We start from the raw sequence: 46,145 nt of genomic DNA on the forward strand, positions 1-46,145 counted from the left end.
GGCAACCGGGCTTTCAGCCGCGAACGCAATCGAGCCTCGCCGCCAGCGCCGACGGAACGGCCGAGGGAGCGGCCAATGGAGCAGGTTGGGTGCTGTTCAACGCATCTCCTGACATACGCCAGCAGATCGCTGCGACGCTTGAGTTGCAGCCGCGGCCCGAGGGGCCATTGCGCGCGACGCCGATCCGGGCTGTCGTGCTGACGAATGCCGATGTCGATCACATCGCCGGGCTCCTCAGCCTGCGTGAGCGGGAGCCGTTCGCGATCTATGCGACGGACCGGGTTCTGGAGGTGCTCGACGCCAATTCGATTTTCAACGTGCTCGACCGCTCGGTCGTTCAGCGGCGCAGGCTCCCCTTGGGCGAGCGCACCGATATTCTGGATGCCGGGGGAAAACCGACCGGGCTTGCTGTGGAAACGTTCGCGGTTCCGGGCAAGGTGGCGCTTTTCCTGGAAGACGAGGCGAGGGCGGCGGATGGTTTCGGCACCGAGGAGGGCGACACCATAGGCGTGCGGATCGGGGCGGCGAGCACCGCCGAGACGGCATTTTATATTCCGGGCTGCGCGCGTATCGATCAGCGGCTGAAGGAGCGGATCGCGGGCGCCGCCTGCCTGCTCTTCGACGGCACGGTCTATCACGATGACGAGATGATACGGGCCGGCGTCGGCGCCAAGACCGGCGCCCGCATGGGGCATCTCGCAATCGCGGGCGAAGCGGGATCGATGACGATGCTCGGCGATCTGCCCATCGGACGGCGCATCTATGTGCATATCAACAATACCAATCCCATTTTGGACGACGCCTCCGCCGAACATGCCGCGGTCAGGGCGGCGGGATGGGACGTCGCTTTTGACGGAATGGAGATCCGGCTTTGAAAGAATTCGCCAGCGCCGCAAGGGATGGATTGTCGCCGTCGCAACTGGAGATGGTGCTGCGGGAAATCGGCGCGGCGCGCTATCACAATCTTCATCCGTTCCATCATCAGATGGTGAGCGGTGCGCTGACCAGGACGCAGATGCAGGCCTGGGCGTTGAACCGCTACTGCTACCAATCGGTCATTCCGCGCAAGGATTCGATGATCCTGGCGCGGGCGGAAGATCCGGCGTTTCGCGCGGAATGGCGCAAGCGCATCGAGGATCATGACGGCAGCGACGGCTGGAATGGCGGCATCGCGCGGTGGCTGAAGCTGGCAACGGGCCTCGGCCTCGATGCCGAAATGGTCAAAAGTGAGCGACTGGCGCTTCCCGCCACCCGGTTCGCCGTTGGCGCTTATCTGTCCTTCTGCACCAACCGGAGCCCGCTCGAGGCGGTGGCATCGTCGCTGACTGAACTTTTCTCGCCCGTCATCATCGGCGAACGCGTGCCGGCGATGCTGGCGAAATATGATTATGTCTCGGAAGACATCCTCGCCTATTTCAAGCCGCGCCCGGGTCAAGCCTCGCGCGACGCGGATTTTGCGCTTGCCTATGTCATGGAACATGCGACCACGCCCGAAAAGCAGCAGGCGGTGATCGACGCGCTGGTCTTCAAATGCGATGTCCTCTGGGCCATGCTCGATGCGCTCGACTATGCCTATGGCGGGAAGGGCCATATACCGCCCGGCGCCTTCAATCCGGAGGAGGGGTGATGGAAGCCGCCCGCATCCGTGCTATAGTGTCGATGCGGTCCAGACCGAAGCTGCGGCGACATGCGCGGCTGCAATATGATCCGGTGCGCGATGCATGGGCGCTGCTATCGCCGGAGCGGATATTCTGGCCCAACGAAGTCAGCCTCGATATTCTGCGGCTTTGCGACGGGTCGCACAATGTTGCGGAAATGATCGCATCGCTCGCCGATCAATATGGCGCAGACGAAGCTGACATAGCCGATGACGTCACGGCATTCCTGCAGGAATGGTCGGACAAATTTCTGGTGACGCTATGACCGAAGCCATTCTACCACCCATCGCCATGCTGGCGGAGCTGACGCATCGCTGTCCGCTGCAATGCGCCTATTGCTCCAATCCGGTCGAGCTTTTGAAAGCCAACCGGGAAATGGGAACGCAAGGCTGGCTTGCGCTTTTCGAAGAGGCAGCGGATCTCGGCGTCCTGCAGGTGCATCTCTCAGGCGGCGAGCCGACGCTGCGCAACGATCTGGCCGAAATCATCGCTTGCCTGGCTGGACGCGGTGTCTACACCAATCTGATCACGGCGGGCGTCGGCATAGCGGAAGGGCGGATCGAGGCGTTCGCAGCGGCGGGGCTGGACCATGTCCAGCTCAGTTTCCAGGGCGCGCATCCCCAGACGACCGAGAAGATCGGCAATCATCGCGGCGCGCATGAAAAGAAGGTCGAAACGGCAAGGCGTGTGCGTGAAGCGGGCCTGCCTCTGACGATCAATGCGCCGATCCATCGCCACAACATGCATGAGGTGCCGGATTTCATCGAAATGGCGCTGTCGCTCGGCGCTGAAAGGCTGGAGATCGCCAATGTGCAATATGCCGGCTGGGCGCTCGTCAATCGCGATACGCTGATGCCGGACAGGGAATCCGTCGCCGCCCAGGTGCAGATCGTCGAAGAGGCGCAGGAGCGGCTGCGCGGCATCATGACGATCGATTTCGTGACGCCCGATTATTTCGCGATCTACCCGAAGCCCTGCATGGGCGGCTGGGCGCGTGATGCATTCATGGTGGCGCCGGACGGAACGGTTTTGCCCTGCCACGCCGCACACACCATCAAATCCCTGCATTTCGAGCAGTTCGGCGATTGGAGCCTTGGCGATATCTGGCGCGATTCTCCGGCTTTCAATGCGTTCCGGGGAACGGACTGGATGGCGGAGCCATGCCGGAGTTGCGAGCGGCAGGAGATCGACTGGGGCGGCTGCCGCTGCCAGGCGATGGCCATTGCCGGCGATGCCGCGGCGACCGATCCGGCCTGCATCAAATCGCCCCTGCATGCGCGCATGGGCGCGCTGATCGATGAAGCGGCGAGGATGAGCAACGTGCCCGGTGATGCCGGGTTTCAGTATCGGCGGATCGGGAAAGTCGTGGAGCCTACCTGAATTCTGTGCCGTTGTTGTGGCGGAGAGGACGAGGCATGGCAACTGTGACAAGCACAGGCCCGGGCACAGGAATGACGGAGAGGTTGGATCACTTTTGCCTACATATCGTTCTGCAGGCGGAAATGTACCGTTCTGCAGACGAAACCGTCGAGGATTGACACCAACAGCCAAACTCCCGTCATTCCTGTGCTTGTCACAGGAATCCAGGCCTCAACGATGCCGTAGCCGCTACGGCGAAATAGCGTTGCTATACCGACGTAACGAGAGCCATCGCTTCGGTGTGAAAATGAACGCCTCTACTCCTTGATCATCGACTGGCTGATGGTGTTTGCGAGCTTGTAGAGCCGCTGTTCGATGATCGTCGGCACCTCGCAGATATAGGTCAGCGATTGCGCCCGCTCTTCGAAAATCCGCGTCTCCCAGGTCAGGCGATCGTTGCGTTTGGCGAGTTCCGCCTGGTCGGCATCGGGCTTTGCCCTGAGCGCATCGGCTTCCTGCGCTGCCTTACGAAGATCGGCCGCCATGTCGCGCTGCTTGGCCGCATAGCGTGAAATCCCCGAGATGACCTGTTGGCGCTCCCAATTGAGCTTGTCGAAGACGCCCTGGAAAACCTGCATCAGCTTGCCATTGACCTCCTCCCTGGGAAGACCGGCGACATAGCTCGCCAGCATCTTCTGCGCGTCCTCGATCGAATTGCGCCGCGCCGCCATTTCCGTGGCCAACTGGGATATCGCGGGATCATCGGCCCATTTCGCAGCATTTTCCGGCAGCTCCGGCCCCGTCCATACCTGTGCGATGGAAAGCTGCGGAACCTTGCGCTGGATGCAGGGCCAATCGGGGTCGGTATTGGCGGCGGCGAAAACCGGCGCCGGCGATGCGGCAGCGAGCAGCAGGGCGGTGAACCCGCGAAGTAAAAGGCTTGAACGTCTCAACTATTTCCTCCCGTATCCTGTTTGCGGATGATGAGACCTCTTGATGGGTCATAGGCAAGGATGGCGCCGCCGAGGAAAACCAGCGTGAACGCCGCGACGACAGCGAGCGAGGTCCATTCGATCTGGCCGTAAAAGGCAAAGCGGACAAGTTCGACCGCATAGGTGAATGGATTGAGCAGGCAGATCTTGTAGAGCAGCGGACTTGCCTCCTGAACGCGCCAGAGGGGGTAGAGGGCGGAAGAGGCGAAATACATCGGGAAAATCACGAAATTCATGATTCCGGCGAAATTTTCGAGCTGCTTGATCAGCGATGAAAGGAACATGCCTAAAGCGCCCAGCATGAGCCCGGCGAGAAACAGCGCCGGCAGGATCATGAAATAGCCGATGAGCGGCGCCTTGACGTCCCAGAACCAGGCGATGGCGAGAAACACATAGACCTGGATCAGTGAAACCGCGACGCCGGCCAGGAGTTTCGATACCAGCAGGAACCAGCGCGGAAACGGGCTGACGAGGAGCGTGCGCATGTTGCCCGTCTCCCGGTCATAGACCATGGAGAGCGACGACTGCATGCCGCTGAAGAGAAGGATCATGCCGCACAGGCCGGGCGTGATATAGACCTCGTAGAGCACATAGGTCTGGTAGGGCGGAATGATGGAAACGCCCAGCACCTGCCTGAATCCTGCGGCGAATATGAAGAGCCAGAGCAGGGGGCGCACCAGCGATGAGATGAAGCGTTCGCGCTGATTGAGATAGCGCAGGCCCTCGCGGACCAGAATGCCCTTCAGGCAGATCAGGTAATGGGGGAGACCGAAGCCGGTGCGCTCCGCCATTGTTGCATCTGGAACGGGTTGAGCCATATCGGTCATGGCTGTTCCTCCTGCACCGGAGGCGGGGACGGTGGTTGCGAGCCGGTCAGGCGGGCGAAGGCGTCATTGATCGTCCTGGCGCCCGTCGCGGCGACCACATCTTCCACGCGGCCATCGGCCATGAGCCTGCCCTTGTGGAGAATGATCACCTGATCGGCGTCGCTGACCTCATCGATCAGATGCGTCGCCCACAGCACACTGATGCCGTCCTTGCGTACGAGCTCGCGGATATCGGCCAGGATGGTGGCGCGTGATTTGACGTCGAGGCCGACGGTTGCCTCATCGAGTAGCAGAAGCGAGGGGCGGTGAAGCAAGGCGCGGATGATCTCGACGCGCCGCATCTGCCCGCCCGACAGGCTGCGCGCCTTGTCGTTCAGGCGGTCGCCCATATCGATCGATTCCATCAGGGTCTCGATCCGCCGGCGGGTTTCGCGCCGGCCGATACCATGAAGAGAAGCATGATAGGAGAGGTTTTGCCGCACGGTCAGGTCGAGATCGAGCGTGCGCGCCTGAAAGACGATGCCGAGACGGCGCAAGGCATCGCCCGGTTTGCGGCTGATATCGTGGCCGAAAACGCGAATTTGCCCGCTGCGTGTCGCAAACAGGTGGCTGATGAGCGAAAACAGCGTCGTCTTTCCCGCTCCGTTCAGCCCAAGCAGCACGGCAAAGCGGCCCGGCGCGATGGTGAAGGATACCGCGTCGAGCGCCTTTCGCGCGCCATAGGCATGACCGACCGACATCAGTTCCAGCGCCGGGATCGGCGGCGTCTCGTGCCGCGTCTCTATATTCCGTCCGGCATTGATGTTCATCGGGGTTGCCTCCCGGCGATAGCGTAAGCCGCTATCCGCCCGTTTCGCAGTGTCTCGCGGCGGCGAGCACTTGTCAGACCTAGAGCGTGCCGCATTCAATCGTAACCATTGCTCTCGCTCTAACTCTTTGTTTTACGCATTGTCGCGGGCGTCAAATGAAGTCATTTGACTGCGAAATGCTTTAACTTGAAAAAGCCTCCCCCTAGCCGTCATTCTCGGGCTTGTCCCGAGAATCTGCTGCGCTATCAGGACGGCAATTGCTTTTCTTTTTCCTTATGGCAGATTCTCGGGACAAGCCCGAGAATGACGGCAGGGTAAGGGGCGTTGTTCTGCAAGCGTTTCAAACTCTATTTGATGACGATCTTGCCCTTCATCCCCTTGTCGGCCAGGTCCGGAACCGACCATGTGTATTCGCCGTGCCTGACGGCGGTGAACTGAACGTTGATCGTGCCTTCGGCATCGAATTCCAGCCATGCCGGCGCGCCGTTCATGTGGACTTCAAGATCGTTGATGACGATCTGGTTCATCCAGACATTGCGGAAAAGATCGGTGACGAACTTGTACTCCAGACCGGCGGCGGAGGTGATCTTCCAGCGATAGCCCTGGCCCGCGACCAGTTCAAAATCCTTCTGGTTGACGGCGAAATTATCGTCCTTCGATCCGAGGATCAGTTCGGGAACATTCTTGCTGGCGAGGGTGATCTTGGGCTGCTCCTGCGTCTGAGCGGCTTCCGGCGCGTCATCATCATCGTCATCGTCGGCCTGTGCGAAGGCGGCGGGCGAAGCGATCACGACGCCGAGCAGGGTGGCAAAAGCGAGAATGCTGTATTTTGACATGGAGTCCTCCCAGTTGTTGCTTGAGTAGAATCAGTTCGGTGCCACAGCGACACCCCAGGGCAGCGCCCCGACCGTTACGGATTTGACCGGTTCATCGGCCTCCGTATCGATAAAGGTAACATCATTCGACAAGCCATTGGTGCTGATGATGAATTTTCCATCAGGCGTGAAGGCGAGCTGCCAGACCCTTTGGCCAACGAGAACATATTTCTCGACCTCGTAGGTCTCGGCATTCACCACGGCAACGCGATTTGCGGGCCCGAGCGCGACATAGGCTTTCTTGCCGTCGGCCGAGATGCGCACGCCGACGGGCTGGATCGCCTCCGACCGTAATCCCTGGATTTCGAAGGTGATCTTGTGTTTCACTTCGCGCGTCTGATTATCGATGACCGAGACGGTTCCACCGATCTCGGCCGAAACCCAGACTTCCGACCCATCCGGCTTGAATTCGGCGAAGCGTGGACGTGCATCCACCAGCACATTGTCGGTGATCTCATGCGTCGAGGTGTCGATGAAATGCGCCATGTTGGTCGTCTCTGAGGTGTTGACCATGGTCTTGCCATCGGGGCTGATGCCCATGCCCTCCGGCTCGACGCCCACGGGGATCTCCGCGATCATGCTCTTCTTTTCGACGTCGATGGCGGTGACGAGATTATCGTCCTCATTGGCGACGTAGAGCGTCTTGCCGTCAGGCGACAGGACGAACAGCTCGGGATCGGGACCCGACGGCAAAGAGCCGATGATTTCGTGGGTCGCCGTGTCGATGATTTCGACCGTGTCGTCATCGCTGGCGCAGACATAAAGGAATTTTCCGTCGTGGGAGACGGTGATGCCGCGCGGCCGTTGACCGACATCGATGGTCTTGACTACCTCCATCGTCGCGGAATCAACGATCGTGACCGTGTTGTCCTTCTCGTTGGAGACATAGACCATATTTGCCCATGCAGATTGTGCAGAAAATTGCAGTGCCGCCGTCACTGCGAGCATACTCATGTGACTTCGCATTATCGTCCTCCCATTCAATTCAACTTACATTTGCTCTCCGGCCTGTCTATGCCCAGCGTATCGAGCTCGCTGTATTGATGCAGAAAGCCCTCCTGCGGTGAGGTGGAGACGACGCCGCGACCGTCTGCAAGCAGGATCGGCTGGCGCAATTGCCAGTTCCAGTTGCGGAAGGTGACTTTCTGGCCCTTGAAAGCCGCGATCGAGAAATCGTCTTCCTTGATGAAAGCCTCGATTTTCGCAGGATCGTTTTCATCGATGTGGGTTGCCGCCTCGCCGAGGATCCGCACGGCCGTCCAGGCCTGCATGTCCTTGGAAAGCATCCGGCGCTTGGTTGCCTTGAGGAAGCGGCTCTGGATCTGCGATCCGCCCCACTGCTCGCTTGCCGGATGCCAGCTCGACGCAATGAGGCCGGCGGTGCCTGCGACCGGGCGCGGCGTCCAGGTGCGATAGGGAACATAGCTGCCGAAGACTTCGCTTTCGTCTGCGACGATGACCACGTCATGTTCCGGCAGGTTTTGGGTGAAGACCGGCATCTGCTTTTGCACCTGGATGACGCCGGTATCGGTGCGCCGCGCGGAGCCGCGATCCTCGTACAGACGCTCCTCGACGATGGTCGCGCCGAAGCGCGTGGCGGCACGGCGGATCGCATCGGCATAGAGTTGGTCGGGCTCATGCGAGCCATAGAGCAACACCCATTTGCGCCATTGCTTCCAGACCAGATATTGGGCCAGCCCATCGGCAAGCATGGTGCGGGTCGGCGCTGTATGGAAGATATTGGAGCGGCAATTCTCCTCGCGAAGGCTGTCGTCCGTGGCGCCGACATTGAAGAGCAGGGCGCCATTATCGCGCGCGAGATCGGCGATCGACATCAACTGACTGGCGGATATGTCGGTCAGGATAAAGCGGTCGCCGCGCGCAAGCATTTCCTTGAATGCCGGCACGACATCGGCGTCGAATTTCGTCTCGGTGACATCGAGCGTGAAGGTCTGGCCGAGGAATTTTCCCGTCGTATTGTTGTCGTTGATGGCGACATTCGCGCCGGCGACGCCTTCGTCGCGCGGCGGCACATCGAGCACCGACAGGGCCAGTTGCGGCTCATAGGCCCGCAGATAGCCGATCTGGATATCGAGGGTGGGCTTTTCGGGTTTTTCTGTCGAAGATTGCTGCGCCTGAACTCCCGACGCGTTGACGCAGAGCAAAAAAAAGCCGAATAAAAACGTGGGAGTGTTTGGCACCATACTCTTCATGACCATACCATTCGGACTTGCCGCCACGGGGTGGTGACAGTCGCATTCAGATCGTAGTAGGTGCCCATAATGTTTTTAAACGACCTTGCCGTAATCTCAAGTGATAAACTGATTTTTCCAGGTGGAGGGATATCTTCCATGGCCGCCCGGGGGGCTGCTCATGACTAAAATGCTGGCAAGCGTTCAGGACCTGAAAGAAGCGGAAATCGCTTTGAAGAGCGGGGCCGATATCATCGACCTGAAAGACCCTGACAATGGGGCGCTGGGAGCGGTGACGCCTGAAACGATCAGAGAAGTGGTTGATTTCGTTGCGGGTGCGCGCCCGGTGAGTGCGGCCTGCGGCGATCTTCCGATGGAACCGGAGATCGTTTTGCGGCAAGCCGGGGAGATCGCAGCCACCGGCGTTGAATATGTGAAGGTCGGATTTTTCCCGTCGGGCCGCCTGACCGATTGCATCGAGGCGCTGAAAGATCTCGCACAACACAAGAAATTGATCGCCGTCCTGTTTGCCGATCATGCCTATCCGGACGATCTGCCGTCGGCCTTTGCCGCAGCCGGTTTCCATGGCATCATGATCGATACGGCAGACAAATCGGGCGGGCGGCTGCTCGATCATTTAAGCCCCGACCGGATCGGCAATTTCATCAGATCAGCGCATGACCAGCATCTGGTGGTAGGTGTCGCAGGGTCGCTGGAGGCGCCGGATATTCCGAGGCTGCTGGTCTTCATGCCAGATTTTCTCGGCTTCCGCGGGGCTTTATGTGAAAGCCAGAAGCGAAATGCCGGAATCGACCAGGCGGCGACGGCCAGGATCAGGGCGCTCATCCCCGAGGAGCAGCCGCCGGAAACCGGGGTCTCGCGCGTCGATTACCAATTGCTGGCGGCGAGGGGCTATTTTCCCAGCCCCGAAGATTCCAAGCTGGGCACCGACAAGATCTTCGTCCGCGATTTCGTCCTGCCGGTCCAGATCGGCACCTATAGTTTCGAGCATGGCAAGGCGCAGAAGGTGCGTTTCGACGTGACCGCCGACGTGCTGCGCGTGACGCTCAATCCGGAGGATATGCGCCACGTCGTTTCCTATGATCTGATCATGGACGGGATCAGGAGCATCGTCGCGCGCGGGCATATCGAACTGGCCGAAACATTGGCGGAGCAGGTGGCGGCCTTCGTTCTGGAACACCCCCGCGTCACGCGGGTCGTGGTGCGTGCGGAAAAGCTCGAGCTCGGGCCGGGCGGCGTCGGGGTCGAGATCGAGCGCAAGCGTGAGGCGCAAAGCGCATCCAAGCCGCGCAGTTCTTCTGTGAATGCTGGAGCGACACACGCCCATGGAGGCAGAAAAGGCGGTCATTCATGAGCCCTGTGAATGCGGTGGTCGTGAAACTGGGAGGCAGCACGGCGGGACATGATGAATTGCAGCAATGGATCGAGGTTCTTGCAACGGCGCGGTTTCCGCTGGTCGTCGTGCCGGGTGGCGGACCTTTCGCTGATGAGGTGCGCGCCCTGCAAAAGCCTCTGGCCTATTCGGATGATGTCGCCCATGACATGGCTATCCTGGCGATGGACCAATTCGGCCTGGTGATCGCCGAGCGTCATGAACGGCTGCGTCCGTGCCGTTCGCTGCAGGCCATCAGGCAGACGTTGGATGCAGGTGACATTCCCGTCTGGCTGCCCTCGCAGATGACATGGGATGCGCAGGACATTCCCCGCTCCTGGGAGGTCACTTCGGATTCGCTTGCCGCATGGTTCTGCGGGCAATGGGGTGCGAAGCGGCTGCTTTTAATCAAGCAGACCAATATCTTTCTGCAACATATCAGCCTCTCGGGTCTAGTCAGATCAGGCATTGTCGATCCGCTGCTGCCCGACATGCTGGGGCATGATATCGCGCTGCATCTCGCAGGGCCGCAGACGCTCGGCAGCGTCGCCGGGGATTTGCCTCTGGCGGATATTCCGGGGGTGATCATGCGCAACAAAATAGCCGATGAGGGGGAAATGGCCGATGAGGAGATATTCGGGCGATGACGAAATTGCAGACGCCGCGCTGGGCGTGGGTTCTGACCGGCTCGGGTCATTTTTTTGTCGAAAGCTTCGAACTGATCCGCACGCTCGGGCATTGTGACATATTCGTCTCGAAAGCGGCCAATGAAGTGTTGCGCATGTACAAGTTGAAGCTCGATTTTCCCGATAGCATGCGCGTGCTGCACGACAAGACCGCCAGCGCCGTGCCGGTCGGCGGCTTCTATCATGGCATCTATCACACCGTGGTCATTGCGCCTGCCACATCCAACACGGTGGCGAAATGCGTGGTCGGCATCTCCGACAGCCTTGCCACCAATGTTTATGCCCAGGCGGGGAAATGCCTGGTCCCATCCATCGTTTTTGCCTGCGACACCGCGCCGGAACTCGAAACCATGGCGCCCGGCGGAATGGTGAAGGTTTATCCCAGGCCCATCGATCTGGAGAATACGGCACGGCTGAAAGAATTCGAGCGGACCGAAGTGGTGGAATCGCTTTCGGAATTGAAAGCTGTGATCGCGCGGCGGCAAAAGGAAATAGCGGGCGATGGCTGAGCGGCTGCTGTTCCTGACGGGGCATCTTGCCCGCGCGCGGCTCGAGCGGGTTCTCGCCGATCTGGGGCAGACGTCCTTTTCCCATGAAATCGTCGATATCGGTGTGAAAGTCGCGGCTTTGATGACGGAGGAGATTATCGTCCGCCGGTTGAAACAGCCCGTCATCGCCGACCGGGTCGTGCTTCCCGGCCGCTACCGGGGCGATCTCGAACGGTTGAGCGCCGTTTTCGGCGTTCCGTTCGTGCGCGGGCCGGACGAGTTGGCGGATCTGCCCGCCTATCTCGGCCGGGAAGGAAAGCCCGTCGATCTGTCGCAGCATGAGATGCGGATATTCGCGGAGATCGTCGATGCCTCGATCATGAGCATCGACGCGATCGTGGAGCACGCCCAGGTGCTTGCCGCGGCGGGCGCCGATGTGATCGATCTCGGCTGCCTGCCGGAAACGCCGTTTCCGCATCTGGCGGAGGCAGTGCGCGCGTTGAAGGCGCGTGGTCTGGCGGTGAGCGTCGATTCCGCCAATGTCGAGGAGCTTGAAGCCGGTGCCAAAGCCGGCGCGGATTATCTTCTGAGCCTGCATGAGGAGACGATCGGCCTTGCCTTCGAGTACGGCGCCATACCGATCCTGATCCCGGCGGTTCCGGGCGATCTCGATTCGCTCGGCCGCGCTATCGACGCGGCGAGCGCCGCGGGGATTTCCTTCATCGCCGATCCGGTGCTCGATCCCATCCATTTCGGCTTTGCCCATTCGCTCGGCCGCTTCATCGAAGCGCGCCGCCGCTGGCCGGATGTCGAGATGATGATGGGCACCGGCAATCTGACCGAACTGACGGATGCCGACACATCGGGGATCACCGCCGTGCTCGCTGGCCTCTGCTCCGAACTGATGATCCGCAATGTGCTGGTGGTGCATGTCAGCCCGCATACGGTGCGTACCGTCGAAGAGCATGACAGGGCGCGGCGCATCATGTTTGCGGCGAAGCGGGATCATGCGCTGCCGCGCGGCTATGATGCGGGGCTGCTGCAGATCCACGACCGCAAGCCCTACCCGAACAGCAATGAGGATATAGATGCTCTTGCAAGGGCGGTGCGGGATGCCAATTTCCGCATCATGACGACTGATGACGGCATCCATATCTTCAACCGGGATGGGCACCGGGTGGCGCAGGATGCGTTCGAACTCTTTCCCGGGCTCAATGTCGAGAATGACGGCGCGCATGCCTTCTATCTCGGTGCCGAACTGACCAAGGCCGAACTCGCCTGGAAACTGGGGAAACGCTATATTCAGGACGAGCCGCTCCCCTGGGGTGTGGCGGCTCCGCCGGCGGAGGAGGACCGGATGCGGCTTGCCAAGGCGGGGCATACGCTACGCGCGAAAAAGGATGTGCCGTGACCACTATCAGGGAAACCATCGTGACGACCGTCGATGCCGATGGCCTCGTGCATATCGCGCCGCTCGGGATCATCGAGGAGGGGGATGGCTGGGTCATCGCGCCGTTTCGCCCCTCGAAGACATTGGAGAATCTGATGGCGGTTCCCTATGCCGTCGCCAATTATACCGACGATATGCTCGTCTTCGCCGGGTGCCTGACCGGGCGGAAGGATTGGCCGGTGGTGCCGGTCGAGGCTTGTCCCGTCCCGCGCCTCAAAGCGGCGCTGAGCCATTCCGTCCTCAAGGTGGTTTCGGTGGCCGATGACGGCGTGCGGCCGCGCTTTTTCTGCCGGATCGTGTCCGAGGCCATGCATGCGCCTTTCACCGGGCTGAACCGTGCCAAGGCGGCTGTGCTGGAACTCGCCATACTCGTAAGCCGCCTGCACATGCTGCCGCCGGAGAAAATCGATGCGGAACTGGCCTATCTCGGCATCGCCATGGAAAAGACGGCCGGGCCGGATGAGCGTCTTGCGTGGTCCTGGTTGATGCAGCGCGTTGAGGATCACCGCTGCGACTAGAATCTGTCAGGACTAGCTTGAAACAGCTTCCCACCTAGCCGTCATTCTCGGGCTTGTCCCGAGAATCTGCTGCGCTATCAGAACGGTAATTGCTTTTCTTTTTCCTTATGGCAGATTCTCGGGACAAGCCCGAGAATGACGGCAGGGGAAGCATGATCCCGTAAAGGTGCAGGCTTTTCGGAGAAGATCATGCAAAATTGTCCAGCCCGAGCAGCGCAACGGCTGCCGCTGGAGCGGCCTTGCTGGCGTCGTCTCTCGCCTCATCGCTTGCCGGAATGAGCGAGCCGAAATCCACATAGGGCCGTTCGAGGCGCTCGGCGAGGCGCTTGATCTGCGGCCGGCCGATACCGGCGCCGATCACCGGCGCCGTTGCATCTGACGAAAGTTGCGTCGCCACCCGGAACGCGCCGTCGTGGATCATGCGCAACTGGTGTTCTGCGAACCAGCGGGCGATGTCGATCCATTCCTCTTCTCTCAGATCGCCGCTGTCGCGGCCGACCATGCGCGCCAGGCGCTCGATCGAACCGGCCATAGTCTTGGCTCCATGATCCGCCGCCTGATACTGATCGTCAGCCTCGTCGAGCGTCCCGAGAATGCGGCCGAGATCGGCGGTATTGGCAAAATATTCATTCATCAGCGGCGTCATACGGCCGCGCACCGGAATGAGCGCGGCGATGCCTATCAGGGCGCTGCGCGCAAAACCGGTGTAGACGAGCTCACCGGTCAGCAGGCGTTCGGCATCGGAATAGCCTTGGTGTATGACGGTGCCATCCCTGAGGGCAAGAATATCGGTCGTGGTCGAACCCATATCGACAAACAGGCCGTTGCCGACAAGCTTCGCACTTAATGACGCCGTTGCGTGCCAATTGGCCGAGGCGATATCGCCGCCGAGTTGTCGGGCGACAGTCAGGTCGACGAGCCCGGAGCGCCCGGCATAGATCAGCGTTCCGTCGGTGCCGAACGCCTTCTCGATGAGGTCGAGGAGGGTGGCGACCCCGATATCGCGGGAGGAGAAGGCATCGGAGAGTTCACCCGTCATGGTGAAGACGTTGCCGCCGCCCTCAGTGCGCAGATCGGCCAGGTTTTTCAGCGCTTCCTTCAGCCGGTCGGTGCCGAGCCACATAGGCGTCATCATGGTTTTGGCCATGATGATCTCGCCATTTCGACATCGCGCCATCTTGAGATGCGCGCCGCCGATATCCCAGCCCGTCACAAGAGACTTTCCTTCACTGTCTTTTCGGGCTTTCATGGTCGGATCATCCTCTGATAGCGGCTTTACCAGTGCTTATCATTCCCGTTCTCGACATCAAAGACGGTCTTGTCGTGCGCGCCCGCAAAGGCCAACGTGACAGCTACAGGCCGATCGAAACACCGCTCAGCCCATCGGCCGAGATCGGTGATGTCGCAGCCGGATTGCGGGAGATTTTTCCGTTTCCCGCCTATTATGTAGCCGATCTCGACGGGATCGAGGGGTGGACTACCGGGGCCGGCGTTTTCGATAATCTGGCTCCCTTGCGCACACACGCCTCCGTCTGGCTCGATGCCGGATTTTGCGAGGCGGGCGATCTTCAAGCCGCGCTGGCTCTGAATGGCGTCGTGCCGGTGCTCGGTTCCGAATCGCAATCCGATATGTCGCTGCTTCAAACGTTCCATGGGCATCCGCAACTGGCCCTGTCGCTGGATTTTCGCGGCGATGATTTTCTTGGAGCCCCGGTCATTCTCGATGAGGAGGCCCTGTGGCCTTCGCGGGTGATCGTCATGACGCTTGCGAGGATCGGAGCCGGTGACGGGCCGGATTTCCGGCGGCTGGAGGCAGTCAAGAAACGCGCCGGAGATCGCGTGGTGATCGCCGCCGGCGGCATTCGCAACGCCCGTGATCTGGAGCGGCTGGAGGAAATGGGGGTTGCCGGCGCACTGGTGGCGACCGCATTGCATGATGGGGCGCTGACGCCGGAAACGGTTGCGGGGTTTATGGCGAGGGCGGATATATCGGTTGTTTAGAGTGGGGTTTAACAGGTCGCTTCAAGCCGTTGTTTCTGGATTCTATTTTGGATGCGTTTAGGGCCTTTGGCGATAATCACTTTTTGCCGCTCGCTTCATCTCACCCCCCTCTGGCCGGCAGGCCAGAGGGGGGTGAGATGAAGCGGATGAACATATCAGCGGCTATTCCCAACGGGCTACCGCGCCCAAAACAAAAAGGAGGGATTGCTCCCTCCTTTTCCTATCATCATCCAAAGCCCAGAAACTTGGCCAACCGGCGCATCAGGCCATCCGAATTCACAGAGGGCGTGCTCTGTGCGGGGTTGTCTCTTGTCTAGGCGCTGAACGGATGCTTGACCGTGTCGCGCTGGGCGGTTGCTTCAGCGGCGGTCGGCTTGCCTGTCACCGCGCGCTGGATGGCTTCCTTCGTCGCGCGATAGTTGAAATCCTGGATCTTGGCGTCGTCCTCCGCTTCCCAGTGGATGAAGACACCGACGCAGATGAAGAGATCGTCGGCTTCATCGGCAGGGATCGTGCCGTCGGCAACGCTGTCCTGCACGGCCTTTGCAACGGCATGCTGCGCGGGACCGAACATCTGGACCGCCTGCTTGGCGCCCTTGATGGTGACCTTGTTGAACATCACCGTGTTGGGCTTACACGCCAGATTGGGCGCGATCACCGCGAGGAGGGAGGTAAATCCGTCCTTGTTGTTGGTCAGAGCATTGCAGAAAGCTGTTTCGACGGCGCTGCCGCGCGGTCCGATGAGAAGATCGATATGGGCAACTTCATTGCCATCACCGATCAGAGACTCGCCAACCATTACCTTATTGATTTTCGCCACGGCCTGATTCCTCCCTAAACCGTTTCCAAAAATGGATTGTCCAAAGATGCCGTACGTCGAGAGACACGGTTCTCGATGGACAGCTATCCTTGTTCACAGCACCCTTTTAAGCGGGGTCGGTTGGCCAGATAGCAGCGGAAGCAAATCCCCCGCTGGCAAAATTCAACCATTAACCCCGCGATTATGCAAGACTAAGTTGATGTTCCCGGCAAAAAGCGTCGCAACCGTCAGGTCGGCGGACGTTCCCGGATTGATGCCGCCGTCCTTCAGCCGCGTATCGAAGGCAAGCAGCAGCTTTTCCCGCTCCTCGCCATCACGCATTTCCATGATTCGGGCACGGATGGTTTCGGCCTCGGTGCGAATCTTCTCGGCTGTTGCAGCGCCATGCTTGCGCGCGATATGGCTGTCGGGAAAGCGTGACAGGAAATCCAGATAGACGAAGACGATGGGCCACATGCCGCCCTCCTGGCGGGCGATGGCCGTCGCATGGGCCGAAAGGCCGATGTCGAAGATATCGGCAAAACCGGTGACATATTGCCGGGCGATCATGTCGCGATGGGCGACCTCCTGCATCGCTTCCAAGAGCCCGACCGCTGGCTCTTTCGAAACATCGTGTTTTTCCGCCGAGCCAAGCCCGCCGGGCTGCGCCAGCGTGATGGCCGCGAACACGTCACGCGCGTCGTCGCGGTCGAACGCATCAAGCACAAGTTGCGTGTTGCGCCGGAGATCAGGAACCGAATGTTCCGCCGCTTTGGCGAGCGGCGCGCAGAGCAGCAGGATGCCGAGATTGGTGTTGGTGCCGATATGCTCGCGCGTTACTGCCACCGCATCGCGAATGCGCCGTCCGACGCGCAAAACCGGATCGGTCAACGGGTCGGCGGAAATTTCGGCGCTGTCGAGGAACTGCGTCGCGGTCATGCGGTGGCCGTCGGCGAAGCGATGCACATTGCCGGGCTTCAGCGCCTGGATTTCGCCGAGGCAGGCCGCGACATAGGCCTGCCTGATCTGATCGCGCGTCGGTGTCACGCTGCCGGTCTTTCGCCCAGGCGCGGAAATACGCGGGCGGCAAGCGCCCTGGCGATGCAATCGGCGACGCGCACGGGGACGACGGATTGCAATCCGGTCCAGGCGGGCATGCTGTTGACCTCGAGGACGAGGAGGCCGCCATCGGCTGCGGGGACGATATCGATGCCGGCGAAATCGGTGCCGATGGCCTGGGATGCGGCAAGCGCCAGCGCTTCAAGCTTCGCCTGCAGCAGGCCGGTGACCGGCTCGGCCTTCGCGCCCTTGGCGATATTGGTGATCCATCCATCGGCGCAGCGCGCCATCATGCCGAGAACCTGTCCGTCGCATGTGAACACGCGGTAGTCGCGGAAGGGCGGACCGGTCCGCGCCACGAAACGCTGGAGATAATAGACATCGTCGACTTCTTCCGGCACCGGCAGGTCCTGCGGCCCCTCGATTAGGCGGATGCCGCGGCCCTGCGACCCGAAGAGCGGCTTGAGCACCAGCGGACCATTGGGGCTCTCGCGTTCGACGATGGCCCGCGCATGTTCCAGGCTCTCCACGGTGAAGGTCTCGGGCGTGGGCAGGCCGGCCCGCGCCAGGAAAAAGGTGGTGGTCGACTTGTCCACACAACGCTCGATCGCCTTGGCGGAATTCCAGACAGGAATGCCGAGATGGGCAAAGGCGTGGAGAATGCCGAGACGGCGCGTGATCGCCTCGAATGTGCCCGACGAGACGGCGCGCACGACGACAGCGGCGGGCAGGGCGCCATCAAGACCCGGAATGGCGAGACCCGATGGATATCGGCTGTCGAAGCCGATATCGGCCAGATGCATGGTGCGTGTCTTGACGCCGAGCCTGTGGAATGAAGACGAGAGCTGCTTCACCTGGCCGTCTGGCCTGTCCGACAAGATCAGTATCGTCTGTGTTATGGGTTCCGCCGTTTCAGCCAAGGGATTGTTCCAGCATTGTATTGTCGATTCCACCACTGCGAAATGTCTCACCGCTTTCGATCGCCGTAATGCTCACCTCGGCCGGGCTGAACAGATGCGGATCGATGGCGTAGAAATCACCTTTGAACTTTTTGAAGATATCGGCAAAGGGCTGGCCGTAATCGCGCGATGTCCGGCTTGGAAGCTGCTCGGCAAGTGCCTTGGCATCGCTGGCCGAGCCACGCACGAAAAGCTGCACCAGCCCGCCATAGATGATGGCGTCATTGGTCCGGCCCATCGCCTGCAGGAAATCCGGGTGAGGGGCGGGCAGCGGCGCATAGCCGACGCCATCGACGATCGCATCGAGCGGAAATTTCAGATCATGCGCCTTGTGCAGCGCGACTTCGAGCACCCGTCCGACGATCTGCACCGCACCCGTCAGGCTCTGGGTGGGCGCATAGATGAAGGTGAGAGCCTGCGCTCTGAGGCCGGTCGCCCGCGAAACTTTCTCGACGATTTCAGGTGGCGGCGGCGCGGCTGTTTCCAGCACGATCACCGACGATCTTGCGTTCGGCTCCTCGTAGGCGATTTCCTCGAACAGCGGCTCGACGCGGGCGAGTGTGCGGACCGGTCCCGAGCCCATGGCGAAATATTTGTCGTGAGAAAGGTTCCAGCCGGCATATTGGCTGGCAAGGCAGGCAAGGACCGGTCGGGACGAGCGCACGGTAATGCCGAGCGGCCATCGCCCCGCGCTTCGATCCAGTTGCGTGGAGACCGTGCCGAGGCCGCCCATGCAGATCTCGACGATCCGCAGGCCCGCTTCGATGCCGCCCGGCTGTTTTGCGCCGGCGTCGATCAGATGCTCGCCGAGACTGCCACGGCTATGCGTGATGCCGAGGCGATCGGCATTCTCGATCATCTCATCGACAATGCGCTGGGCATTGCGGTTCAGGAATGCCTGTCCATTTCTCATATGGCCATTTCTCATGGCGAACCTTCTTTCCAATGCACTGACAGGCCTTTGATGCGGTTCTTGACGGCCCGTTCGGCGGTCGCGGCCGAGCGGGCATTGGCAAAGACGGTGCAGACGGGATCGCCGGCATCGAGCACGGAACCCGGTATCTGGTGATCGGCCGTCATCTCCGGCCATTCGATGGGCGGGAAAACCTGGATCGGATGCGACGTATAGGCGATCGCGGACGCGGATGATCCGGCATAGGCGGGCCGCTTCACCACAGCGCCTCTGATTGCATTCAGATGCTGGCGCAGAAGCGGCGTCTCCTCGCTGTCGAAAATATCGAGTGTTGCGCCGGGGCGCGGGTTGATCTCGATCAGCCAGAGGCCGGCCGGGCCGTCGATGAAATCGGCGGCGCACAGCCCGACGAGGCCGGTTCGCGCCGTCAGCGCCGTCAGCCATTCTCCGATCCGATGCTGTTTCCGCTTGCTGTAGCGCAAGAGCCGGACCGCGCCGCCATAGCGGTAGGGGGAGTTTTGCGATGGCGCCGACCATTGGCGGCTGAAGCCGATGAGACGAGCCTCTTTTCCATCGGCGATGAAGAGCGCGGAGATATTCCTTCCCTCGACGAAACGCTGGAAATAGTGGTCCGGCTTTTCGGCTCCACCGCCGGGATGCGCGACATGCGAACCGCCTGCGCCGCCGGCAAGCTTCATCAGCCAGCCTTCGAGATCGTCAGGGCGAACGCCGCTTATCTCAGGATGCGGAATCGACAGCGAAGCGCAGAGATCGGCAAGGCTTAGCGGATCCTTGACGGCGCGGATGGTCCGGGCATTATTGCCGGCGACGAAAAAGCGGCGGGCGATCGCATCGATCATGTCAGGCGTTCGCTCAAAGCCCGAACCATAGATCACCGCCTGCGGATCGTCGTTTCCGACAAGCTCGGCCAATCTGTCGACGATGCCATCCGCTTCGATGCCGGTCTGCAAACTGCCGGGCAGCCTGATCGCGCGCTCGGCAAGCCGCAGCGTGTCGGAATCGTTGAACAAATCCGCCACGAGCGGCCGCAAGCCAGCGCGGCGGGCGGCGGCGGCAAGCGAGCGGCCCGATATCGCGGCAATCAGGACAGTGGGGCTGATGTGCGCGGCGTTATTTTGCAAGGTCGCGGGCAAGGTCAAAGGCGTCCCGAAAATCGAAGATGACAGGCTTGTCCGCTTTGATCATCCGGACGAACAAACCGGATTGCGTCTTGTATTTGACATTGCCGATGGAGAGCGGTCCGATGCCGACGGCCCGGGTTCCCTCCAGCGGCTCGCCATTGGCATTCACCTTCAATCCCTCGATCCCGGCGGGCGGCACGGCATTGACGTCGGCTGCGACGAGAAGATCGGGCGCGCACTGCCATTGCGCCTGCGATATGACCTGCACGCCGGCTTTCGCCGCGGTAAGCAGCACATTGGCGTCTTTCACGATCGCGGTTTTCTTGGCTTCATCGGAACCGTCTGCCGGCGTGACCGTCACGCCGAAACGCTGCTTGATCGAGGTCGCGACCTCCTCGACGCGGCGAAGCCCGTCATGACCTGCTATCGTCACCCTGGCGCCTTCGCGGGCAGCGATCACGGCGGTGCAATAGCCGACCACACCCGTCGCGCCGAAAATCGCCACCGACAAATCCTTCAGCGTCCGGTCGTGGTGCTTGGCGAGCGCCTTTTCCACCTTGGCGACCATCGCCGCGGCGGTTGTGAAAGAGCCGGCCGGATCAGCGAAAACCGATATTTCGAAAGGCGGCACCATGGCCTTTCTGGCGGCGTCGAGCATGTCGAGTGCCGTCGGCGCATCTTTGCCTGCGAGGAATATGCCGGTCGCGACGCCGGCATCCGGCGGTCGTGAAAAAATCGCGTCCTGGACGAGATTGCCGACGTCGGAAAGGCCGACATCGGTATAGGGGATGGCCGCGTCATAACCGGCGTCAAGCGCCATATTCACGTCGAACGGGCTCATCTGCCTCAAGGGCGTCAGCATATGGAGAATGGTCTTGCGGGTCACGTTTTCCGCTTCCTTTCGATGGTGATGGCGCCCATCGCTTCTGGAGTCATTTCACAACGAGACAAGATCGAGCGCGCTGCGTATGATTTCCGCTCCCTCGTTCCTGCCGGAGACGATGCGGATGGAGACCTGCTCCGGCTCGCCGGCGGCCTTGACGATGCGTTCCGCTTCGGATTGCGATGGTGCGAAGGCAAATCCGGTCGGTCCCCACGAACTCTGGCCGATGCCGACCGCGCCGGCGGATTTGAGGTCCGCCAAAACAGCCTCGACCGCCTTGCTGGTGAACGCGCCTCCCTGGGCGGGGGAGAAATAGGCGCCGATTTCGGTCTGCACGGCCCCGACTGCCCTGCCGAAGGCGGGGAAATCCTGTTCGATGAGGGCAGGCATGACACCCATCAGCACCTGTCGGCAGATCGCGGCGGAACTGGCATCGGGGAAGGAGGGCAGGGTGCGGAATGCCTCGATCTCCGCCTCGCCGTGGATGCCCTGCGTCGTCTCGTCGAGGACGAGAATGATGCGCCAATCCCTGGGGAATGGGATATGGGTGATGACAGTCGGCGACTGGTTCTGGCGAAACCGTCCGGCATCGACGATCAGGCCGCCTTTTTCGAAGGCGGCGATGCCTATCCCCGAACGCGCGCCGCGGCCAAGCAGGATCGCATCGTTGCGGCTGTCGAGCGGCAGCCTGTGCAATGTGCGCAGTGCTGCCGCGACGGCAAGCGCGATCTGGGTGCCCGAACCGAGGCCGGCATGGCGGGGGATGGTCCTGTGGACGACGATCCGGTGCTGCGTCCGGATGCCGAGATGCGCGCACAACCGGGCGAGATGTTGGGCGACGCGGGCGCGCTCGTCGCCTTCGACGGATGTTTCGCGCGAGCGGGAGATCGTCAGTTCGGTCGCGATGCCTTCCAGCGGAAGGCCGATGCTGCCGAATCGTCCACCATCTTGTCTCGGCCCATTTTCTTTGGGCATATCGAGAAAGCCGAGATGCAGACGGGCAGGTACTTTTATGGAGACGGAGTCCGACATTTGTTCTCGTTACGTTGAACGCATTTTGCAAAAATCGGGCCCTGACTTATGATATAGTCTTTCGATCAGGACGCAAGTCAGATGCAAAGAATGCAGGAGGATTTCCTCGATGGCTGATCAGAGCAGCGACGTGAAAGCCAAAGCCAAGGTCTATTCGGAGGACGAGATCGTCGCGAGGCTGCAGAAGGAACTGCCGCACTGGCGCTATGAGAACGGCTGGATCCGCCGCAAATACAAGACGCATGGCTGGAAAGGGACGTTGATGGTCATCAACACGGTGGGACATCTGGCGGAGGCCGCCTGGCACCATCCCGATATCAAGGCATCCTATGCCTGGGTCGAAGTCATCTTGATGTCGCATGACGCAAAGGGCATCACGAATAAGGATTTCGAACTGGCACGAAAGATCGAGGATGTGGTGCAGTGGCAGCCTGGGAAGGAAGGCGGCGCGCTTGACGGAACGCCTGCCTCGGACCAACGCTTCGCCTATGTGAAATATGACGATTAGAGCTGTCATGGCTTAACTGAACCGCTGGCAGGACAAGGCATTTTGTCCTGCCGTCATTCTCGGGCTTGTCCCGAGAATCTGCCATAAGAAGAAAATAAAGTGATTCCTGTTCTGACAGACCATGCGTCGTAGATTCTCGGGACAAGCCCGAGAATGACGGCTAGGGGGGAGCCGTTTCAAGATAGTTCTGACAGACTCTAGAGCAGAATTCCCGATTCAACTTAATTGTATCCTGCTCTAAACCCGCGATATTGGGGTTCACATTTGGCTAAAATTGGCTAAGCTTTGTAGCGGCACCAGAAAGTTGCGGGATTTATGTCGGTTGCATGGGTCGGCAGCCAGGCAGTACCATTATCAGACGCAATTCAGCATGCTGCAAAGCTTCTGGCGTCCAGCCGCTGCCCGGTTATATCATTCGATGCGGATGTGCATGGCACCCGCAGCGTCATCGCTTTGGCCGAAAAGCTTGGCGCGGCCTATGACCATGTCAGGGGCAGGGAACTCCTCAACGAGATTGCCCTCTTCACCCAATATGGCGGTATGTTCACGACACCGGGCGAAGTGCGCCGGCGCGCGGACCTGATCGTCGTCATTGGCGATATTCCGGCCTCGCATCATGACATGATCCTGTCATGGGCGTCCGCGCCGGCCGATCTCACGGGCAAGCAATCACGAAGCTGGTTTCATCTGAAGGCAAACCGGCCTTCCGGCGATACCGGAATGAACAAGCACGCGTTGAAGGTCGGGGCCGTCAGCCTTTCAGCCGAAGGAGCTTCGCTCGGCGCGGCTGTGGCGTTGTTGCGGGCCGGTCTCGCGGGCAAGCGAACAGCCATCCCTCTCGCCAATCTTGACAGTCTCAAAACGGCCTTGGCCGACGCCGAGTTTCCGGTCTTCGTCTTCTCGGGCAATCCCGAGGAACCGACGAGCCTTGCCATGCTGCAGGGCCTGGTTTCCGATCTCAACAGGTCGAAGCGCGCCAGCAGCCTGTTCCTGCCGTCGGACGATGCCGCCTGGGGCGCGGTCCTGACATCGGTGTGGATGACCGGCTTTCCGCCGCGCACCGGTTTTCCGAATGGCGCGCCGGTCTATGATCCACAACGCTGGGATATCCAGCGTATGCTGCGGGAGAAGGAAGCGGATCTGCATCTCTGGATATCGGCAAGCGACGGCGCATCGCTCTCGAAACGGGGTAAAATTCCGCTCGTTGCGCTGGCGCGTACCAGAAACCCGGTGCGGAGCGCGGCCGTCACCATCTGCGTCGCCGCGCCCGGTATCGACCATGACAGCGTGATTTATTCGAGCCGGATCGGGACATTCAGGGCGGAACGGGCCAGCGCCCCGTCGGACATGCCCGAAATCGCCGGCGTCATCAGACAGTTGAGCGAGGCGCTGCCATGCTGATCCGGCTGACAGGCGGGGAAATCATCGATCCGGTCAATGGCCAAAGCGGCAAGCGGGATCTCTGGATCCAGGACGGCTTCATTGTCGACAAGCCCGAGGGCGAGCGCGCCGACAAGACCTATGATCTGTCCGGCTGCATCGTCATGGCTGGCGCCATCGACATCCATTCTCATATCGGCGGCGGCAATGTGAACACCGCGCGGCTGCTCCTGCCGGAACAGCATGCCGCGCATCTGCCGCGTCCGGCCGACACGCCGCTCTCCAACGCCGGCTGGTCGACCTTCACGACGGGCTGCCTCTACGCGCAGATGGGCTTCACCACGGTGGTCGAACCGGCCATGTCTCCTTATAACGCGCTGCACACACATCTGGAGCTTGCCGATATCCCGATCATCGACAAGGCGACGCTCACCATCCTTGGCAATGACGATTTCCTCCTGTCGCTGATCCGTGACAAGACATCCTCCGACATGATGGATGATTATGTGGCCTGGACGCTGGCCTCGACGCATTCGCTCGGCGTCAAGGTGATCAATGCGGGCGCTGCCGCCGCATTCAAGGAAAATGTCCGGGCCTTCTCGTTCGACGATGTCGTTCCCGCCTATGGCGTCAGCTCGCGCAAGATCGTCAAGACATTGCAGGCCTCGGTCAACCGGCTCGGCGTGCCGCATCCCCTGCATGTCCATGCCAACAATCTCGGCATTGCGGGAAGCGCCGATACGGCGTCTGTGACCATTGATGCAACAGAGGGTGTGCCGCTGCATCTCGCCCACCTTCAGTTCTACGGCTATGGCACTGAAGGGAAACGGAAATTCTCCTCCGAGGCCGCCCGGCTGGCGGAACAGGTGAACAATAATCCGGATGTCACCATCGATGTCGGCCAGGTGATGTTCGGTCAGACCGTGACGATCTCATCCGACATTACCCGGCAATTCCTGGCGATCGGCAATGCCAATCCGAAGAAGACCGTCATCATCGATGGCGACGGCAATGGCGGCGGTATCGTGCCTTATCGCTACAAGAAGAATTTCTACGGATCGCTGCAATGGGCCGTGGGGCTCGAACTGTTCCTGCTGATCGATGATCCCTGGCGCGTGTTCTTCACCACCGATCATCCGAACGGCGCGCCTTTCACATCCTATCCTGAATTGTTCGAGCTCCTGATGAGCCGCGATGCCCGCGATGCCAAGACGGCGGAACTCAACGCATCGGCGCTCGAACTGACGACGCTCGGCTCGCTCCGGCGCGAATACACGCTCGATGAAATCGCCATCATGACGCGTGCGGCGCCGGCGCGGCTGCTCGGGCTGAAGGATCGGGGGCATCTGGGTTCCGGCGCCATTGCCGATATCGCCGTCTACCGCAGGGGTCGCGACATCGCGGGCATGTTCCGCGAGGCGGCTCTTGTCTTTAAGAACGGTGAACTGGTGGTCGAGAACGGCAAGGTCGTGCATTTGCGCTGGGGCAAGGCGCTGCGCCTCAAACCGACGCCCGACAAGGCGATGGTTCGCCGCATGCAGGCCTATCACGAGGAGCGCTACGGCCTGTCGCTCGACTGGTTCACCTTTCCCGACAGCGCGATCCAGCGGGACGAGCCTTTCGCGGAGGTTTCATGCAGCAGCTGATCCGCAACGGAGTCGCTATCGACGATACATTTGCCGAGGCTTTCGGCATGCGCGCAACGGCCATCATCATTACCGCGCCGACGCTGAAATGGGCGCGCCAGGCTGCCATCACCATGACGGGCTATGCGACATCGGTGATCGGCTGTGGCTGCGAGGCGGCGATCGATGTCGATTTGCCGCCGTCGAAGACGCCCGACGGCCGGCCGGGCTGTCGCGTCATGATCTTCGCCGTGAGCACGGACGAATTGCAGAAGCAATTGAAGAACCGGCTCGGCCAGTGCGTTCTGACATCGCCGGGTAGCGCCTGTTTCGCCGGGATGGAGGGCGGCACGCCGCTCAATCTCGGTTCGGCGCTGCGCTATTTCGGCGATGGCTGGCAGATATCGAAGAAGTTCGGCGGCAGGCATTACTGGCGGGTTCCCGTTATGGACGGGGAATTTCTGTGCGAGGCGACGACGGGCATGACCAGGGAGGCGGTCGGCGGCGGCAATTTGCTGCTTCTTGCCGCCGATGCTGAGAAGGCGCTCGTCGCGGCGGAGCGCGCCGTGGCGGCGATCGGGAAAATTCCCGGCGCCATCATGCCGTTTCCCGGCGGGATCGTGCGTTCGGGATCGAAGATCGGCGCCAAATACAAGGGGATGACGGCCTCGACCAACGATGCCTTCGCGCCGACACTGAGCGGCGTGGTGAAAAGCGCGCTCGATCCTGAAATCAACGCCGTTCTGGAGATCGTGATCGATGGCGAGACGAGCGATGCGGTTTCCGCCGCCATGCGCGCCGGGCTGAAGGCCGTGATCGACCTTGGACCGAAGCGGGGCGCGCTGCGCATCAGCGCCGGCAATTATGGCGGCAAGCTCGGCAAGTTTCACTATCATCTGAAGGATTTGCTGCCATGAAAGCGCTGACCTTCACGCTCCGTGCGCAACCGGAAGAACGCCTCGACCTCTCCGCTTTGATCCCTGACAGGCTCGACGGCATGAGCGTTGCGGAAATTGCGAAACTGCGCATCGGAACCAGCCGGCGGCCGGCGCTCGTGGGCGATATTTTCAAGATCAGGGGCGAGAACCGTTCCCACATCATCTTTGACGGCGGAAGCCGTCGTTTCGATCGCGTCGGCGCGGGGATGAGCGGCGGCATGCTGTTTGTCGCAGGCGACGCAGGCGCGCAGGCCGGGCGAAGGATGAGCGGTGGAATGCTCGTCATCGAGGACAATTGCGGACCGCATGCCGGCTCCGGCATGGCGGGCGGACGCCTGGAGATATTGGGCAATTCAGGCGATTATCTCGCTGGGCCGCTCGCCGGAGAAATGCTGGGGATGGAGGGCGGCGTGCTGATCGTGCGCGGCAAAGCCGGCCATTACGCCGGTGATCGCATGCGCCGGGGCGTTCTCGCCATCCTGAAAGGATGCGGCGACTATGCCGGCAGCCGCATGATCGCCGGAAGCATCGTGGTGACAGGCCGGGTCGGCGCCATGCCTGGATATCTGATGAAGCGCGGCTCGCTTCTGTTCGACCGGCGGCCCGAGACGATTTCGCCGACCTTCATCGATTGCGGCCGGACGGATATCGCCTTTTCAGGTCTCTTCGACCGGTATCTGATCGACGACAAGATCCTCGACAAGCCGCTATTGGGCCGGAAGCCCGGAAAATACGGCGGCGACAATGCCGTCCTGGGAAAGGGGGAAATCCTGTTCCGCATGGGGCGGTGAGGGATTGCCCATTCATAGACTGGAATCACCCCCCTCTGCCCTGCCGGGCATCTCTCCCACAAGGGGGGAGATTACGCCTTCATTGATGTGGCTATCAATCATGGATATTGAAGAAGGAATGTCGAGGTCTGTATCAGCCAATCTCCCCCCTTGTGGGGGAGATGGCCGGCAGGCCAGAGGGGGGTATAACAGCGCCTATACTTCCACATAAGAATGAACCGCCTAAATCAGTTTCTCCGGCGTGATCGGCAGATCGCGTATCCGTTTGCCGGTGGCGTGGAAGACGGCGTTGGCGATGGCCGGGGCGACGCCGACGATGCCGACCTCGCCGACGCCCTTGCCGCCGAGGACGGAGGCATGCAGGTCGGGCACGCCGACCGAGATCACCTCGATATCCGGAATGTCCGCATTGGTCGGCACGAGATAGTCGCCGAGATTGTTGTTGACGACACGGGCATTACGCGGATCGACGAGGCCTTCTTCGAGCAGCGCCTGGCCGATACCCATGATGATGCCGCCCTTCCACTGGCTCTCGACGAGCTTCGGGTTGTAGAGCCTGCCGCAGTCGAAGGCCGAGACGATGCGCGAGACGCGCACCGTGCCGAAATCCTCGTCGACACATACCTCGACGAAATGCGCGCACCAGCTATGCATGGAATAGTCGCCATCGGTCGGCGCGCGCATGAGCGACATGGTGGTCCAGGCCTGCAGGCGGCCCTCGTCGTTGCGCAGCGCCTCGGGGAGGGTATCGCGCTTCACTTCGATACGGTCGCGGCCAGTTCGCGCCATCAGCTCGGCGATGGTGACGGCCGGCCCGTCGCCGCGCGGCGCTGCGATCATGCCGTCGGCCACCGACAGTGTGTTGGCGCCGCTGTCGCGGAACGGCGAGTTGGGGTCGTTGAGCGCAAGCCCGACCAGTTCCTCGCGCGCCGCCAGTGCCGCCTTGTGGACGGCGCCGGTCATGACGCCGGCAAGCATCGAACCGCCGGCGACGGCCGATCCGGGCAGCGACGAATCGCCAAGCCTGACCTCGACCTGATCGACCGGCACGCCGAGCGCTTCGGCCGCCGTCTGGGCGAGGATCGTATAGGTGCCCTGTCCCATGTCGATGGCGCCGCTTATGACCTCGACAATGCCGTCGTTGCGGATGCCGATGATCGCCTCGCCATAGGCGCGGATGACCGGGAAGGTGCCGATTGCGACGCCCCAGCCGATCAGTTCGCGACCATTGCGCATGGAGCGTGGTTCGGGCGTGCGCCGGGCCCAGCCGAAGGCCTCGGCGCCCGCCGCAAGCGCCTCCCGGAGATGGCGCGTCGACCAGGGCTTGCCGGACTGCGGGTCCTTTTCGGCGTCGTTCTTGAGCCGCAGTTCCACCGGATCGATCCCGGTGGCGTAAGCCAGTTCGTCCATGGCGGATTCGATGCCGAAGGCGCTGGGGTTCTTGCCCGGCGCGCGCAGCGGCCCCGGCGTCACGGTGTTGACCGGAACCAGCCGGTGCTGTGAGCTGAAATTCGAAACCGCATAGAGCAGCGGCGTGGCGGCGCCGGTATTTTCCACCCAGGTTCCGACCGTCGAGGTCTCGTTGGCGCCGCGATGGACGACCGCCTGCAACACGCCGTCCGCGTTCGCGCCGAGCGCGACCGTCTGGCGCGTCGCCGCCCGGCCGCCATAGGCGGTGAAAGTCTGCGGACGCGTGACGGCGAGCTTCACCGGCCGGCCGAGCCTCCTGGCGGCTGAGGCGGCGAGTGCGCCGTAAAAAGACGCGGAGGCCTTCGATCCGAAGCCGCCGCCGATGAAGGGCGAGATCAGCGTGACGTTCTCATGAGGAAGCCCGAACCATTCCGCATAGGAGCGCGCCATGCCGTGCGTCCACTGGCTCGGCTCGTAAACGGTGAGGTGGTCGCCCTCCCAGGCTGCGATCAGGCCATGCGGCTCGATCGCCACGTGATATTCGCGAGGGGTGCGGTATTCGGCTTCGATCCTGACCGGCGCTGCGGCAAACGCTGTCTCGGCCTCGCCCCAGGCCACCGTCAGATTGTCGACGAGGTTGCCTTCGCTGGCATTGGGATCGTCGAGGCCGACCGTCGCCGTCGTCTCCTCATAGGCGATCTTGATCAGGGCGGCCGCCGCGGTCGCCTGTTCGAGCGTTTCGGCCACCACCGCCGCGACGGCCTGGCCGTTGAACGCGATCTCCGGGACGAGCGGACGATAGACCCCCTCGGCGCGATTGCCGAACCAGTCCGAGGCAAACTTGAGACCGAGATCATCGTTTGATGTGAGCACGAGGCGCACGCCGGGCGCGGCCTCAGCCGCCGCGGTGTCGACCCTGATCACCCGGCCGGCCGCGATCGTGCCTGGCACCAGCACGGCGTGGGCGAGATTTTCGAGCCGGTGCTCCAGGGCATAGGTCGCCTCGCCGGTGATCTTCAGATGCCCGTCTATACGGGACTGCCGCCCGCCGACGCCACCTCCGTCGGAAGCTTCACCATGTTTCACAGGACGATCGAGAACGGTCATGCCACACCTCCAACTTTCAAAATGGCGCGCGCGACGACACGCGGCGCAAGTTCGATCTTGTAATGGTTGCCGTCCCGACCGACACCCTGATCGACGCGGGAGCTGAGCGCCCCTTCGACGGCAAGCAGGCTGGCGCGTTGCACCGTTTCCGGCTCCAGCGTCTTGCCCCGCAGCGCGTCTTCCACTGCCCGGGCGCGCCACGGCTTCGTCGCCACGCCGCCGAGCGCCACGCGCAGATCGCGAATGGTCCTGCCATCGGGTTCAAGTTCGATGCCGACCGCAGCGCTTGCGGCGGCGAATTCATAGGATTGGCGGTCGCGGACCTTCAGATAGGTCGAGCGGCGCGCGGCGGGTGAGGCCGGAATGGTGATCGCGGTGATGATCTCGCCCGGCTCGATCGCATGTTCCCGGTCGGGCGTGTCTCCCGGCAGGAGAAAGAAATCGTCCACGGCCACGCTGCGCTCGCCGAGATGAACCATGGCATCGAAGGCGACGAGGGCTGCGGCGAGATCGCCGGGATTGGTGGCGATGCAGGACTGGCTCGTGCCGAGGATAGCATGATTGCGATTGACGCCGCCGATCGCCGAACAGCCGCTTCCCGGCGCGCGCTTGTTGCAGGCGGGGAAGGTGGCCGGATCGCGGAAATAGGCGCAACGCGTGCGCTGCATGAGGTTGCCGCCTGATGTCGCCATGTTGCGGATCTGCGGTGATGCCGCCTGCCACAAGGCCTCCGAAACGGCGGGAAAATGCGTCATTATGCCTGCATCCTCGGCGATTTGGCTCATCCTGGCGAGCGCGCCGATGAAGGCGCCTTGCGCGTCGACGCGGATGTCGCCCAGGCCTTTGAGATGGGTGATGTCGACGACGCTCTCAGGTTCGGTGACGCCGCATTTGGCGAGGTCGAGCAGGGTGGTTCCGCCGGCGAGCAGCATGGCGGAGGGGAGCGCCGCGGCGCGGCGCGCATCATCCAGCGAGCCGGCGCGAAAATAGGAAAAATCTCTCATGATGCCTACTCCGCTGCCTGTTTGTGTGCAGTCAAATCTTCCGCAGCCTGACGAACCGCCGCGACGATGTGCGGATAGGCCCCGCAACGGCAGAGATTGCCCGACATATATTCGCGAATCTCGTCATCCGATCCGGCATGGCCCTCGCGAATGCAGGCAACCGCGGACATGATCTGCCCCGGCGTGCAATAGCCGCACTGGAAGGCGTCATATTCGAGGAACGCCGCCTGTACGGGGTGAAGCTCGCCATTCGAGCCGGCGAGCCCTTCGATGGTGGTGACCGCCTGGCCCTCGGCCTGTGCGGCAAGGGTGAGGCAGGCGAGCACGCGTTCTCCGTCGACATGGACGGTGCATGCGCCGCACTGGCCGTGGTCGCAGCCCTTCTTGGTGCCGGTGAGGCCCAGATGTTCGCGAAGCGCATCCAGAAGCGTGACGCGCGGCTCGATATCGAGCGCCTGCATGCGCCCGTTGATTTCAAGATGAACGATTGTCCGGTTCGTCATTTCCGTCCTGCTCCATTCATGGCGTGACGTCCGCCAGGTCCGGCCCGGCGGCGAGGCAGAGGGGTATTGAGCCCATTGCTCAAATTCAGGAGGATCGATGCCATGCGTCTTCGCGATGCCGCAGGGCAGGCAGGGCCTTGCAAGCGCGAAAGACATGTCATACTCGATCCCTTGCGGATTGGATTAACAGTCGAGGTGTTTCGATGTAAATCGGAGGCGCCTCCGTTTCTGATCCTAGTCGCTTGCCGCTTGCGGTCAAGTCACTAATTGTTGTTGGAGCCAACTATTGACGACCAAGCCGCCGACCATTTCCGAAGAGGCCCGGCCTGTTGCGCCTGAAAAGCGCCTGCGGGCCGATGCCCGCCGCAATCGTGACAAGCTCCTCGAAACCGCCAGGACGGCTTTTGCCGAACATGGGGTGGATACCTCCCTGGAAGATATCGCGCGGCGCGCCGGCGTCGGGATCGGAACGCTCTATCGGCATTTTCCGACGCGGGAGCATCTTGTCGAGATGGTCTATCGCCGCGAGGTCGAGGCGCTGTGTGCGGCGGCCGACGATCTGGCACGGCAGCATGCGCCGGATGCGGCGTTAGCGGAATGGATGCAGCGTTTCGTCGATTACATCGCGGCCAAGCGCGGCATGGCGAGCAGCCTGCGCATCCTGCTGACGAGCAATTCGGAGCTCTTCGCCGACGTATCCGGCATGGTCGCACTCGCATTGCGCCGTCTGGTCGATGCCGCGGTGGCGGATGGTTCGATCCGCGGCGACATCGAAAGCTCCGATGTGCTGCACGCGCTTTCGGGCATCTATTCGGCTCCCGATACGCCTGACTGGCGCGACCGGTCGCGCCGGCTGGTGTCGCTCCTCATGGATGGGCTGCGCTGGGGTTCTCCGAAGGCGGGCGCGAACCGGAAACCTTGATCAGACTCCCGATACAAAGGGATCGTCCGTCACGCTGAGCTTCGGCTTCCGGCGTGACGGGAGGCTGATCGGGCGGCCGAGGACGAGGGCCATCGATGTGAAGGGCGACGATCAGGCCGAAAATCATTCGTCAATGCGGCCGTCGCGGCTCCGGGCGGGAACGTGGAGCGGTTCCTGTTTTGATGGAATCCCTGATGTTACGCCATTCTGCATGACTGCTGCGGTGGAGCGGGCGAGGATTCCTGTGCTCGTCACAGTTGCCACGCCTCGACGATGCCGCGGCCGCTACGGCGGAAACGAGGCTCCAGCGCTCAGACGTGCCGCGTGATGCCGCCGTCGACGCGGATGTTCTGGCCGGTGATGTAGCCCGCATCGTCGCAGAGCAGGAAGGCCGCCGTCTTGGCGATTTCCTCGACCGTTCCAACGCGCTTCATCGGCACCGCATCCGCCGTCTCCTGCTTGTGGTCGAGACTGTCGATATAGCCGGGGAGGAGGGCGTTCATGCGGATATTGTTGGCGCCGTAGCGGTCCGCATAGAGTTTGGTATAAGCGCCGACGGCGGCGCGATAGGCGCAGGAGACGGGAAATTTCAGCGTTGGTTCGAAGGCCGCGAAGGTGGTGATGTTGACCCAGGCGCCCTTGCCCTGGCTGAGCATCAGCGGCGTCACCAGGCGCGCCATGCGCACCAGGTGCAGAATCATCATCTCGTTGCCGAGAACCCAGCTCTCGTCGGTGATGTCGAGGAGATCGCCCTTCGGCGGATGCCCCGTATGATTGACCACGGCATCGATGCGGCCGTAGCGGCTCACCGCCAAATCCACCAGCGCCTCGAGGTCGGTCAAATTTTGCGCCGATCCCTTGATGCCGACGCCGCCAAGCTCGTCCGCCAGTTCGACGGCGCTTCCCGACGGCGACATCAGAGCCAGGCGATAGCCCCGTTCGCCCAATTCCCTGGCAATTGCGGCGCCCATGCCGCGCCCGCCGCCCGTGATCACCGCTACTGGCTTCTCGTCTGCCGGCATCTGATTCTCCTCTGCACCGTATATTCGTGTGGACGATAGCCAGTCATTGCATCCTTGGCCAGAGGTCGAGCAATGTTGCTCAACGGGTGTGGTTGCGGTTCGGGCGATGACGCCGTATACGAAATCTTCACCATATTGCCGCAATCGCAATTATCATTCGCGACGCACTCCAACCGGGGACCATCTCATGATCAAGAAGTTTTCCATTGCTGCCCTGGCGGCGACGTTTCTCGCAGGCTGCACGACCGATCCCTATACCGGGCAGCAGAAGGTGTCGAATACGGCTGGCGGCGCGGCCATCGGTGCCGCCGTCGGCGCGCTGGGCGGTCTGGCCGTCGGCGGATCGAGCCGTGCGCAGCGCAATGCCGTGCTGATCGGCGCAGGCATCGGCGCACTGGGCGGCGGCGCCATCGGCAATTATATGGACCGCCAGGAATCGGAGCTGCGGGCGCAGCTTCAGGGCACCGGCGTTTCGGTCACCCGCAATGGCGACCAGATCATCTTGAACATGCCGTCGAACATCACTTTCGATACCGATCAGGACGCGGTGAAGAGCCAGTTCTACGCGACGCTCAATTCCGTTGCGATCGTATTGCGCAAGTTCAACCAGTCGCTCGTCGACGTCTACGGCCATACCGATTCGACCGGCAGCGCCAGCTACAACCAGCAGCTTTCGCAGCGCCGCGCCCAGTCCGTCGCCAATTATCTGGGCAGCCAGGGCATCGACCAGCGCCGCTTCGCCGTCATCGGCTATGGCGCGACGCAGCCCGTCGCCACCAATGCCACGGAAGCCGGCCGCGCGCAGAACCGCCGCGTCGAGATCCAGATTTCGCCGCTTACCCAGGGATAAATCCGTAGAGTAGAATTTACCCGGGGATAAATCCGGAGAATTTACCCTGGGATAAATCCGTAGAATTGACCCGGGGATAAAGCTGCCTGATACGGCACGAATGAAGCGCGGTCTCCAGAGGCCGCGCTTTTTTATTGCCTGTCGTGAACGGATCGGCAGGGCCTGATCGGGAGGGGCGCCCACGCTACCTGTCGCCGCCGTTACCGAATCGTGCGACGCGATGCCGGGTCGAAATCGTATACCGACGATCTTTTTTGTAACACGCGATCAACCGCCAAAGCGGGAACATATAATGAACATTTTTGTAATATCCATGATTTTCAATCAGTTGCAGGCCTTGCCAACTGAGAACAAAACAGATACAAATAGTTTTCAAGAACGGGTTGTCCGGGCTTCATGCACCACACAGGGGTAGTGTAACATGTCTCAGAATTCGTTGCGACTTGTTGAGGATAATTCAGTGGATAAGACTAAGGCTCTGGACGCGGCGCTGTCTCAGATTGAGCGGGCGTTCGGCAAGGGTTCGATCATGCGGCTCGGTCAGAACGAGCAGGTGGTTGAAATAGAAACGGTTTCGACCGGATCGCTTTCTCTCGATATCGCGCTTGGTGTGGGCGGTCTGCCCAAGGGGCGCATCATCGAAATCTATGGTCCGGAAAGCTCGGGCAAGACGACGCTGGCGCTGCATACGATCGCCGAAGCGCAGAAGAAGGGCGGTATCTGCGCCTTCGTCGATGCGGAGCATGCGCTCGATCCCGTCTATGCCCGCAAGCTTGGCGTGGATCTGGAAAATCTTCTGATCTCGCAGCCCGACACGGGCGAGCAGGCGTTGGAGATTACCGATACGCTGGTGCGTTCCGGCGCAATCGATGTGCTGGTGATCGATTCCGTCGCGGCGCTGACGCCGCGTGCTGAAATCGAGGGCGAGATGGGCGATTCCCTGCCTGGTCTGCAGGCCCGCCTGATGAGCCAGGCGCTGCGCAAGCTGACCGCATCCATCTCGCGTTCCAACTGCATGGTCGTCTTCATCAACCAGATCCGCATGAAGATCGGCGTCATGTTCGGTTCGCCGGAGACGACGACGGGCGGCAATGCACTGAAATTCTATGCCTCCGTCCGCCTCGACATCCGCCGCATCGGCGCCGTCAAGGAGCGCGACGAGGTGGTGGGGAATCAAACTCGGGTAAAGGTTGTCAAAAACAAGCTCGCACCGCCCTTCAAGCAGGTGGAGTTCGACATCATGTATGGCGCCGGCGTCTCCAAGATGGGCGAGTTGGTCGATCTTGGCGTCAAGGCTGGTGTGGTCGAGAAATCGGGCTCATGGTTCTCCTATAATTCGCAGCGTCTGGGGCAGGGGCGTGATAATGCCAAGCTGTTCCTCAGGGACAATCCGGAAGTGGCGCGCGAGATCGAGCTGACGCTGCGCCAGAACGCCGGCCTCATCGCCGAGCAGCTTCTCGATGAGGCTCGTCCCGGCGGGGCGGATGACGATGATGGTGCCGACACGGCGGAAATGTAGGAACAGGCGTTAAGTCCAGGGACTTTCCATAATGCGGGCCCGCGTTTTCCCTTCATTGCGAAGGCGGTAGCGCGGGCTTTTGCTTTGTAGCCTTGGGAGTAAGCCCTGGGGCAGCCCGGAGCATTCCAGGGGATATCCTTCCACTGCTTTTCGGCTGCCGGATTATCTGGACAGGGGTGCGCGGCATCGCTAAAAGCGGGCGGTCCGGGCGCGCTGCCCAAATTTGCCGAAGCACAGACTTGTTGCCCAGGCATGGAACTGGCCAGCGCACTATCCGGGCGCAGATCATTTCGGAAGGCGAAGCCAGCCAAGCGGCGGAGGCCCGGCAAGGCGGACGTCCCAGAGGTTCAGGGCCAAAAGGTATAGAGTATGAGTGGCGTCAACGAGATACGGTCGACATTTCTCGAGTATTTCAGGAAGAACGGGCATGAGATCGTGCCGTCGAGCCCGCTCGTGCCGCGCAATGATCCGACGTTGATGTTCACCAATGCCGGCATGGTGCAGTTCAAGAATGTTTTCACCGGACTGGAGCCGCGGCCCTACGCCAGAGCGACGACCTCGCAGAAATGCGTGCGCGCCGGCGGCAAGCACAACGACCTCGACAATGTCGGCTACACCGCACGCCACCACACCTTCTTCGAGATGCTCGGCAATTTCTCCTTCGGCGATTATTTCAAGGAAGAAGCGATCGGCTTCGCCTGGAACCTGCTCACCAGAGAGTTCGGCCTGCCGAAGGACAAGCTGCTCGTCACCGTTTACCACACCGATGATGACGCGGCCAATTTCTGGAAGAAGATTGCGGGCTTGTCCGACGACCGCATCATCCGTATTGCGACCAGCGATAATTTCTGGGCGATGGGCGATACCGGCCCGTGCGGCCCGTGTTCGGAAATCTTCTATGATCATGGGGCCGATATCTGGGGCGGTCCTCCCGGCAGCGCGGATGAGGATGGCGACCGCTTCATCGAGATATGGAACCTCGTCTTCATGCAGTTCGAGCAGCTGACGAAGGAGGAGCGCGTCGCGCTGCCGCGTCCGTCGATCGATACCGGCATGGGGCTGGAGCGCATCGCCGCCGTGCTGCAGGGCGTTCATGACAATTACGACATCGATCTGTTCCGCGCGCTGATCCGCGCGTCGGAGGAGGCGACGGGCGTCAAGGCCGAGGGCAAGAACCGTGCGAGCCACCGGGTCATCGCCGATCACTTACGCGCATCGAGCTTTCTGATCGCCGATGGCGTGCTGCCGTCGAATGAGGGGCGGGGCTATGTGCTGCGTCGCATCATGCGCCGCGCCATGCGCCATGCAGAGCTCCTCGGTGCCCGCGAACCGCTGATGTGGCGGCTGTTGCCGACGCTGATCCGCGAGATGGGGCAGGCTTATCCCGAGCTGATCCGCGCCGAAGCGCTGATTTCCGAGACGCTGAAGCTTGAGGAAACGCGCTTTCGCAAGACGTTGGATCGCGGGCTCGGGCTGCTTGGCGAGGCGACCGAAAATTTGAGCGAGGGCGGTCGTCTTGACGGCGAAACCGCCTTCAAGCTCTATGACACCTATGGTTTCCCGCTTGATCTGACGCAGGATGCGCTGCGCCAGCGCGGCATCGGCGTCGACATGGAAGGGTTCAACGCGGCCATGGAGCGCCAGAAGGCGGAGGCGCGCGCCAGTTGGGCCGGTTCCGGCGATGCCGCGACGGAAACCGTGTGGTTTTCGGTGCGCGACAAATCAGGCGCAACGGAGTTCCTCGGCTATGAGACGGAAAAGGCCGAGGGCATCATCACGGCGCTGGTGCGCGACGGTGCCGTCGTCGAGAGCGTCGCGGAAGGCGAGACGGTTGCCGTCGTTGTCAACCAGACGCCGTTTTACGGCGAATCCGGCGGTCAGCAGGGCGATGCGGGAACGATTTCGGCTGAGGATTTCACTATTGAAATCTCCGATACGCAGAAGAAGGGCGACGGCGTTTTCGTCCATATCGGCCGCGTGACGCGGGGTGAGGCAAAGACAGGTGCGGTGGTGGAGCTTGCCGTCGACGCATCGCGGCGCACCCGCATCCGTTCCAATCATTCCGCGACGCATCTTCTGCACGAGGCGCTGCGCGAGACGCTTGGGCTCCATGTGGCGCAGAAGGGCTCGCTCGTGGCACCTGATCGGCTGCGCTTCGATTTCTCGCATCCAAAGCCGATTTCGGCTGGAGAATTGAAGCAGATCGAGGATATCGCCAACGAGATCGTGCTGCAGAACTCAGCCGTGACGACGCGGCTGATGGCTGTCGACGACGCCATTGCCGAGGGCGCCATGGCGCTTTTTGGCGAAAAATACGGCGATGAGGTGCGTGTCGTGTCGATGGGCACGGCGACGCAGGGGCCGAAGGCGGGCAAGATTTATTCCACCGAGCTTTGCGGCGGCACGCATGTGCGCCGGACCGGCGATATCGGGCTGATCCGGGTCATCTCCGAAGGTGCGGTTGCCGCCGGCGTGCGCCGCATCGAGGCGCTGACCGGCGAGGCGGCACGGCATTATCTGGAAGAGCAGGACGAGCGGATCAAGGCGCTGGCCGGCGTGTTGAAGACGACGCCTGCCGAGACGATCGATCGCGTGACGAGCCTGATGGAGGAGCGCCGCAGGCTCGAACGCGAATTGACCGAGGCGCGCAAGAAGCTGGCGCTCGGCGGCGGCGGAGAGCAGACCGCGGCCCAAAACGAAACCGTCAGCGGCGTGAATTTCATCGGCAAGGTGGTCACAGGCGTTTCGCCGCGTGACCTGAAGCCGCTTGCCGACGAGGGTAAAAAGGCGCTCGGATCCGGCGTGGTCGCGTTCATCGGCGTCGGCGAGGATGGCAAGGCGAGCGCCGTCGTCGGCGTCACCGACGATCTGACGCCGCGCATCAGCGCCGTCGATCTCGTCCGCGCCGCCTCCGCCGCTCTTGGCGGTGCGGGCGGCGGCGGCCGCCCTGACATGGCGCAGGCAGGCGGTCCGGAAGGCGCAAAGGCGCCGGAGGCGATCGCGGCGGTCAAGGCTCTGCTGGGCTGAGCCGCAAGGGAATAAGGGATTGAACAGGCCGGGGTGATCCGGCCTGTTTTCGGTGGAGTGGTTTACTTTCAGATGAAAGCGGTGGCTCTATTTTCACTGTGGCGGTTGCGGCATCGCTGAGGCATGGCAACCTGTGACAAGCACAGGAATGACGGCAGCTTGGCTGTTGATGGCCAATTGCCAGCGTCTCCACTTACAGAATGGTTCTCGTCAGGGCGAAATCATCACCACTTCCGTCATTCCTGTGCCCGGGCCTGTGCTTGTCACAGGAATCCTGCCTCGCCATCTCCATTTCCTCGACGGTGAACTGCCTAACCGTGAGCCGCCCTGCTATCGTCCGGCGCCTGGTCGCGATCATCAAGGCCGTAGTCGCGCAGAACACCGGCGATACGCAGCTGGTAGTTTTCGAAGACGCTGCCACGGCCTTTTGCCTGGGCGATGCGGTGCGCGGGGAGGTTGCGCCATTGTTTCACCGCCTCTTCATCGCGCCAGAACGAAAGCGACAGGAGCTTTCCCGGTTCATGCAAGCTCTGGAACCGTTCGATGGACAAGAAGCCGTCTATTCCAAGCAATTCTCCGCGCAGTTCGGCGGCGATGTCGAGATATTGCGCCCGGCGCGTTTCGTCGGCGGGCCAGACTTCAAAAATCACCGCAATCATGACCGAACAAGCTCCGCGTGCGGGCCCGAGACGAGCTTCAGGAATAGCCTGTCCTCCTTCAGGATGAACCGTTCCTTGCGGGCAAATTCATAATTGGCGCGCCCCAGCGGATCATCGACCAGTCTTGCGCGATAGGCTTCGTAGGCGGCCAGGTTTTCGATGTTGTAGACGCCATAGGCGGTCGTGGCCGAGCCTTCATGCGGCCCGAAATAACCGATCAGATCCGCGCCGCAGCGGGGAATCGCCTGGCCCCAATTGCGGGCATATTCAGCAAAAGCCTCTCGCTTGAACGGGTCGACCTCGTAGCGGATGAAACAGGTGATCATGGTACGCTCCTTGCGTTTCGGTAGCCAATATCTAGCGCTTGAACTCCGTTCATGCTTCGGTTAACGTCGAACTATGAAAGACGGTCCTGTCATTGCGAATATCGCGGCGCTGCTTGGCGATCCGGCGCGGGCGAACATGCTCACCGCGCTCATGGATGGGCGCGCGCTGACGGTGAGCGAGCTCGCCGGGGTGGCCGGCGTCACCCTGCAGACGGCGAGCGGACATCTCGCCAAGCTCAGCGCAGCCAATCTCACCCTCATGGAAAAGCAGGGGCGGCATCGCTATTTCCGCCTGTCGGGACCGGATGTGGCGGAGGTGCTGGAGGGGCTAATGGGCCTTGCGCAACGCACCGGCGCGGTGCGGGTGCGGACGGGGCCGAAGGATCAGGCGCTGCGTACGGCGCGGATCTGCTATGACCATCTGGCGGGAGAACGCGGCGTCGAAATGCTCGACGCGGCGCGCAGGCTCCACCTCGTTGCCGAGGATGCGGATATCGCGCTGACGGATAAGGGCCGTGATTTCTTTACCGGCCTGGGTCTCGATATCGACAGGCTGGAGAAGGGCAAGCGCCCGCTGTGCCGGGCCTGTCTCGACTGGAGCGAGCGGCGCAATCATCTGGGCGGCGCGCTGGGGGCAGCACTTCTGGAGAGTTTCATTGCGCGAGGCTGGGCGCGGCGGTTTGAGGGACGCGTCATTTCCTTTACGCCCAGCGGCGCGCAGGCCTTCCGCTCGGCGTTTTCAATCGAGTAGGGTACTAATCGTCGTTGTTGCCGATCAAGCCGTCGCCTTTTTCATGTTCTCCGCAGCGGCGTCGTCCAATTGAAAGGCGCGGTTCAGGGCCTCGCGGTCCTTCAGGCGCTCCCAATAGGCCGTGAAGGCGGGACGTGATTCGAGTGTGCCGAAACTTGTGCCCCAGGACACATGCGAACCGACATAGACATCGGCCGCGGTGAAGCGCTCGCCGGCGATATAGGGATGTGCCGATACGGCCTTTTCCAGGGCATCGACGACGGAGGCATAACTTCCGTAGCCGACCATGCCGCTCTTGTCCTCGGGTGGTTCGAGGCCAAGCGCATGGTTGGTCAGCGCTGCCTCGACCGGGCCTGCCGTAAAGAACATCCAGCGGAAATAATCGGCGCGCTCGTCGGGGCGAGGCGCCAGTCCTGCCTGGGGGAAGGTCTCGGCCATATAAGCGCAGATGGCGGCGGCTTCGGTGACGATATGCCCGCCGTGACGCAGCGCGGGAACCTTGCCCATGGGATTGATCGCGCAATATTGATCGTTTTTCATCGGCGGGCCGAAATCGAGGATTTCTACATCGTAGGGCTCGCCGATTTCTTCCAGCATCCAGCGGGCGATGCGGCCGCGCGACATCGGATTGGTGTAGAGGGTGAGTTCAGTCATTTGGCATCCTCCTTAGAATTCATGGCAGGATGCTCCCATTTCATCCAAAAGAAAACCCGGCCTCAAGAGGCCGGGTTTTCATGAAATTGAATTGCTTTAGAGTCCGTCAGAACGGTAATGATTTACCTTCTTCTTATGGCAGATTCTCGGGACAAGCCCGAGAATGACGACTGGACAGGAAGGCTTGTCCTGTCAGCGTTTCAATTAAACTTTAAGCCGCCATCGCCTTCTGCAGGTTCTCGTCGATCTTGTCGAGGAAGCCGGTGGTTGAGAGCCAGGGCTGATCCGGGCCGATCAGGAGCGCCAGATCCTTGGTCATGAAGCCCGATTCCACCGTATCGATGCAGACCTTCTCCAGCGTATCGGCGAAGCGCTTCAACTCGGCATTGTCGTCGAGCTTGGCGCGGTGTGCGAGGCCGCGCGTCCAGGCGAAGATCGAGGCGATCGAATTGGTCGATGTTTCCTCACCCTTCTGGTGCTGGCGGTAATGGCGGGTGACGGTACCATGCGCCGCTTCCGCCTCGACGGTCTTGCCGTCAGGCGTCATCAGCACCGAAGTCATCAGGCCGAGCGAGCCGAAGCCCTGCGCCACGATATCCGACTGCACGTCGCCATCGTAGTTCTTGCAGGCCCAGACATAGCCGCCGGACCATTTGAGCGCCGAGGCGACCATGTCGTCGATCAGGCGATGTTCGTACCAGATCTTCTTCTTGTCGAATTCGGCCTTGAATTCGGCTTCGTAGACTTCCTGGAAGATATCCTTGAAGCGACCGTCATAGACTTTAAGGATGGTGTTCTTGGTCGAGAGATAGACCGGGTAGCCGCGCTGCAGGCCATAATTGAGCGAGGCGCGGGCGAATTCCTTGATCGATTCGTCGAGATTGTACATGGCCATCGCCACGCCCGATCCCGGTGCGTCATAGACCTCGTGCTCGATCACCTCGCCATCATCGCCGACGAACTTGATGGAAAGCTTGCCCTTCCCAGGAAATTTGAAATCGGTGGCGCGGTACTGGTCGCCGAAGGCATGGCGGCCGACGATGATCGGCTGGGTCCAGCCGGGCACCAGGCGCGGCACGTTCTGGCAGATGATCGGCTCGCGGAAGATGACGCCGCCGAGGATGTTGCGGATGGTGCCGTTGGGCGATTTCCACATCTTCTTGAGCTTGAATTCCTCGACGCGGCCCTCGTCCGGGGTGATCGTCGCGCATTTGACGCCGACGCCATACTCCTTGATGGCATTGGCGGCGTCGATCGTGATCTGATCGTTGGTGGCGTCGCGATGCTCGACCGAAAGATCGTAATATTTCAGATCGATATCGAGATAGGGATGGATGAGCTTGTCCTTGATGAACTGCCAGATGATGCGGGTCATCTCGTCGCCGTCGAGCTCGACAACCGGGTTCGCAACCTTGATCTTTGCCATGGAGAATGCCTCTTTCTTGGTGGATCGCGCCCCTATAGCACCGGCGCTGCCCAAGGCAAAGCTCTATGGCATTTTTCTGTGTGAAGGTTGATGTTGTGGGTATGCTGCTTCTGCGCTGCCGCGTCCGGGGTTGGACGGCGAGGCATGGATTCCTGTGACAAGCACAGGAATGACGGGGGCGATGATTTCGCCTTTATGAGAGCGCTCCTGCGGGCGGAGGCGTTGATAATTAGCCGATTACAGTCAGTTTATCGGAAACTAATGCCCGTGCGCGGCCAGGCCGAAATGACGTTCCTTGTTCGGCGCATAGCGGCCTTGTTCCCGCGCCAAAACACCATCGGCGTCGAGCGAGGCAATCGTTGTATCGCGGTCCGCAGGGATCGAACCATCGATCTGCAAAGCGAGATAACGACCGCAGCAGACGCGCAGGAACGAGGCGAAATTATCGAGATCGTGGCCTTCCTGCAGCGATTCATTATAGAGACGGCCGATCAGCTGGCTGAGCGTCAGCCGGTCGCGTGCGGCGATATCCTCCAGCGTCCACCAGAAAAAGCTTTCGAGCCGGACACTGGTGACGACGCCGTCGATCCGCATGGAGCGGGTGACACTTTGCCAGAGTGCCGGATCAGCACCGATGAAGAGTTTGCACATCGGATCCTCCCAGCCATGTTATGGGCCAGCCATGTTGCAAGGGTCAGTGTCACCCGAAGCCCTGTTCTTTGCAACCCGATACTCTCACGCGGCGAGCGAATATGCGCGGCATCTACCCTTCATCCGACCGCGCTTCGCCCGGCCACCTTCTCCCACAAGGGGAGAAGGAAGGGCAGGCGTCGTCGCACCAATTCCATATGCGATTGCCCTGCTCACGCGGCCGACCGGACGTTGCTTGCGCCGTGGCTGATCTCGGTGCCGAGAACGGCGAAGAACTGCGACAGCCATGCCGGATGGGCCGGCCATGCGGGTGCGGTGACGAGATTGCCGTCGGTGATCGCCTGATCGACGGGGATATCAGCGTAAGTGCCGCCGGCGAGTTCGACCTCGGGCTTGCAGGCTGGATAGGCGGAACAGGTGCGGTTCTTCAACACCTTGGCGGCGGCGAGAAGCTGGGCGCCATGGCAGACCGCGGCCACGGGCTTGTCGGCATCGAAGAAATGCCTGACCATGGCGATGACATTATCGTTCAGCCGCAGATATTCCGGGGCGCGTCCGCCGGGAATGACCAGGGCGTCGTAGCTCTCGGGCTTGATGTCGGCGAAGCTGGCGTTGAGCGTGAAATTGTGCCCGCGCTTTTCCGAATAGGTCTGGTCGCCCTCGAAATCATGGATGGCGGTGGCGATGGTATCGCCGGCCTTCTTGTCGGGGCAGACGGCATGGACGGTATGCCCGACCGCGAGCAGCGTCTGGAACGGCACCATGGTCTCATAGTCCTCGCCGAAATCGCCGCAGATCATCAAAATGCGCTTTCCTGACATCTCAACCTCCCTGATCAGATATGAACCTTATCGAAGCTTGGCACAGGATCGTGGCGCGGGGGTGTTATCCCGCTACTACACGCCGTGCCGTAATCCCCCGCCATGCGTAATTCTTTGAGTTTTTGATGTGATTGTGCCAGTGAGTGCGGCATTCCAATCGCTGACTTGAGAATATCATGGCCGGAACAGACAGACATCGCCCTTTTATCGCCGAAGGCCCGGCCATCATCCTGGTCGAGCCGCAATTGCCGGAAAATATCGGCATGGTGGCGCGCGCCATGGCGAATTTCGGGCTGGCAGAACTGCGCCTGGTCAATCCGCGCGAGGAATTTCCCAACGAGAAGGCGCGGGCGGCGGCGAGCAAGGCGGATCATGTGATCGATGGCGCCAAGGTTTATGACGATCTCGCCTCGGCGGTGCAGGATCTCAATTTCGTCTTCGCCACCACGGCGCGCGAGCGCGATGGTTTCAAGAAGGTGGCGGGGCCGGTGGAAGCGGGCAGGGCGTTGCGCCAGCGTTTCACGGCGGGGCAGAAGACCGGCATCCTGTTCGGGCGCGAGCGCTTCGGCCTCAGCAATGAGGAGGTGAGCCTTGCCGATGAACTGGTGACGTTCCCGGTCAATCCGGCCTTCGCCTCGCTCAATATCGCGCAAGCCGTGCTGCTGATGTCCTATGAATGGATGAAATCGGGCATGGAGAGCGATACCGATACCGCATTTCGCGGCCCGGAAATGGAGCCGGCGCGCAAGGAGACGCTTCACGGTTTCTTCAATCATCTGGAGGAAGCTTTGGATGTCCGCGGCTATTTTCGCCCCGCGGCGCGCAAGGAGATCATGGTTCACAATCTGCGCTCCGTCCTGACCCGTGCCGGCTTCGCGGAAGCCGAGGTGAGGCTTTTGCGCGGCATCGTCACCTCGCTCGATTATTTCACGCGCAAGCATCCGCGCGGTTCCGGCGCGCCTGAAGGCCGCGAAAGGCCGAAATCGGCGGCAGCCGCGAAAAAGGCGAAAAACAGTGAGGACGCGCAGGAATGAAGCTGGAGGAACCGGTGGGGCAGATCGCGGCTGCGCCTCTTGAAGGCCTGGCGGCCGATGCCGCGCCGGATCGTCCCATCCTGGTTTTCGACAGCGGCATCGGCGGATTGACCGTCTTGCGCGAGGCGCGGGTGCTGATGCCGGACCGCCGCTTCGTCTATATCGCCGATGATGCCGGTTTTCCCTATGGCGGCTGGGACGAGGAGGCGCTCACGCGCCGCATCGTCACGCTTTTCGGCGGTTTTCTCGCCGAGCATGATCCGGAAATCGTCGTTATCGCCTGCAATACGGCCTCGACGCTGGTGCTCGACGATCTGCGCCGCGCCTATCCCGCGACGCCCTTTGTCGGCACCGTACCGGCGATCAAGCCGGCTGCGGAACGCACGCGCTCCGGCCTCGTCTCGGTGCTGGCGACGCCCGGCACGGTCAAGCGCGCCTATACCCGCGACCTGATCCTGTCATTTGCCACGCAATGCCATGTCCGTCTCGTCGGCAGCGAAAATCTCGCCCGCATGGCGGAGGCGCATATCAGGGGCGACGATGTGGACGACGAGGCGGTCCGCGCCGAAATCGCGCCATGCTTCATCGAAACGGATGGCGGGCGCACTGATATCGTCGTGCTTGCCTGCACGCATTACCCCTTCATGGCCAATGTCTTCCGCCGGCTTGCGCCCTGGCCGGTCGATTGGCTCGATCCGGCGGAGGCGATCGCGCGGCGAGCGCACTCACTTCTGGCAAGCAGCGGCGCGCAGCCGGAACATGGCGACGACATCGCCATCTTCACCTCCGGCCAGCCGGATTTCTCGACCCGGCGGCTGATGCAGGGGGTTGGGTTGAGGGAGTGACGGAAATCATGGTGCGCCCTTCACCCTCGTCCTTCGAGGCTCCCCTTCGACAGGCTCAGGGTCGCACCTCACCATGAGGGTGAAGGGTCGGCAACGCTGAAGTAGCCCTCATCCTGAGGTGCGACCCTGAGCCTGTCGAAGGGGAGCCTCGAAGGGGAGCCTCGAACCACGAGGGTGAAGGGCGGTGATTCCACCAAAACAAGACCTACTCTAGGTCGTAGTGACGATTTAAGGTTTTGGGATTCCAAAATTCCGGCAAATCAGATTCAACACTGACTTTTGGAGGTCAGTGATGGATTGCGATGTTCTTCGGGATGATCAATGGGAACGGATCAAG

46 protein-coding genes (1 of these 46 running past the window's edge) are annotated in these 46,145 nt (G+C 61.4%); 22 read left to right on the plus strand and 24 right to left on the minus strand.

Annotation, left to right across the window (positions count from 1 at the left end):
* The 4 genes in view from pqqB to pqqE are tightly spaced (each overlapping or abutting the next) and all read left to right on the plus strand, a layout consistent with a single transcriptional unit that may run on beyond the window.
* Positions 1 to 875, plus strand: partial view of a pyrroloquinoline quinone biosynthesis protein PqqB gene (pqqB, locus tag C5748_RS21470; protein WP_105744169.1) — the 3' portion only. The gene continues 88 nt to the left of window position 1, outside the view; only the last 875 of its 963 coding nucleotides appear in the window; its start codon lies beyond the left edge, outside the window; its stop codon occupies positions 873 to 875.
* The gene (pqqC, locus tag C5748_RS21475) at positions 872 to 1,627 is read left to right on the plus strand and encodes a pyrroloquinoline-quinone synthase PqqC (protein ID WP_105744171.1); all 756 of its coding nucleotides are present in this window, start codon (positions 872 to 874) and stop codon (positions 1,625 to 1,627) included. The genes pqqB and pqqC overlap by 4 nt, the downstream gene beginning before the upstream one ends.
* On the plus strand, positions 1,627 to 1,923 hold the full coding sequence (gene pqqD / locus C5748_RS21480; RefSeq protein WP_105744173.1) for a pyrroloquinoline quinone biosynthesis peptide chaperone PqqD: 297 nt from the start codon (positions 1,627 to 1,629) through the stop codon (positions 1,921 to 1,923). Before pqqC ends, pqqD begins: the two co-directional genes overlap by 1 nt.
* A complete protein-coding gene (gene pqqE / locus C5748_RS21485; protein WP_105744175.1) occupies positions 1,920 to 3,038 on the plus strand; it encodes a pyrroloquinoline quinone biosynthesis protein PqqE in 1,119 nt (372 codons plus the stop codon). The genes pqqD and pqqE overlap by 4 nt, the downstream gene beginning before the upstream one ends.
* A gap of 296 nt (positions 3,039 to 3,334) precedes the next feature.
* Here the strand turns inward: pqqE and C5748_RS21490 are convergent, their stop codons facing one another.
* The 6 genes from C5748_RS21490 to C5748_RS21515 form a co-directional block, all read right to left on the minus strand.
* A complete protein-coding gene (locus C5748_RS21490; RefSeq protein WP_245581909.1) occupies positions 3,335 to 3,970 on the minus strand; it encodes a hypothetical protein in 636 nt (211 codons plus the stop codon).
* Complete coding sequence (locus C5748_RS21495) at positions 3,967 to 4,836, minus strand: ABC transporter permease (RefSeq protein ID WP_105744177.1); 870 nt, start codon at positions 4,834 to 4,836, stop codon at positions 3,967 to 3,969. The genes C5748_RS21490 and C5748_RS21495 overlap by 4 nt, the downstream gene beginning before the upstream one ends.
* The gene (locus C5748_RS21500) at positions 4,833 to 5,645 is read right to left on the minus strand and encodes an ATP-binding cassette domain-containing protein (RefSeq protein WP_105744179.1); all 813 of its coding nucleotides are present in this window, start codon (positions 5,643 to 5,645) and stop codon (positions 4,833 to 4,835) included. The genes C5748_RS21495 and C5748_RS21500 overlap by 4 nt, the downstream gene beginning before the upstream one ends.
* A 347-nt stretch (positions 5,646 to 5,992) precedes the next feature.
* A complete protein-coding gene (locus C5748_RS21505) occupies positions 5,993 to 6,481 on the minus strand; it encodes a cupredoxin domain-containing protein (RefSeq protein WP_105744181.1) in 489 nt (162 codons plus the stop codon).
* Between the two features lie 30 nt (positions 6,482 to 6,511).
* On the minus strand, positions 6,512 to 7,474 hold the full coding sequence (locus C5748_RS21510) for a YVTN family beta-propeller repeat protein (protein ID WP_425350286.1): 963 nt from the start codon (positions 7,472 to 7,474) through the stop codon (positions 6,512 to 6,514).
* 26 nt (positions 7,475 to 7,500) lie between these two features.
* Positions 7,501 to 8,733: an ABC transporter substrate-binding protein gene (locus C5748_RS21515; RefSeq protein ID WP_105744259.1), complete on the minus strand. Its 1,233-nt coding sequence runs from the start codon at positions 8,731 to 8,733 to the stop codon at positions 7,501 to 7,503.
* A 160-nt stretch (positions 8,734 to 8,893) separates the two neighbouring features.
* On the opposite strand from C5748_RS21515, the gene C5748_RS21520 reads away from it, so the two are divergent.
* The 5 genes from C5748_RS21520 to C5748_RS21540 are packed head-to-tail and all read left to right on the plus strand — an operon-like array spanning position 8,894 to position 13,247.
* Positions 8,894 to 10,087: a (5-formylfuran-3-yl)methyl phosphate synthase gene (locus tag C5748_RS21520; RefSeq protein WP_105744185.1), complete on the plus strand. Its 1,194-nt coding sequence runs from the start codon at positions 8,894 to 8,896 to the stop codon at positions 10,085 to 10,087.
* Complete coding sequence (locus C5748_RS21525) at positions 10,084 to 10,752, plus strand: amino acid kinase family protein (protein ID WP_105744187.1); 669 nt, start codon at positions 10,084 to 10,086, stop codon at positions 10,750 to 10,752. Before C5748_RS21520 ends, C5748_RS21525 begins: the two co-directional genes overlap by 4 nt.
* The gene (locus C5748_RS21530; protein ID WP_105744189.1) at positions 10,749 to 11,300 is read left to right on the plus strand and encodes a flavoprotein; all 552 of its coding nucleotides are present in this window, start codon (positions 10,749 to 10,751) and stop codon (positions 11,298 to 11,300) included. The genes C5748_RS21525 and C5748_RS21530 overlap by 4 nt, the downstream gene beginning before the upstream one ends.
* Positions 11,293 to 12,690 (plus strand): DUF6513 domain-containing protein, encoded by a 1,398-nt coding sequence (locus C5748_RS21535; RefSeq protein WP_105744191.1) that lies wholly within the window; start codon positions 11,293 to 11,295, stop codon positions 12,688 to 12,690. Before C5748_RS21530 ends, C5748_RS21535 begins: the two co-directional genes overlap by 8 nt.
* The gene (locus tag C5748_RS21540; protein WP_105744193.1) at positions 12,687 to 13,247 is read left to right on the plus strand and encodes a DUF447 domain-containing protein; all 561 of its coding nucleotides are present in this window, start codon (positions 12,687 to 12,689) and stop codon (positions 13,245 to 13,247) included. Before C5748_RS21535 ends, C5748_RS21540 begins: the two co-directional genes overlap by 4 nt.
* Positions 13,248 to 13,434: 187 nt before the next feature.
* On the opposite strand, the gene C5748_RS21545 is transcribed toward C5748_RS21540, so the two are convergent.
* Positions 13,435 to 14,496 carry a hydantoinase/oxoprolinase family protein gene (locus C5748_RS21545; protein WP_105744195.1) on the minus strand — a complete coding sequence of 354 codons (1,062 nt, stop codon included), beginning with the start codon at positions 14,494 to 14,496 and terminating at the stop codon, positions 13,435 to 13,437.
* A gap of 32 nt (positions 14,497 to 14,528) precedes the next feature.
* Here C5748_RS21545 and C5748_RS21550 point away from each other — a divergent pair, with 32 nt between their 5' ends.
* Positions 14,529 to 15,248: a HisA/HisF-related TIM barrel protein gene (locus C5748_RS21550; RefSeq protein WP_105744196.1), complete on the plus strand. Its 720-nt coding sequence runs from the start codon at positions 14,529 to 14,531 to the stop codon at positions 15,246 to 15,248.
* 313 nt (positions 15,249 to 15,561) lie between these two features.
* On the opposite strand, the gene fae is transcribed toward C5748_RS21550, so the two are convergent.
* From fae to C5748_RS21585, 7 genes are all read right to left on the minus strand, one after another.
* Positions 15,562 to 16,068, minus strand: a complete 507-nt coding sequence (gene fae / locus C5748_RS21555) for a formaldehyde-activating enzyme (protein WP_105744198.1) — start codon at positions 16,066 to 16,068, stop codon at positions 15,562 to 15,564.
* A 162-nt stretch (positions 16,069 to 16,230) separates the two neighbouring features.
* A complete protein-coding gene (locus C5748_RS21560; protein WP_105744200.1) occupies positions 16,231 to 17,094 on the minus strand; it encodes a triphosphoribosyl-dephospho-CoA synthase in 864 nt (287 codons plus the stop codon).
* Positions 17,091 to 18,026 (minus strand): ATP-grasp domain-containing protein, encoded by a 936-nt coding sequence (locus C5748_RS21565; protein WP_245581911.1) that lies wholly within the window; start codon positions 18,024 to 18,026, stop codon positions 17,091 to 17,093. Before C5748_RS21565 ends, C5748_RS21560 begins: the two co-directional genes overlap by 4 nt.
* Positions 18,019 to 18,978: a methenyltetrahydromethanopterin cyclohydrolase gene (gene mch, locus C5748_RS21570; RefSeq protein WP_105744263.1), complete on the minus strand. Its 960-nt coding sequence runs from the start codon at positions 18,976 to 18,978 to the stop codon at positions 18,019 to 18,021. Before mch ends, C5748_RS21565 begins: the two co-directional genes overlap by 8 nt.
* Positions 18,979 to 18,989: 11 nt before the next feature.
* Entirely contained in the window at positions 18,990 to 20,132 is a 1,143-nt protein-coding gene (locus C5748_RS21575; RefSeq protein ID WP_245581912.1) for an ATP-grasp domain-containing protein, read from the minus strand.
* A complete protein-coding gene (locus tag C5748_RS21580; protein WP_280953499.1) occupies positions 20,110 to 21,006 on the minus strand; it encodes an NAD(P)-dependent methylenetetrahydromethanopterin dehydrogenase in 897 nt (298 codons plus the stop codon). Before C5748_RS21580 ends, C5748_RS21575 begins: the two co-directional genes overlap by 23 nt.
* Before the next feature lie 51 nt (positions 21,007 to 21,057).
* Positions 21,058 to 22,035, minus strand: a complete 978-nt coding sequence (locus C5748_RS21585) for a beta-ribofuranosylaminobenzene 5'-phosphate synthase family protein (protein ID WP_105744202.1) — start codon at positions 22,033 to 22,035, stop codon at positions 21,058 to 21,060.
* Positions 22,036 to 22,144: 109 nt separating this feature from the next.
* On the opposite strand from C5748_RS21585, the gene C5748_RS21590 reads away from it, so the two are divergent.
* From C5748_RS21590 to C5748_RS21610, 5 genes are all read left to right on the plus strand, one after another.
* Entirely contained in the window at positions 22,145 to 22,543 is a 399-nt protein-coding gene (locus C5748_RS21590) for a 4a-hydroxytetrahydrobiopterin dehydratase (RefSeq protein ID WP_105744204.1), read from the plus strand.
* A gap of 426 nt (positions 22,544 to 22,969) precedes the next feature.
* Positions 22,970 to 23,944 (plus strand): molybdopterin-binding domain-containing protein, encoded by a 975-nt coding sequence (locus tag C5748_RS21595; RefSeq protein WP_146119582.1) that lies wholly within the window; start codon positions 22,970 to 22,972, stop codon positions 23,942 to 23,944.
* Positions 23,938 to 25,569, plus strand: coding sequence for a formylmethanofuran dehydrogenase subunit A (locus C5748_RS21600; RefSeq protein WP_105744208.1), 1,632 nt, complete (start codon positions 23,938 to 23,940; stop codon positions 25,567 to 25,569). The genes C5748_RS21595 and C5748_RS21600 overlap by 7 nt, the downstream gene beginning before the upstream one ends.
* Complete coding sequence (fhcD, locus tag C5748_RS21605) at positions 25,557 to 26,465, plus strand: formylmethanofuran--tetrahydromethanopterin N-formyltransferase (protein ID WP_105744210.1); 909 nt, start codon at positions 25,557 to 25,559, stop codon at positions 26,463 to 26,465. Before C5748_RS21600 ends, fhcD begins: the two co-directional genes overlap by 13 nt.
* On the plus strand, positions 26,462 to 27,277 hold the full coding sequence (locus tag C5748_RS21610) for a formylmethanofuran dehydrogenase subunit C (protein WP_105744212.1): 816 nt from the start codon (positions 26,462 to 26,464) through the stop codon (positions 27,275 to 27,277). Before fhcD ends, C5748_RS21610 begins: the two co-directional genes overlap by 4 nt.
* A gap of 222 nt (positions 27,278 to 27,499) precedes the next feature.
* On the opposite strand, the gene C5748_RS21620 is transcribed toward C5748_RS21610, so the two are convergent.
* From C5748_RS21620 to C5748_RS21630, 3 genes are read right to left on the minus strand one after another with little or no spacing between them, the layout of a single operon-like run.
* Positions 27,500 to 29,794, minus strand: a complete 2,295-nt coding sequence (locus C5748_RS21620) for a xanthine dehydrogenase family protein molybdopterin-binding subunit (protein WP_105744214.1) — start codon at positions 29,792 to 29,794, stop codon at positions 27,500 to 27,502.
* Positions 29,791 to 30,798, minus strand: a complete 1,008-nt coding sequence (locus C5748_RS21625; protein ID WP_105744216.1) for an FAD binding domain-containing protein — start codon at positions 30,796 to 30,798, stop codon at positions 29,791 to 29,793. The genes C5748_RS21620 and C5748_RS21625 overlap by 4 nt, the downstream gene beginning before the upstream one ends.
* Positions 30,799 to 30,803: 5 nt before the next feature.
* Positions 30,804 to 31,301 (minus strand): (2Fe-2S)-binding protein, encoded by a 498-nt coding sequence (locus C5748_RS21630; protein ID WP_105744269.1) that lies wholly within the window; start codon positions 31,299 to 31,301, stop codon positions 30,804 to 30,806.
* 286 nt (positions 31,302 to 31,587) lie between these two features.
* Here C5748_RS21630 and C5748_RS21635 point away from each other — a divergent pair, with 286 nt between their 5' ends.
* Positions 31,588 to 32,223: a TetR/AcrR family transcriptional regulator gene (locus tag C5748_RS21635; protein WP_105744218.1), complete on the plus strand. Its 636-nt coding sequence runs from the start codon at positions 31,588 to 31,590 to the stop codon at positions 32,221 to 32,223.
* Positions 32,224 to 32,534: 311 nt separating this feature from the next.
* Here the strand turns inward: C5748_RS21635 and C5748_RS21640 are convergent, their stop codons facing one another.
* A complete protein-coding gene (locus C5748_RS21640; protein ID WP_105744220.1) occupies positions 32,535 to 33,245 on the minus strand; it encodes an SDR family oxidoreductase in 711 nt (236 codons plus the stop codon).
* A 187-nt stretch (positions 33,246 to 33,432) separates the two neighbouring features.
* On the opposite strand from C5748_RS21640, the gene C5748_RS21645 reads away from it, so the two are divergent.
* The 3 genes from C5748_RS21645 to alaS all read left to right on the plus strand — a co-directional run bounded on the left by C5748_RS21645 (position 33,433) and on the right by alaS (position 38,641).
* Positions 33,433 to 34,095, plus strand: a complete 663-nt coding sequence (locus C5748_RS21645) for a YiaD family glycine zipper/OmpA-like lipoprotein (protein WP_105744222.1) — start codon at positions 33,433 to 33,435, stop codon at positions 34,093 to 34,095.
* Positions 34,096 to 34,516: 421 nt separating this feature from the next.
* The gene (gene recA / locus C5748_RS21650; RefSeq protein WP_105744224.1) at positions 34,517 to 35,614 is read left to right on the plus strand and encodes a recombinase RecA; all 1,098 of its coding nucleotides are present in this window, start codon (positions 34,517 to 34,519) and stop codon (positions 35,612 to 35,614) included.
* A gap of 369 nt (positions 35,615 to 35,983) precedes the next feature.
* The gene (gene alaS, locus C5748_RS21655; RefSeq protein WP_105744226.1) at positions 35,984 to 38,641 is read left to right on the plus strand and encodes an alanine--tRNA ligase; all 2,658 of its coding nucleotides are present in this window, start codon (positions 35,984 to 35,986) and stop codon (positions 38,639 to 38,641) included.
* Positions 38,642 to 38,952: 311 nt separating this feature from the next.
* Here the strand turns inward: alaS and C5748_RS21660 are convergent, their stop codons facing one another.
* Both C5748_RS21660 and C5748_RS21665 read right to left on the minus strand, forming a co-directional pair.
* Positions 38,953 to 39,300 carry an antibiotic biosynthesis monooxygenase family protein gene (locus C5748_RS21660; RefSeq protein ID WP_105744228.1) on the minus strand — a complete coding sequence of 116 codons (348 nt, stop codon included), beginning with the start codon at positions 39,298 to 39,300 and terminating at the stop codon, positions 38,953 to 38,955.
* On the minus strand, positions 39,297 to 39,626 hold the full coding sequence (locus C5748_RS21665; RefSeq protein ID WP_105744230.1) for an NIPSNAP family protein: 330 nt from the start codon (positions 39,624 to 39,626) through the stop codon (positions 39,297 to 39,299). The genes C5748_RS21660 and C5748_RS21665 overlap by 4 nt, the downstream gene beginning before the upstream one ends.
* A gap of 73 nt (positions 39,627 to 39,699) precedes the next feature.
* Between C5748_RS21665 and C5748_RS21670 the strand changes: the two genes are divergently transcribed.
* Complete coding sequence (locus C5748_RS21670; RefSeq protein ID WP_105744232.1) at positions 39,700 to 40,377, plus strand: ArsR/SmtB family transcription factor; 678 nt, start codon at positions 39,700 to 39,702, stop codon at positions 40,375 to 40,377.
* A gap of 24 nt (positions 40,378 to 40,401) precedes the next feature.
* Here C5748_RS21670 and C5748_RS21675 read toward each other — a convergent pair whose 3' ends face one another.
* The 4 genes from C5748_RS21675 to C5748_RS21690 all read right to left on the minus strand — a co-directional run bounded on the left by C5748_RS21675 (position 40,402) and on the right by C5748_RS21690 (position 43,929).
* Entirely contained in the window at positions 40,402 to 41,031 is a 630-nt protein-coding gene (locus C5748_RS21675; protein ID WP_105744234.1) for a glutathione S-transferase family protein, read from the minus strand.
* Between the two features lie 211 nt (positions 41,032 to 41,242).
* On the minus strand, positions 41,243 to 42,457 hold the full coding sequence (locus tag C5748_RS21680) for an NADP-dependent isocitrate dehydrogenase (protein ID WP_105744236.1): 1,215 nt from the start codon (positions 42,455 to 42,457) through the stop codon (positions 41,243 to 41,245).
* Between the two features lie 258 nt (positions 42,458 to 42,715).
* Positions 42,716 to 43,108: a ribbon-helix-helix domain-containing protein gene (locus tag C5748_RS21685; RefSeq protein WP_105744238.1), complete on the minus strand. Its 393-nt coding sequence runs from the start codon at positions 43,106 to 43,108 to the stop codon at positions 42,716 to 42,718.
* A 212-nt stretch (positions 43,109 to 43,320) separates the two neighbouring features.
* The gene (locus C5748_RS21690; RefSeq protein WP_105744240.1) at positions 43,321 to 43,929 is read right to left on the minus strand and encodes a DJ-1/PfpI family protein; all 609 of its coding nucleotides are present in this window, start codon (positions 43,927 to 43,929) and stop codon (positions 43,321 to 43,323) included.
* A gap of 176 nt (positions 43,930 to 44,105) precedes the next feature.
* Between C5748_RS21690 and C5748_RS21695 the strand changes: the two genes are divergently transcribed.
* Both C5748_RS21695 and murI read left to right on the plus strand, forming a co-directional pair.
* A complete protein-coding gene (locus C5748_RS21695; RefSeq protein WP_105744242.1) occupies positions 44,106 to 44,963 on the plus strand; it encodes an RNA methyltransferase in 858 nt (285 codons plus the stop codon).
* Positions 44,960 to 45,808, plus strand: a complete 849-nt coding sequence (gene murI, locus C5748_RS21700) for a glutamate racemase (RefSeq protein ID WP_105744244.1) — start codon at positions 44,960 to 44,962, stop codon at positions 45,806 to 45,808. The genes C5748_RS21695 and murI overlap by 4 nt, the downstream gene beginning before the upstream one ends.
* Positions 45,809 to 46,145 lie beyond the last annotated feature (337 nt).

Origin of the sequence: Phyllobacterium phragmitis (assembly GCF_002980495.1) — a bacterium.
GTDB lineage: Bacteria > Pseudomonadota > Alphaproteobacteria > Rhizobiales > Rhizobiaceae > Paramesorhizobium > Paramesorhizobium phragmitis.

What these genes read in the sequence shown, in the direction of transcription:
- C5748_RS21530 (WP_105744189.1), top strand. Translation starts at nt 10,749, where the DNA reads ATGACGAAATTGCAGACGCCGCGCTGGGCGTGGGTTCTGACCGGCTCG.
- C5748_RS21545 (WP_105744195.1), bottom strand. Translation starts at nt 14,496, where the DNA reads ATGAAAGCCCGAAAAGACAGTGAAGGAAAGTCTCTTGTGACGGGCTGG.
- C5748_RS21610 (WP_105744212.1), top strand. Translation starts at nt 26,462, where the DNA reads ATGAAAGCGCTGACCTTCACGCTCCGTGCGCAACCGGAAGAACGCCTC.
- fhcD (WP_105744210.1), top strand. Translation starts at nt 25,557, where the DNA reads ATGCAGCAGCTGATCCGCAACGGAGTCGCTATCGACGATACATTTGCC.
- C5748_RS21585 (WP_105744202.1), bottom strand. Translation starts at nt 22,035, where the DNA reads ATGTCGGACTCCGTCTCCATAAAAGTACCTGCCCGTCTGCATCTCGGC.
- C5748_RS21695 (WP_105744242.1), top strand. Translation starts at nt 44,106, where the DNA reads ATGGCCGGAACAGACAGACATCGCCCTTTTATCGCCGAAGGCCCGGCC.
- C5748_RS21640 (WP_105744220.1), bottom strand. Translation starts at nt 33,245, where the DNA reads ATGCCGGCAGACGAGAAGCCAGTAGCGGTGATCACGGGCGGCGGGCGC.
- C5748_RS21625 (WP_105744216.1), bottom strand. Translation starts at nt 30,798, where the DNA reads ATGAGAGATTTTTCCTATTTTCGCGCCGGCTCGCTGGATGATGCGCGC.
- C5748_RS21495 (WP_105744177.1), bottom strand. Translation starts at nt 4,836, where the DNA reads ATGACCGATATGGCTCAACCCGTTCCAGATGCAACAATGGCGGAGCGC.
- C5748_RS21515 (WP_105744259.1), bottom strand. Translation starts at nt 8,733, where the DNA reads ATGAAGAGTATGGTGCCAAACACTCCCACGTTTTTATTCGGCTTTTTT.
- pqqD (WP_105744173.1), top strand. Translation starts at nt 1,627, where the DNA reads ATGGAAGCCGCCCGCATCCGTGCTATAGTGTCGATGCGGTCCAGACCG.
- C5748_RS21590 (WP_105744204.1), top strand. Translation starts at nt 22,145, where the DNA reads ATGGCTGATCAGAGCAGCGACGTGAAAGCCAAAGCCAAGGTCTATTCG.
- C5748_RS21510 (WP_425350286.1), bottom strand. Translation starts at nt 7,474, where the DNA reads ATGAGTATGCTCGCAGTGACGGCGGCACTGCAATTTTCTGCACAATCT.
- murI (WP_105744244.1), top strand. Translation starts at nt 44,960, where the DNA reads ATGAAGCTGGAGGAACCGGTGGGGCAGATCGCGGCTGCGCCTCTTGAA.
- C5748_RS21660 (WP_105744228.1), bottom strand. Translation starts at nt 39,300, where the DNA reads ATGATTGCGGTGATTTTTGAAGTCTGGCCCGCCGACGAAACGCGCCGG.
- C5748_RS21665 (WP_105744230.1), bottom strand. Translation starts at nt 39,626, where the DNA reads ATGATCACCTGTTTCATCCGCTACGAGGTCGACCCGTTCAAGCGAGAG.
- C5748_RS21535 (WP_105744191.1), top strand. Translation starts at nt 11,293, where the DNA reads ATGGCTGAGCGGCTGCTGTTCCTGACGGGGCATCTTGCCCGCGCGCGG.
- C5748_RS21500 (WP_105744179.1), bottom strand. Translation starts at nt 5,645, where the DNA reads ATGAACATCAATGCCGGACGGAATATAGAGACGCGGCACGAGACGCCG.
- C5748_RS21525 (WP_105744187.1), top strand. Translation starts at nt 10,084, where the DNA reads ATGAGCCCTGTGAATGCGGTGGTCGTGAAACTGGGAGGCAGCACGGCG.
- pqqE (WP_105744175.1), top strand. Translation starts at nt 1,920, where the DNA reads ATGACCGAAGCCATTCTACCACCCATCGCCATGCTGGCGGAGCTGACG.
- C5748_RS21675 (WP_105744234.1), bottom strand. Translation starts at nt 41,031, where the DNA reads ATGACTGAACTCACCCTCTACACCAATCCGATGTCGCGCGGCCGCATC.
- C5748_RS21680 (WP_105744236.1), bottom strand. Translation starts at nt 42,457, where the DNA reads ATGGCAAAGATCAAGGTTGCGAACCCGGTTGTCGAGCTCGACGGCGAC.
- C5748_RS21685 (WP_105744238.1), bottom strand. Translation starts at nt 43,108, where the DNA reads ATGTGCAAACTCTTCATCGGTGCTGATCCGGCACTCTGGCAAAGTGTC.
- C5748_RS21690 (WP_105744240.1), bottom strand. Translation starts at nt 43,929, where the DNA reads ATGTCAGGAAAGCGCATTTTGATGATCTGCGGCGATTTCGGCGAGGAC.
- mch (WP_105744263.1), bottom strand. Translation starts at nt 18,978, where the DNA reads ATGAGAAATGGACAGGCATTCCTGAACCGCAATGCCCAGCGCATTGTC.
- C5748_RS21600 (WP_105744208.1), top strand. Translation starts at nt 23,938, where the DNA reads ATGCTGATCCGGCTGACAGGCGGGGAAATCATCGATCCGGTCAATGGC.
- C5748_RS21505 (WP_105744181.1), bottom strand. Translation starts at nt 6,481, where the DNA reads ATGTCAAAATACAGCATTCTCGCTTTTGCCACCCTGCTCGGCGTCGTG.
- C5748_RS21520 (WP_105744185.1), top strand. Translation starts at nt 8,894, where the DNA reads ATGACTAAAATGCTGGCAAGCGTTCAGGACCTGAAAGAAGCGGAAATC.
- alaS (WP_105744226.1), top strand. Translation starts at nt 35,984, where the DNA reads ATGAGTGGCGTCAACGAGATACGGTCGACATTTCTCGAGTATTTCAGG.
- recA (WP_105744224.1), top strand. Translation starts at nt 34,517, where the DNA reads ATGTCTCAGAATTCGTTGCGACTTGTTGAGGATAATTCAGTGGATAAG.
- C5748_RS21645 (WP_105744222.1), top strand. Translation starts at nt 33,433, where the DNA reads ATGATCAAGAAGTTTTCCATTGCTGCCCTGGCGGCGACGTTTCTCGCA.
- C5748_RS21630 (WP_105744269.1), bottom strand. Translation starts at nt 31,301, where the DNA reads ATGACGAACCGGACAATCGTTCATCTTGAAATCAACGGGCGCATGCAG.
- C5748_RS21670 (WP_105744232.1), top strand. Translation starts at nt 39,700, where the DNA reads ATGAAAGACGGTCCTGTCATTGCGAATATCGCGGCGCTGCTTGGCGAT.
- C5748_RS21620 (WP_105744214.1), bottom strand. Translation starts at nt 29,794, where the DNA reads ATGACCGTTCTCGATCGTCCTGTGAAACATGGTGAAGCTTCCGACGGA.